This window comes from Bradyrhizobium sp. (assembly GCF_030646015.1).
GTDB lineage: Bacteria > Pseudomonadota > Alphaproteobacteria > Rhizobiales > Xanthobacteraceae > Bradyrhizobium.
This window is the reverse complement of the sequence record NZ_JAUSLT010000132.1, coordinates 1-54,282: the sequence shown is the minus strand read 5'-3', so window position 1 is coordinate 54,282 and position 54,282 is coordinate 1. Positions and strand designations below refer to the sequence as shown.

General features: G+C 63.4%; 59 protein-coding genes. 29 read left to right on the top strand and 30 right to left on the bottom strand.

The features are described 5' to 3' along the window. Positions 1-56: 56 nt before the first annotated feature. From Q7T45_RS20350 to Q7T45_RS20320, 7 genes are all read right to left on the bottom strand, one after another. Positions 57-965 carry a hypothetical protein gene (locus Q7T45_RS20350; RefSeq protein WP_304873042.1) on the bottom strand — a complete coding sequence of 303 codons (909 nt, stop codon included), beginning with the start codon at positions 963-965 and terminating at the stop codon, positions 57-59. 208 nt (positions 966-1,173) lie between these two features. Continuing rightward, positions 1,174-2,139 carry an SH3 domain-containing protein gene (locus tag Q7T45_RS20345; RefSeq protein WP_304873040.1) on the bottom strand — a complete coding sequence of 322 codons (966 nt, stop codon included), beginning with the start codon at positions 2,137-2,139 and terminating at the stop codon, positions 1,174-1,176. Between the two features lie 162 nt (positions 2,140-2,301). Further along, positions 2,302-2,598 (bottom strand): hypothetical protein, encoded by a 297-nt coding sequence (locus Q7T45_RS20340; RefSeq protein ID WP_304873038.1) that lies wholly within the window; start codon positions 2,596-2,598, stop codon positions 2,302-2,304. A 115-nt stretch (positions 2,599-2,713) separates the two neighbouring features. Further along, positions 2,714-3,268, bottom strand: coding sequence for an inner membrane-spanning protein YciB (locus Q7T45_RS20335; protein ID WP_304873036.1), 555 nt, complete (start codon positions 3,266-3,268; stop codon positions 2,714-2,716). A gap of 42 nt (positions 3,269-3,310) precedes the next feature. Then, complete coding sequence (locus Q7T45_RS20330) at positions 3,311-3,892, bottom strand: hypothetical protein (protein WP_304873034.1); 582 nt, start codon at positions 3,890-3,892, stop codon at positions 3,311-3,313. A 132-nt stretch (positions 3,893-4,024) separates the two neighbouring features. Next, entirely contained in the window at positions 4,025-4,450 is a 426-nt protein-coding gene (locus Q7T45_RS20325) for an MAPEG family protein (RefSeq protein ID WP_304873032.1), read from the bottom strand. 175 nt (positions 4,451-4,625) lie between these two features. Further along, on the bottom strand, positions 4,626-6,032 hold the full coding sequence (locus Q7T45_RS20320) for a carotenoid oxygenase family protein (protein ID WP_304873031.1): 1,407 nt from the start codon (positions 6,030-6,032) through the stop codon (positions 4,626-4,628). Positions 6,033-6,142: 110 nt separating this feature from the next. Between Q7T45_RS20320 and Q7T45_RS20315 the strand changes: the two genes are divergently transcribed. Next, a complete protein-coding gene (locus Q7T45_RS20315; protein ID WP_304873030.1) occupies positions 6,143-6,874 on the top strand; it encodes a TetR/AcrR family transcriptional regulator in 732 nt (243 codons plus the stop codon). Here Q7T45_RS20315 and Q7T45_RS20310 read toward each other — a convergent pair whose 3' ends face one another. Continuing rightward, positions 6,875-7,477, bottom strand: coding sequence for a hypothetical protein (locus Q7T45_RS20310; protein WP_304873028.1), 603 nt, complete (start codon positions 7,475-7,477; stop codon positions 6,875-6,877). Between the two features lie 202 nt (positions 7,478-7,679). Between Q7T45_RS20310 and Q7T45_RS20305 the strand changes: the two genes are divergently transcribed. Continuing rightward, entirely contained in the window at positions 7,680-8,342 is a 663-nt protein-coding gene (locus Q7T45_RS20305) for an SET domain-containing protein (protein WP_304873026.1), read from the top strand. Between the two features lie 30 nt (positions 8,343-8,372). On the opposite strand, the gene Q7T45_RS20300 is transcribed toward Q7T45_RS20305, so the two are convergent. Both Q7T45_RS20300 and Q7T45_RS20295 read right to left on the bottom strand, forming a co-directional pair. Next, positions 8,373-8,663: a DUF6522 family protein gene (locus tag Q7T45_RS20300; protein ID WP_304873024.1), complete on the bottom strand. Its 291-nt coding sequence runs from the start codon at positions 8,661-8,663 to the stop codon at positions 8,373-8,375. A gap of 7 nt (positions 8,664-8,670) precedes the next feature. Further along, positions 8,671-9,108 (bottom strand): Rrf2 family transcriptional regulator, encoded by a 438-nt coding sequence (locus tag Q7T45_RS20295; protein WP_304873022.1) that lies wholly within the window; start codon positions 9,106-9,108, stop codon positions 8,671-8,673. Positions 9,109-9,191: 83 nt separating this feature from the next. On the opposite strand from Q7T45_RS20295, the gene Q7T45_RS20290 reads away from it, so the two are divergent. Together Q7T45_RS20290 and Q7T45_RS20285 are read left to right on the top strand one after the other, a co-directional pair. Then, positions 9,192-9,662: a group III truncated hemoglobin gene (locus Q7T45_RS20290; protein ID WP_304873021.1), complete on the top strand. Its 471-nt coding sequence runs from the start codon at positions 9,192-9,194 to the stop codon at positions 9,660-9,662. Continuing rightward, on the top strand, positions 9,659-9,814 hold the full coding sequence (locus Q7T45_RS20285) for a hypothetical protein (protein ID WP_304873019.1): 156 nt from the start codon (positions 9,659-9,661) through the stop codon (positions 9,812-9,814). The genes Q7T45_RS20290 and Q7T45_RS20285 overlap by 4 nt, the downstream gene beginning before the upstream one ends. Before the next feature lie 70 nt (positions 9,815-9,884). Here Q7T45_RS20285 and Q7T45_RS20280 read toward each other — a convergent pair whose 3' ends face one another. Next, positions 9,885-10,283, bottom strand: coding sequence for a hypothetical protein (locus Q7T45_RS20280; RefSeq protein ID WP_304873018.1), 399 nt, complete (start codon positions 10,281-10,283; stop codon positions 9,885-9,887). 170 nt (positions 10,284-10,453) lie between these two features. On the opposite strand from Q7T45_RS20280, the gene Q7T45_RS20275 reads away from it, so the two are divergent. From Q7T45_RS20275 to Q7T45_RS20265, 3 genes are all read left to right on the top strand, one after another. Next, on the top strand, positions 10,454-11,275 hold the full coding sequence (locus Q7T45_RS20275) for a helix-turn-helix domain-containing protein (protein ID WP_304873017.1): 822 nt from the start codon (positions 10,454-10,456) through the stop codon (positions 11,273-11,275). 91 nt (positions 11,276-11,366) lie between these two features. Continuing rightward, a complete protein-coding gene (locus tag Q7T45_RS20270) occupies positions 11,367-12,470 on the top strand; it encodes a hypothetical protein (RefSeq protein WP_304873016.1) in 1,104 nt (367 codons plus the stop codon). A gap of 81 nt (positions 12,471-12,551) precedes the next feature. Next, entirely contained in the window at positions 12,552-13,379 is an 828-nt protein-coding gene (locus Q7T45_RS20265) for a helix-turn-helix domain-containing protein (RefSeq protein WP_304873015.1), read from the top strand. Here the strand turns inward: Q7T45_RS20265 and Q7T45_RS20260 are convergent. Then, entirely contained in the window at positions 13,367-14,167 is an 801-nt protein-coding gene (locus Q7T45_RS20260; RefSeq protein ID WP_304873014.1) for a thioesterase family protein, read from the bottom strand. The two genes, Q7T45_RS20265 and Q7T45_RS20260, sit on opposite strands and share 13 nt — an antisense overlap. Positions 14,168-14,327: 160 nt before the next feature. On the opposite strand from Q7T45_RS20260, the gene Q7T45_RS20255 reads away from it, so the two are divergent. Beyond that, positions 14,328-14,993 carry a DsbA family oxidoreductase gene (locus Q7T45_RS20255; protein WP_304873013.1) on the top strand — a complete coding sequence of 222 codons (666 nt, stop codon included), beginning with the start codon at positions 14,328-14,330 and terminating at the stop codon, positions 14,991-14,993. Positions 14,994-15,280: 287 nt separating this feature from the next. Here Q7T45_RS20255 and Q7T45_RS20250 read toward each other — a convergent pair whose 3' ends face one another. Beyond that, the gene (locus Q7T45_RS20250) at positions 15,281-16,225 is read right to left on the bottom strand and encodes a cupin-like domain-containing protein (RefSeq protein WP_304873011.1); all 945 of its coding nucleotides are present in this window, start codon (positions 16,223-16,225) and stop codon (positions 15,281-15,283) included. Next, positions 16,222-17,454, bottom strand: coding sequence for a GNAT family N-acetyltransferase (locus Q7T45_RS20245; RefSeq protein WP_304873009.1), 1,233 nt, complete (start codon positions 17,452-17,454; stop codon positions 16,222-16,224). Before Q7T45_RS20245 ends, Q7T45_RS20250 begins: the two co-directional genes overlap by 4 nt. Before the next feature lie 489 nt (positions 17,455-17,943). Here Q7T45_RS20245 and Q7T45_RS20240 point away from each other — a divergent pair, with 489 nt between their 5' ends. Together Q7T45_RS20240 and Q7T45_RS20235 are read left to right on the top strand one after the other, a co-directional pair. Then, entirely contained in the window at positions 17,944-20,193 is a 2,250-nt protein-coding gene (locus Q7T45_RS20240; protein ID WP_304873008.1) for an EAL domain-containing protein, read from the top strand. A 57-nt stretch (positions 20,194-20,250) separates the two neighbouring features. Further along, the gene (locus Q7T45_RS20235; protein ID WP_304873007.1) at positions 20,251-21,348 is read left to right on the top strand and encodes a DUF2336 domain-containing protein; all 1,098 of its coding nucleotides are present in this window, start codon (positions 20,251-20,253) and stop codon (positions 21,346-21,348) included. Positions 21,349-21,376: 28 nt separating this feature from the next. Here Q7T45_RS20235 and Q7T45_RS20230 read toward each other — a convergent pair whose 3' ends face one another. Continuing rightward, positions 21,377-22,093, bottom strand: a complete 717-nt coding sequence (locus tag Q7T45_RS20230) for a Crp/Fnr family transcriptional regulator (protein ID WP_304873006.1) — start codon at positions 22,091-22,093, stop codon at positions 21,377-21,379. Positions 22,094-22,470: 377 nt separating this feature from the next. Here Q7T45_RS20230 and Q7T45_RS20225 point away from each other — a divergent pair, with 377 nt between their 5' ends. Together Q7T45_RS20225 and Q7T45_RS20220 are read left to right on the top strand one after the other, a co-directional pair. Beyond that, entirely contained in the window at positions 22,471-23,823 is a 1,353-nt protein-coding gene (locus Q7T45_RS20225; protein WP_304873004.1) for a globin-coupled sensor protein, read from the top strand. Positions 23,824-23,923: 100 nt separating this feature from the next. Continuing rightward, positions 23,924-24,187, top strand: coding sequence for a hypothetical protein (locus Q7T45_RS20220; protein WP_304873002.1), 264 nt, complete (start codon positions 23,924-23,926; stop codon positions 24,185-24,187). Between the two features lie 97 nt (positions 24,188-24,284). Here the strand turns inward: Q7T45_RS20220 and Q7T45_RS20215 are convergent, their stop codons facing one another. Then, entirely contained in the window at positions 24,285-24,683 is a 399-nt protein-coding gene (locus Q7T45_RS20215) for a hypothetical protein (RefSeq protein ID WP_304873000.1), read from the bottom strand. A gap of 224 nt (positions 24,684-24,907) precedes the next feature. Between Q7T45_RS20215 and Q7T45_RS20210 the strand changes: the two genes are divergently transcribed. The 3 genes from Q7T45_RS20210 to Q7T45_RS20200 all read left to right on the top strand — a co-directional run bounded on the left by Q7T45_RS20210 (position 24,908) and on the right by Q7T45_RS20200 (position 28,760). Then, positions 24,908-25,087 carry a hypothetical protein gene (locus tag Q7T45_RS20210; protein WP_370691324.1) on the top strand — a complete coding sequence of 60 codons (180 nt, stop codon included), beginning with the start codon at positions 24,908-24,910 and terminating at the stop codon, positions 25,085-25,087. A gap of 83 nt (positions 25,088-25,170) precedes the next feature. Beyond that, a complete protein-coding gene (locus tag Q7T45_RS20205; protein WP_304872997.1) occupies positions 25,171-26,643 on the top strand; it encodes a caspase family protein in 1,473 nt (490 codons plus the stop codon). A gap of 74 nt (positions 26,644-26,717) precedes the next feature. Next, positions 26,718-28,760 (top strand): pyrroloquinoline quinone-dependent dehydrogenase, encoded by a 2,043-nt coding sequence (locus Q7T45_RS20200; RefSeq protein ID WP_304872995.1) that lies wholly within the window; start codon positions 26,718-26,720, stop codon positions 28,758-28,760. 275 nt (positions 28,761-29,035) lie between these two features. On the opposite strand, the gene Q7T45_RS20195 is transcribed toward Q7T45_RS20200, so the two are convergent. Then, complete coding sequence (locus Q7T45_RS20195; RefSeq protein ID WP_304872993.1) at positions 29,036-29,512, bottom strand: hypothetical protein; 477 nt, start codon at positions 29,510-29,512, stop codon at positions 29,036-29,038. A 148-nt stretch (positions 29,513-29,660) separates the two neighbouring features. Here Q7T45_RS20195 and Q7T45_RS20190 point away from each other — a divergent pair, with 148 nt between their 5' ends. Further along, the gene (locus Q7T45_RS20190; RefSeq protein ID WP_304872991.1) at positions 29,661-30,194 is read left to right on the top strand and encodes a Crp/Fnr family transcriptional regulator; all 534 of its coding nucleotides are present in this window, start codon (positions 29,661-29,663) and stop codon (positions 30,192-30,194) included. A 21-nt stretch (positions 30,195-30,215) separates the two neighbouring features. Here Q7T45_RS20190 and Q7T45_RS20185 read toward each other — a convergent pair whose 3' ends face one another. Beyond that, entirely contained in the window at positions 30,216-31,295 is a 1,080-nt protein-coding gene (locus tag Q7T45_RS20185; RefSeq protein ID WP_304872989.1) for a DedA family protein, read from the bottom strand. A 318-nt stretch (positions 31,296-31,613) separates the two neighbouring features. Here Q7T45_RS20185 and Q7T45_RS20180 point away from each other — a divergent pair, with 318 nt between their 5' ends. After that, positions 31,614-32,150, top strand: a complete 537-nt coding sequence (locus Q7T45_RS20180) for a cytochrome b (RefSeq protein WP_304872987.1) — start codon at positions 31,614-31,616, stop codon at positions 32,148-32,150. A 75-nt stretch (positions 32,151-32,225) separates the two neighbouring features. Here the strand turns inward: Q7T45_RS20180 and Q7T45_RS20175 are convergent, their stop codons facing one another. The 5 genes from Q7T45_RS20175 to Q7T45_RS20155 all read right to left on the bottom strand — a co-directional run bounded on the left by Q7T45_RS20175 (position 32,226) and on the right by Q7T45_RS20155 (position 37,576). Continuing rightward, positions 32,226-32,948, bottom strand: a complete 723-nt coding sequence (locus Q7T45_RS20175; RefSeq protein WP_304872985.1) for an ABC transporter ATP-binding protein — start codon at positions 32,946-32,948, stop codon at positions 32,226-32,228. A 2-nt stretch (positions 32,949-32,950) separates the two neighbouring features. After that, positions 32,951-34,087, bottom strand: coding sequence for an ABC transporter permease (locus tag Q7T45_RS20170; RefSeq protein ID WP_304872984.1), 1,137 nt, complete (start codon positions 34,085-34,087; stop codon positions 32,951-32,953). 1 nt (position 34,088) lies between these two features. After that, positions 34,089-35,249: an efflux RND transporter periplasmic adaptor subunit gene (locus tag Q7T45_RS20165; protein ID WP_304872983.1), complete on the bottom strand. Its 1,161-nt coding sequence runs from the start codon at positions 35,247-35,249 to the stop codon at positions 34,089-34,091. Between the two features lie 146 nt (positions 35,250-35,395). Next, the gene (locus Q7T45_RS20160) at positions 35,396-36,769 is read right to left on the bottom strand and encodes an MFS transporter (protein ID WP_304872981.1); all 1,374 of its coding nucleotides are present in this window, start codon (positions 36,767-36,769) and stop codon (positions 35,396-35,398) included. Positions 36,770-36,781: 12 nt separating this feature from the next. Continuing rightward, the gene (locus Q7T45_RS20155) at positions 36,782-37,576 is read right to left on the bottom strand and encodes a class II aldolase/adducin family protein (RefSeq protein ID WP_304872980.1); all 795 of its coding nucleotides are present in this window, start codon (positions 37,574-37,576) and stop codon (positions 36,782-36,784) included. A gap of 357 nt (positions 37,577-37,933) precedes the next feature. On the opposite strand from Q7T45_RS20155, the gene Q7T45_RS20150 reads away from it, so the two are divergent. From Q7T45_RS20150 to Q7T45_RS20125, 6 genes are all read left to right on the top strand, one after another. Then, positions 37,934-39,265 (top strand): ABC transporter substrate-binding protein, encoded by a 1,332-nt coding sequence (locus tag Q7T45_RS20150; RefSeq protein ID WP_304872978.1) that lies wholly within the window; start codon positions 37,934-37,936, stop codon positions 39,263-39,265. Between the two features lie 76 nt (positions 39,266-39,341). Next, a complete protein-coding gene (locus tag Q7T45_RS20145; RefSeq protein WP_304872977.1) occupies positions 39,342-40,238 on the top strand; it encodes a branched-chain amino acid ABC transporter permease in 897 nt (298 codons plus the stop codon). Next, on the top strand, positions 40,238-41,191 hold the full coding sequence (locus Q7T45_RS20140) for a branched-chain amino acid ABC transporter permease (RefSeq protein WP_304872976.1): 954 nt from the start codon (positions 40,238-40,240) through the stop codon (positions 41,189-41,191). Before Q7T45_RS20145 ends, Q7T45_RS20140 begins: the two co-directional genes overlap by 1 nt. Beyond that, a complete protein-coding gene (locus Q7T45_RS20135; RefSeq protein WP_304872974.1) occupies positions 41,188-41,991 on the top strand; it encodes an ABC transporter ATP-binding protein in 804 nt (267 codons plus the stop codon). The genes Q7T45_RS20140 and Q7T45_RS20135 overlap by 4 nt, the downstream gene beginning before the upstream one ends. After that, on the top strand, positions 41,984-42,625 hold the full coding sequence (locus tag Q7T45_RS20130; RefSeq protein WP_304872972.1) for an ABC transporter ATP-binding protein: 642 nt from the start codon (positions 41,984-41,986) through the stop codon (positions 42,623-42,625). The genes Q7T45_RS20135 and Q7T45_RS20130 overlap by 8 nt, the downstream gene beginning before the upstream one ends. Positions 42,626-42,795: 170 nt before the next feature. After that, positions 42,796-43,089 carry an HdeA/HdeB family chaperone gene (locus Q7T45_RS20125; RefSeq protein WP_304740995.1) on the top strand — a complete coding sequence of 98 codons (294 nt, stop codon included), beginning with the start codon at positions 42,796-42,798 and terminating at the stop codon, positions 43,087-43,089. Between the two features lie 21 nt (positions 43,090-43,110). Here the strand turns inward: Q7T45_RS20125 and Q7T45_RS20120 are convergent, their stop codons facing one another. Continuing rightward, positions 43,111-43,617 (bottom strand): PaaI family thioesterase, encoded by a 507-nt coding sequence (locus Q7T45_RS20120; protein ID WP_370691322.1) that lies wholly within the window; start codon positions 43,615-43,617, stop codon positions 43,111-43,113. A gap of 94 nt (positions 43,618-43,711) precedes the next feature. Between Q7T45_RS20120 and Q7T45_RS20115 the strand changes: the two genes are divergently transcribed. Continuing rightward, positions 43,712-43,840, top strand: coding sequence for a peptidylprolyl isomerase (locus Q7T45_RS20115; RefSeq protein ID WP_304872968.1), 129 nt, complete (start codon positions 43,712-43,714; stop codon positions 43,838-43,840). A 92-nt stretch (positions 43,841-43,932) separates the two neighbouring features. Next, positions 43,933-44,208 carry a hypothetical protein gene (locus Q7T45_RS20110; protein ID WP_304873068.1) on the top strand — a complete coding sequence of 92 codons (276 nt, stop codon included), beginning with the start codon at positions 43,933-43,935 and terminating at the stop codon, positions 44,206-44,208. A 284-nt stretch (positions 44,209-44,492) separates the two neighbouring features. On the opposite strand, the gene Q7T45_RS20105 is transcribed toward Q7T45_RS20110, so the two are convergent. Both Q7T45_RS20105 and Q7T45_RS20100 read right to left on the bottom strand, forming a co-directional pair. Next, on the bottom strand, positions 44,493-45,206 hold the full coding sequence (locus tag Q7T45_RS20105) for a Crp/Fnr family transcriptional regulator (protein ID WP_304872967.1): 714 nt from the start codon (positions 45,204-45,206) through the stop codon (positions 44,493-44,495). Between the two features lie 243 nt (positions 45,207-45,449). Beyond that, positions 45,450-46,094, bottom strand: a complete 645-nt coding sequence (locus tag Q7T45_RS20100; protein ID WP_304872965.1) for a Crp/Fnr family transcriptional regulator — start codon at positions 46,092-46,094, stop codon at positions 45,450-45,452. 404 nt (positions 46,095-46,498) lie between these two features. Between Q7T45_RS20100 and Q7T45_RS20095 the strand changes: the two genes are divergently transcribed. Beyond that, positions 46,499-46,729, top strand: a complete 231-nt coding sequence (locus Q7T45_RS20095; protein WP_304872963.1) for a hypothetical protein — start codon at positions 46,499-46,501, stop codon at positions 46,727-46,729. A 714-nt stretch (positions 46,730-47,443) separates the two neighbouring features. Here Q7T45_RS20095 and Q7T45_RS20085 read toward each other — a convergent pair. Both Q7T45_RS20085 and Q7T45_RS20080 read right to left on the bottom strand, forming a co-directional pair. Next, the gene (locus Q7T45_RS20085; RefSeq protein WP_304873066.1) at positions 47,444-47,677 is read right to left on the bottom strand and encodes a hypothetical protein; all 234 of its coding nucleotides are present in this window, start codon (positions 47,675-47,677) and stop codon (positions 47,444-47,446) included. A 104-nt stretch (positions 47,678-47,781) separates the two neighbouring features. Beyond that, positions 47,782-47,976: a hypothetical protein gene (locus Q7T45_RS20080; protein WP_304872960.1), complete on the bottom strand. Its 195-nt coding sequence runs from the start codon at positions 47,974-47,976 to the stop codon at positions 47,782-47,784. A gap of 548 nt (positions 47,977-48,524) precedes the next feature. On the opposite strand from Q7T45_RS20080, the gene recA reads away from it, so the two are divergent. Together recA and Q7T45_RS20070 are read left to right on the top strand one after the other, a co-directional pair. After that, on the top strand, positions 48,525-49,619 hold the full coding sequence (gene recA, locus Q7T45_RS20075; RefSeq protein WP_304872959.1) for a recombinase RecA: 1,095 nt from the start codon (positions 48,525-48,527) through the stop codon (positions 49,617-49,619). A gap of 114 nt (positions 49,620-49,733) precedes the next feature. Continuing rightward, positions 49,734-50,711 carry a hypothetical protein gene (locus tag Q7T45_RS20070; protein ID WP_304872957.1) on the top strand — a complete coding sequence of 326 codons (978 nt, stop codon included), beginning with the start codon at positions 49,734-49,736 and terminating at the stop codon, positions 50,709-50,711. A gap of 180 nt (positions 50,712-50,891) precedes the next feature. Here the strand turns inward: Q7T45_RS20070 and Q7T45_RS20065 are convergent, their stop codons facing one another. Further along, entirely contained in the window at positions 50,892-51,068 is a 177-nt protein-coding gene (locus Q7T45_RS20065; protein WP_304872954.1) for a hypothetical protein, read from the bottom strand. Between the two features lie 129 nt (positions 51,069-51,197). Between Q7T45_RS20065 and Q7T45_RS20060 the strand changes: the two genes are divergently transcribed. Then, positions 51,198-51,743 carry a hypothetical protein gene (locus Q7T45_RS20060; RefSeq protein ID WP_304872952.1) on the top strand — a complete coding sequence of 182 codons (546 nt, stop codon included), beginning with the start codon at positions 51,198-51,200 and terminating at the stop codon, positions 51,741-51,743. 209 nt (positions 51,744-51,952) lie between these two features. Here the strand turns inward: Q7T45_RS20060 and gcvP are convergent. Next, positions 51,953-54,282, bottom strand: a 2,330-nt coding sequence (gcvP, locus tag Q7T45_RS20055) for an aminomethyl-transferring glycine dehydrogenase (RefSeq protein ID WP_304872950.1), incomplete at its 5' end; no start/stop codon positions are given.

The following is a 54,282-nucleotide window of genomic DNA, read 5'->3' as shown; positions in this document are numbered from 1 at the left end:
TTAATGCGCTTTGCAGCGGATTAAAGATAGCCGGCAGCCGTTTCGAGGCTGGAACCCTAGTCACCGCTCACGCGGCGAGCCCGGCGTATTGGCGTGTTCGGCGCGGTCGGCGGTGGGGGCTGGCCGACAAGATTGTCTATTTGCGTCCGCCACATGGCCGCTTTCGACGTCGTTGACCGCTTCGTCACAGCGCTGGTCAGTCCGGCGGCGCTGGCCATGGCACGGCCGGGCGACAGGGCCTTGGCTGTCTCGGCCGAGGTGATGCGGTCGATCTGTGATCGCAGGCTGCCTGCTGTGGCATCGATGGGGCCGATGTCGCGGAACGTCGGCGCGGCTCCGCCGAACCAGGTTTCCTGCCACCAATGGCCGGTTGTCGAATCCACCCAGGACAAATATCCGTCCCGGAGTACCTGCCGGGGCTCGGAGATTGCTCCGGTGAACGAGTAACGCACCCCGGGCGACGCCAGCGGATCAAAGTAGCGCGGAGTATAGAAATCCGAAACCAGAATGCCATTGGCGGTGTAGGCAAACTCCGCAGCTTCCGAAGGATCGCTCACCTCGACGAGGAAACTGACACGACCTTGGCCCTCCTTCGGCGAGTCCCCGGCGATCAGTCGATCCCCGTACGGATCGACCAGCATTTCGAGGCTTTCGTGTGAAGCCGTGAGGGACCAAACGTCCAGATCGGTTGACGAACTGATCAAGGCAAACGGCTGGCGATCCTTGTCCAGATGAATGCCGGCGGCGCCCGAAAATCCGATATCGTCCTTGATGATCATCGGCCAGTAGCCGAGCGGAACATCTTCCAGCTTTTCGAATGCATCGACGGTGGCTGAAATATTCCATATCGGCGCAAGATCGCGGCTGGCCTGCTTTTGCAGGGCGGCGGCAACCCGCATCAGATCGCCGATTCCCGCGAGCTTGGATTCCGATACCAGCGCCAACTGCTGAATAATTGCGTCCATCTTGAGCCTCCACAATACACCGGGGCCTGAGGTAGTATTCGATGACTATATATGATGCGAGTATGCATCGTAAAGTTGAAATATCCGCCGGCCGGCCGGTCGGGTCGACGACACGGCAGACCTCAAGGAATGGATCCAGGGCGAGGCCCGGACAATGACCGCGACGTTCCCGGCGAACGCCAGCGTCAGGGCGCCGCGCCGCAAACCCTCAACTGCAATTCGTCACCTGGTTGGAGCAAAGGCTGCGCCACCAGCCACGCACGCCGTCATGGCTTTCCACCAGTCCCCAGCGTCCGCTGCAGGCGAAAATGCGTTTCGGTCCGCCGTCGGTGTCGAGCGCGCCGCCGAGCTGGCGCTGCGCCGGAGTCCATTTGGCATCGGCATGCGGCGCCTGAAACAGTCCGCCCATGCGCGTGGCGCCGTTGGCGTAGTTGGCGCCGACCTTGCTGGCTGCGACCCAGCCGCGTCCGGCGTAAGGTTTCGGCGCATGTTGCGGATATTTCCTCTCGTCTTCATTTTCCTTGCCGGGCGGCGTCGCGCCCTCGATCAGGAACCAGCCATCCTTGAAGCCGATGATGCGGAATTCGGTCAGCCAGCCGCCGTCGGGGACGTTTTCACTGCCGCCGGTCTTGAGACGGTAGGGTGGCGGAAGCGTGCCGAGCACGCGTGCCTGCGCCGAGGCTTCGGCGCGCACGTTGAGTCCTTTGGGATCCTTGTCCGCCGACCAGGCGCCGAGATCGCAGGGCTCGGTGCCCACCGGAAGCGTCGCGTGCTGGGCGGCAAGCCCCGCGTGTTGCCCGGCGAAATCGGCCTCGTCGGCGTCGGGATCGGTCATCGTGGTGCCGCGATTGCCGCGTGTCGGCTCGTCGCGCGGCTTGATCTCGGCCGACGTCGCTTGCATTGCGCCATCCTTGCGCGCCAGCTTGACGACGAGCACCTGCCGCGGTGCGAACACGCTGCCGGGTGATTTGGGATCGTCGGCCTGCGCCGGATAGATCGCGAGCAGGCCGGTCATGGCGGTCTCATCGGTGCGCCAGGCTTCGCCGGCGACATATCCCGCCGGCACCAAGCTGAGCGCGCTCGGCCGCCATGCCGGCTCGGGTTCGGCAGCATGCTGGGCTGATGCGGCTGTCGTGAGCGAGATCAGGATTGCGATCGAAAGCAACGCGTGCATGTGATGCCTTCATCATGATCCGGACGCGGTGGCGTGCCCCGGACGCTGCGCAGCGCGAAGCGGTGCGCTGCTGATCCGGGGTCCATGGTCACTTTGGGTCCCGGCTCTGCGGAGCGGCGCAAGGGGCGCTGCACCGCGTCCGGGACACGGAGAAAAGTGCCGTTACGCCCGCGTTCCCGTGAACGGGAAGCTGCCCATCGGGCCGATGCCCATTTCGCCGGACATGCTGTCGCCGGCAACCTTGCCGGAGAAGGCCAGCGTCAGCGGCATCGGGTTGGTGATCGAGATCTTCCAGGCGACGTCATCGCCCGAGACGGTGCCGTCGAAGATCTCGCCGGAATTGCCGTCGGCGCCCTGCGTGCCCGTCAGCGTGCCGCCGGCGGCCTTCAGGGTCAGCGTCGCCTTGCGCTCGCCCATCGGGGTAGTCATCACGATATTCCAGTTTCCGTCGACGGCCATCTTGAGCTCTCCTCACGCGTTGCTTCGCAAAACCGGAATGGTTCTGGGACAGGGCAGGCACGGGCGGCGGTATAGCGCATCTTGCGGCCCGTGCCCAATCGTCAAAATGCGGCGATCAGGCGCGGGCGGCAGCGCGGATCCGCTGGGTCACGAGGACGCGGAACGCGACATACTGCACGGCGAAAGCGATCAGCTTTGCGCCGATCAGGACCACCGATATATAGAACGCCCACAGTTTGATGTTGCCGGTGGCGGCGACCGCGATGGTGCCGGCGCCGAGCACGAACATCAGCGCCGCCCAGGCGTAGCCGGCGACCGTGACATATTCCGGGACCGTTTCGGTCACGATGGACGGCATGTAGCGCAGCATCCAGCCGCGCTTCAGCATGATTGCGCCGATCGCGAAATGCCCGATCGCGGGTTTTGCCAATACGAAGCGCGGATCGTGCGTGAGCAGGGTGGCGCCGCCGAGCACGATCACGAGGCCGAGGCTCGCCCAGGTCATGTAGCCGAGCGTCTGTCCCTTGTAGCGGGCGTAGATCACCTGGCCGACCGCACCCGCGATCGCCACCGCCGTCGCCAGAATGACGTCGCCGGTCATGAGGTACAGCACAAGGAACACGATGGTGGAGAGGAAGTCGGAGCCTAGTCTGGCGAAAATGTCTTTCATCGTCGTTGCTCTCCCTGGATCAGCTCGCTTCTTGCACAAGTCTCAGGAACTGGATAGCGCGTTGGCAGAGGCCGGCGGCGTCATGAACTTTGCCTTGTGGTAGTCCGGATACCATTTGGTGAAATAGACCGCGGTGGTGCGGGCGGCAAAGGCGATCGCAATCCCCGCCCACAGCGGCAGGCTGGGCAGGTAGATCATCAGGATGTTGCCGGTCATCATCAGCAGCATGCAGGCGCTCCAGGCCCAGGTGATGATATAATTCGCCTTGATGAAACCGGGCAGCACGGCGGTCTCGGAGTCGACCACCTCGCGGGCATATTGCAGCGTGAAGGGGGAGCGGACCGCCAGCGAAGCCAGCGCGATTGCGAGCACGCCGGCGTCGACCGTCAGCTTGATCGCCGAAGCGCTCAGGCCGGCGTCGATCAAGCTCAGGTAGGCGCCCAGTCCGAGAAACAGCACCACGGAGCCCGCCCCGAGCATCTTGAGCTGACGGCCGCGGAATTGGTCCCAGGCGATGACGGCGAGGCCGGTCGCTGCGGCCGCGAACAGCGCCATGTCGGCCGAGGTCAGCAGCATCAGAGCCGAGAAGACACCGAAGGGGAGCAGGATCAGGAAGATCATCATGGCGGGTCTCCTCGGGCCTTTATCTTTACACTGGAAAGATAGATACGGGGAGAAGACGGCAGCGTCAAGCGAAATCTTTACAGTGTCAAAATAATGTGAGGGTGGCGATGATAATGATTGTTTTGCAAGTACTTAGAGTGCGTGGAGCTGGAAGGCGCCGGGCAGAAACCGCCATAGCAGCAGTACCGCGGCGCAAAGCAGGACCAGCAAGGTGAGCAAGATGCCGCCGACCCGGCAGATTTGAAACTGCAGGGTTCGCGGCCCCACATACATGCCGAGCGGATGCAGCAGCCGCGCCACCAGCAGCGCGCCCATCAGCAGGTGCACCCGCATCGCCGGCATGCCGGACATCTCCAGCATGGCGACCATCAGGACGATGATGGGGACATATTCGACAAAGTTGCCATGCGCGCGGATCGCACTGCGCAGCTTGATGTTGCCGCCATCGCCGAACAGCACCTTGTTGCCCCGGCGCAGGCGCGAGTCCTGCAGGCCGAGCACGAGGTAGAGCAAAGCGAGGATGCCGCTATAGGCCGATGTGATGGATGGCTGTTGCATGGTGCGTGCCCCCGCAAAGTCTCCATAGGTCATTCAGGGGCGCGAGCAAAGCTAGCGAGCCCTGAATCCATAACCACGATAATGAGTATGGATTCCGGGTTCGATGTGGAGCCTGTCATCGGGCCGGCCGGAGGCCGGACCCGTTGGCATCGCCCCGGAATGACGGGAGTGAATTCTAAGCTGCCCCCACCCAATTGCCATGAAATCCGTCGGGGACGCGATGGCCGAGCTGCACCAGTGCGACCGGGCCGGAATCGACATCGGTGGCGTTGAAAACAGCGAGATCGCTGCGGTTCTCGCGGGCGCGCCACACCGCGGCAAGCAGCCAGCCGTCGCCTTCCGCGGCGTCCTTGGCCCGTTCGACGAACACCGGTTCGGAAATGGTGTCGCCGGCCGGCAGCAGATAGTTGCCGAGCCGCGATCCCTTGCCGTCGACATGGACGATGCCGGAGAGCGCTCCGATGAACGGCAAATCGTGGTTGGCGCAGGCGTACCAGCCATGGGCGCTCTTCAGTCCGGCGCGGCGATCGTCGATGCGCGGGAATTCGCCGGTGACGTCGTCCAGATAGGTTTGGGTGAAGCGGTCGGTATTCCCGCTGAGGTCGAAGGTCCAGCGGCACAGCCGCGCGCGGGACTTGGCGGGGTCGGTCGGCGAGCCGTCCGGATGAGTGAACAGCGGCGCTTCCTCGAACTGCATGACGTCGGCGATGATCTTGTCGCCTTCCTCCCAGGCGTTCATGACGTGGAACACGTAGCAGCTCTCGGCGCGGAACCAGACGAGGTCCTTGGCCGAACCGTTGCGTTTCATGACGCCGACATAGGCGCCCTTTTCCGGCTCCCAGGCGTAAGCCGGCTTGCCGCGCATCGCACGCTCCATGCTGCCGGTAATGGGCAGGATCGGAAACAGCAGGTGATTATCGGTGACGATAAAATCGTGCACCATGCTGGCATAGGGCGCCTCGAAGCGATCGAAGCGGGTCACCACGCCCGCGGCATTGACCGATCCAAAGGACAGGGCAGGGGTCAGCGGTCCCGCGGCGTTGTAGCCGAAGAACACCATCTCGCCGGTGACGGGATCGATCTTGGGATGGGCGGTGAAGGGACCGGCGATGCCCTTGCCATAGTCGCAGTAGCCAAGGCGATTGAGCGTGCCGGGCTCGATCTCGGTCGGCAGATGGCCTTCCTCCAGCGCCAGCAGCCGTCCGCCATGAAAGATGATGTTGGTGTTGGCGACGCCAGAGTCGGTGCACGAGGTGGCCGGGGCGTCGGGCAGCTTGCGGCCGCCGAAGCCGCCGAACAGCGCGCGGCCGGCGTCGTGCTCGGCCTGCCATTTCGGGGTGCGGACCCAGCGGTTGCGGTAGCTGGCGCGGCCGTTCTCGAGATGGAAGGCGTGCAGCATGCCGTCGCCGAGGAACCAGTGCGCGCCGGGCGCTTCGAACTGCGGATTGGGGCCGTTGCGATAGAGCGTGCCGTTGAGCTCGCGCGGCAGTTCGCCCACGATTTTCAGATGCGGCGCGTCGCATTCCATCGGTATCGGCGCCAGATTGGTCCTGTGAGCCCTGGTCTCCACCTGGTCAAGCATCGGTCGCTCCCTGATTTTATCTTTACATCGTAAAGATATGGATAAAGCGGAGTTCCGCGTCAGTCAAGCAAAATCTTTACAGTGTCAATATCGGGGCCTATATAACACCGATGGCAAGAACACCCAATATCCGGCGGACCCTTATCCGGACCGGTAAAAAAGCCGCGGCGCCGGCGCGGGCCGGCCGCAAACCGGGCGCGCCCCGTAACGCCAAGGCCAGCGAAGCTTCACCGTATCATCACGGCGACCTGCACGACGCCTTGCTCAGGGCCGCCGAGAGGGTGCTGGAGCGGGACGGCCTTGGCGGCTTGACGCTGCGCGCGGTGGCGCGCGAGGCCGGCGTATCGCATGCCGCGCCCACCCATCATTTCGGCGACCTCACCGGCCTCGTCAGCGAACTCGCGGCGATCGGCTTCCGGCAATTCAACGTTGCGATGGCGGCGGCCGGCGCCATCGATGCGCCGCCGCTGATGAGGGCGCTGGCGCGGGCCAAGGCCTATGTCGCCTATGCGCAGGCGCATCCCGGCATGTACGGGCTGATGTTCCGCACCGAGCGGCTCGACATGACGCGGCCGTCGCTGCATGAGGCCGCCACCGCCTCGTTCAATGGATTGGCCGGCGCGGTCGGCGTCAGCCTTCAGCAGCAGGCGTCCGACGAGGCGCTGTCGCTGGAACATGCGGCTGCCATCGCCCGCGCTTGGTCACTGGTCCACGGCTTCACCACGCTGCTGCTCGACGGCCGGCTCAACGACATCCTGAAGCGACTGCCCAAGGGCAACACTGTCGAGACCCTGCTGGATGCCATGCTGCGCTCCACCGTCACCCGGCCACCGGGACCGTGATCAGGGTTTTTTCGCCAGCTCGACCGCGCGGCCGCTTTCACCGATCACCTTCACTTCGTCCTTGCCACATCTGAAGCTTCGCGCCGACTCGTCGGCGGCCTTGCGGGCGAGCTCATTGGCATTGGGATTGGCCTTCACGTCGACATAGGCGACATGGCAGACCGCGCCGGGCGGCAGCCTAGTCACTGCCAGCAGCGGTTTTGCGATGGGACGGCCGTTCTTGTCCTCGTCGGCATTGTCGGAAATGTGCCAACGCTGGATGATCGCGAACGGTTTGCCGTCCAGCGCCCGCCATTCCACGGTGTGGGTGGTCGAGTTGAACGGCCCAAAGGGAGTCTCCGCCGCCGGCTCCTTGTCTGCCGCGGCGCGGTTGCGGCCGACCGAGGCCGCTTCGCGCAGATCGTCCTCGCTGATGACCACCACGAGCCCGGCCTTGCCCGGGCAAACCCGGATCGTGGAATCGTCGACGCCGTTGCCGGCGCTGGTGACGCGGCAATCCCTTGGGGCGGTCGAGGTATAGCTACTGCTGAATGTTTGGGCGTTGGCCGGTGAAATCAGCCCGAAGCAGGCGCTGAGCAGCGCCGCCAGCACTATTGCTCGCATGATGTTCGCGCGGGAGGTCCGGCGCAGGTCGAGCGTACGCATCATCCTGCCCGCTATGTCAGGGGAACCGGTCATACCGGTTCGACGTGCGCAATCTGGGGAAGGTTCACGCAAAATGCGCGAAAGGCCTGACATTGGCCCGGAATCGCTCTAGAACAGCGGCTTCGCAATCCCCTTCATAGCGTGTCAGTTCAAACCCATCATGCCTGCCATTCCGTCGAACAAACCCTACCGCGTCGGCCGCTCCCGCACCGGGCTTGGCCTCTTCGCCACCAAGCCGATCAAGAAGGGCGCCAAGATCGTCCGTTACTTTGGTCCGCTGCTGGATTCCAGGAAGGAGAAGGACGACGCGATCGAGAACAAGTATTTGTTCGAGCTCAACAACCGCTGGACCATCGACGGTTCGGTGCGCAAGAACATCGCGCGTTACATCAACCACGCCTGCAGGCCGAATGCGGAATCCGACGTCAAACCGCGCAAGCGCAAGGTGGTGATCCGCGCCATCAAGAACATCGAGCCCGGCGACGAGATCAATTACGATTACGGCACCGACTATTTCAAGGCGTACATCAAGCCGATCGGCTGCAAATGCGTCGCCTGCGAAAAGAAGCGCAAGAAGCAGCGCGCCGAGGCGAGGGCCGAAAAGGCGCGCCTCAAGGCGAAGGCAGAACGAAAGGCCTTGGAGCAGGCCGAGAAGCAGGCGGCGAAGGCTGGCAGCAAGAAACTGAGCGGCAAACCGGCGCATGCCAATGGCAAGCTCCTGAACGGCCACGGCGCAAAATCCGCGGCGGGCCGCACGGCGAAATCCGGAATTTCCGTGAAAGCCCGCGGCAAGCCACGCGGAGAAAGCCGCGCGTCGGCTTAAGCAAGCATCGTCGCCAGAAAACCTCCGGATCTACCCGCCGGGCTTTCGAAGCGATTTCGGCAGCGGTGAATCGCCGAAATTGAGCGTCGAGCGTTGCAGGATCGCGCCGCCTTCATCGACCACCACGCGAAATCGCCGGTTTTCTGAGAAGAAGGTCAGGCGATAGCGGCCGCTGTCGGCGTCGGTCCCGCGCTCGGACTGGCTGGTGATCTGGCCCGCGCGCATCTGCTGCCGCAGCAGCGGCAGCGCAAGGCCCAGTCCCTCGGCAATGACCGATGCGTCGATCTCGACGGCGCCGTTTTCGAATTCCACCGGTTTCATCGGACGCTCATGCGGCACTTGCCGCTGTGTTGTGCTTTGCCCGGGCGGGGTAGGCGCATTCCGCCAGCGTGGTGGTGTCGAGTTCGCGCATGAAGGCTTCGCGCGCGGCGGCAAGGCGGGCCTTCAGGCGGCAGCGCGGCAGCAGCACGCAATTGCCGCCGTCGCCGCGGAAGCACTCGACCAGCGCGTGGCGCTCTTCCAGCGCCCGCACCACTTCGCCGAGCGTGATCGCCTGCGGCGGCCGCGCCAGCCTGAAGCCGCCGCCGGCGCCGCGCTGGGTATTGATGAATCCGCCTTCGGCGAGGTCGCGCACCACCTTGGCCAGATGATTGCGCGAAATCCCGAACTCGGCGGCGATTTCGTTGGTCGCGAATGACCGCGTCGGCTCGCCGGCCAGCCGCATCAGCGCGCGCAACGCAAAATCCGTAAACAACGTCAGGTTCATGGCATCCCCGGAGAAATAGGCCTTGCAAACCGATCCTACAGGGTTAAATAGGTATTTGAAATACCTATTTAAGGAGAGCCGCTGTGACAGCAGCTGAAAGGCGCGAAAAGATCACGGCCGAGATCGTCGCCAGGACCGGCATCACGGAGCCCCTGATCGAACGCCTGGTTCGCGCGTTCTATGCAAAGATCCGCACCGATGCGGTGCTGGCGCCGATCTTCGAGGCCCGAATCCAGGATTGGGAGCCGCATCTGGCGCGGATGTGCGCGTTCTGGTCGTCGGTCGCGCTGATGTCGGGCCGCTATCACGGCACGCCAATGGCCAAGCACATGCCGCTGCCGGTCGATGCCGATCATTTCGACCGCTGGCTCAAGCTGTTCGAGGAGACCGCGCTCGAGGTCTGTCCCCCCGCTGCCGCAGCACATTTCGTCGAACTGGCGCGGCGGATCGCCGCCAGCCTCGAACTCGGCATCGCCGGCGCGCAGGGCGTCATGCTCGGCAACGGCGAACGGTTCAGGCGCCGGGAAAGTCAAACCGCAGGAGATATCAGATGAAACGTCACGCACCGGTCGCAACAATTATCAACGATACCAGGCTGGCGCAGGAGCCGGCTAACCCGTTCTCGGGCAGCAGTCTGCTGCCGATGCTGGTCATTGGTATTGTTCTGGTCCTGATGGGAATGATTGCGGCTGTCATGGTGAGCTGACGGAAACAGACCGGCCGCCGCCAGGCTTTCAGGCCGATGCGGCGACCGTTTTCCGTTGTCAAATCGTAGCTCAGGCCGTCATCGCGCTGCTGCTCTTGCGCAAGCCGATATACTGCAGCTCCGCAAACATGCCGGTGCTGATCGCGTGGACGGCGATGAAGGCGTAGCCAAGCAAACTGGGCGTGACTGCGCCGCTGAACATCAGCGCGATGCTGCCAAGGGCCCAGGCCGCGTTGCCGGCGATCACGATGGCCACCAACACCCCGGGCATCGATGGCCTTGTGCCGAGCCAGCCGACCAGCGCGGTGTAGGCGATCAGAAACAGGCCGGTTTCGAGCAGCAGCGTCTGGGGAAGGTTGAGCAGCGGCGCCAGCATGCCGGCGCCGAATGTCTGCAGCAAAGCCACTGCGCCGGTGACGATGGCGTCGGCCTGGATGGCGCGGCGAAGAAACAGGGACGGCTGGATCATGGTAGTTCTCCTTTGCGAGACAGGTGGTTTCGGGAGATAGCGCGCCGTGCGGCACCAGTTCTGCAGCACGGCTCATCTCCTGTGCTGGCTAAGATGACCCGGCCGGCGAGGCAATTCGATTACGTCAGAGGTAATGGAATGCAGAAAATTCGCATGGTAGGTTTTCCACCATGAATGCACACACCGCCACGGCACGAACGGAACGAACCCAGCCCGCCCATGTCGGCGATCACCTGCGCGAATGGCGGCAGCGCCGTCATCTCAGCCAGTTGGATCTCGCCGGTGACGCCGAGATTTCCGCGCGCCATTTGAGCTTCGTGGAAACCGGCCGCGCGGCGCCGTCGCGCGAAATGGTGCTGAAGCTCGCCGAACGGCTGGAGGTTCCCTTGCGCGAACGCAACGTGTTGCTGGTGGCGGCGGGATACGCGCCGGCATTTCCGCAGCGGTCGCTCGACGATCCCGCGCTGAAATCGGCGCGGGCGGCGATCGATCTGGTGCTGAGGGCGCATGAGCCCAATCCGGCGCTGGCGATCGACCGGCACTGGAATCTGGTCTCGGCCAACCGCATGGTGGCGCCGCTGCTGCAAGGCATTGCACCGCATCTGCTCGGCCAACCTGTCAATGTGCTGCGTCTTGCCTTTCATCCCGAGGCGCTGGCGGCGCGCACCGTCAATCTCGCCGAATGGTGCGGCCATCTGCTGGAGCGGCTGCACCGCCAGTGCGAGGCGACCGCTGATCCCGAACTGCTCAAACTCTATTACGAGCTGAAGGCCTATCCGATCCCGGCGCGCTCGGCGCCGCTGTCGTCGGACAATGTCGCGATCCCCTTCAAGCTGCGGCTGAACGGCGAGGTGCTGAGCTTCATTTCCACCACCATGATCTTCGGCACCCCGGTGGACATCACGCTGTCGGAACTGGCGCTGGAGACGTTTTTTCCCGCCGATGAACTGACCGCCGAGCGGATGCGCGGCATGGCGGCAAACCTCGGATAATTGACTGCGAGGCTGAAAATCGAAGAATTTTATATGATTTGCGCTGCAATCTGCGGTAGAGTCGGTTATTGCTTAGCCGACGTGCCTTTGAATGAAGCTGCTTTCAGCATTTGTTTTAGCGCTGATCGCCTGGCCGGCAGCGGCCATAGCGGACGATGTTCGTCGCTTCGTCGATATCCCGTACGCATGCGGACGAGATCAGATGGGACGAGTCCTGCTTTCCAGGACCAACAACACGTCCAGCTATGAGATCACTGCGTGGGCAGATCCGATCACGCAAACTTTTTGCCACTATCGAAGCGGCCCAAACCAGACATGCGCGCCTGCCGAACTCTACAATTTTTCGTTTCGCTGCGGATCGGCAGGCAATGTTCACAACAGTGACCTATATCTGGTTTCGTCCAAGGCAAGAGAGTGGGGCGCCTACAGGGCCGGCGATCACATCGTACTTAACGCTGGTCAAACCCGCGTTCGGACATCACATGCCTATGGCGACTGTTTTGGGAGGGGGTTGTCTCTCACGCAAACAAGCCGGTGTATCGAGACATCGGACAAATATCGAACCAATCAGATATTGATACATTTTCCGCCGAACAGAGCGCCGCTGGCGGCGGATGCCCGGCTAAACAACAGAGCGATCGGCGACGACTGCGGTAATGGTCGCTTCTGCGAGATTGGTAGTAAATGCTCGGCCGGTAGCGGTTTTGTACCAGCAAATTCCGTTGATTGCGGTAACGGCCGTTCCTGCACGGCCGGAAGCAAGTGCTCGCTTGGCGGTGGTTGCGTACCGGCGAACGCGGTTGATTGCGGTGGTGGAAAATCGTGCCCGACAGGAAATTCGTGCGGAGTGAATGGTGTTTGTATCAAGCCGGTGCCTCGGATTGCGGAGGTTGGTAACCCGACCCCATCCGGCGGTTCGTGGTCACCTTCCGAAGTGTTCGACACCAAGATCGAGATGGATGCGAAGACCAAGGCTCTTCTGTTCGTCGTGTTCGTACTGTTTTCCTATATCAAGTATCGATCGGGCTCATTGAGTCCGCGCATCAAGTTCGCGTTCGGCGTTGTCGAGGCCGCCGTCTCGATCTACTTTGGTAAGGGAGACAGCGTCACAATTGCAGAGGGACTTATCGTCGCTCTCCCTTTCGGAATCGACATAGTTGCGCAACTCGTTGCAAAGCCGCACTCGGGAAGCTGACGCTAGTGTTTGAGATGACCGTCTGTGGGAACGAGGTGCTGCCCGGTTTACAGCCAGCTGCGCCGTCCACATAATCCCACGATGGATTCACGTTCCGCTCAATTAGCCGGGCTGCGGCCACATCCCGTCGGCGATCTCCTGCGCGATTGGCGCCATCGTCGCGCCATGAGCCAAGCCGATCTCGCCTTCGAGGCCGGCATCTCGATCAAGCATCTGAGCCATGTCGAGACCGGCAAGGCCGCCGGCAGCCGCGACATCCTGCTGCAGCTCGCCGGAGCGCTCGGCCTGTCGCTGCGCGACCGCAATGCGCTGCTGGAGGCCGGCGGTTTCGCCCGGCAATATCGCGAGCGCGACCTGTCGGCGCCCGAAGTCGCCGACGCCAGGCGCGCCATCGACCTGTTGCTGCGGCGGCACGAGCCGTTCCCGGCCATCGTTACCGACCGGCAGTGGAATGTGCTGCAGGCCAATCGTGCGGCGACGGGGCTGATGACCCTGCTGCTCGGGCCGGAGCGCATGAGCCGGCCGCTCAATCACATGCGGATGTTTCTGAGCTCCGACGAACTTCGCCCGTTCGTGGAGAACTGGCCGGATGTCGCCAACGCCCTGATGGTCCGCGCGCGCCACGAGGCGATGGCCGCGCCGCTCGATCTGGCGCTGCAATCGACCTGGCGCGAACTGACAAAACTGCCCGATGTCGCAACACCCATGCTCAACGAGAACGAGGCGCCGGGCCCGTTGTGCGAGGTGCGCTTGCGCAAGGGTGAGCTGCGCATCGGCCTGATCGGCGCGGTGCTGACGCTGGGCACGCCGCAGGATGTGACGCTGCAGGAATTGCGGGTGGAGATGTTCATGCCGGCGGATGCTGTATCCGAAGCCGCGCTGACGGCGTTCGTGGCTCAGGACGCCTGAGCTGTTGCCGCGGTTCGCCGCTCGAACGTCATCGCCTGCATCACTTCGGCGAACGGGCCCTGCCGGTCGCTCAAGCTTGCCATCGTCAGCCCGGCGCCATTGGCGCCGGCGCGGGTGCGCGAGCGGATCAGGATCCAGTCGCCTTCGGGCGGGCGGAAGAAATACAGGCTGATCTCGGGATTGATGAAGGTCCATTCCCGCATGTCGACGATCTGGCCGACGCCGCTGGAGAAATCCGCCGCCTGCACCGCCTGCAGCAGCGGCGTGTTGGCTTCGCCCTCCACCATGGGAACGTCGAGCCGCATCCAGGCCGCCGCCGGTCCCGGCTTTTCCAGCGCGCCCTCGATCAGCCGCACCGACACGTTTTGAAAGTAACGGCTCCACTTCTGGGCGAAGGCCGGCGGCGGCGTGCCGGTTTCGGGCGGAGCGTCCGCACTTGCCGCCAGCGAGAACGGATCGGCGGGAGATTCGCTGCCCTGCGCCGTCAGCAGGGCGGTGCAGCGGCCGATCTCGGTCTCGCCGTCCAGCAAGCGCACTTGAAGCGTCTTGGCCTTGCGGCCGTCGCGCAGCATTTCGGTTTCGACGCGGTAGGCGCGCAATCCGGCGGGCCGCCACAGGTCGAAAGTGAGGCGGCGCACCGCAAAACCGGATTGTTGCGCCAGCCGCTCGACCTCGCGCACCATCAGCCCTGACGTGGCGCTGCCCTGCAGCATGTCCGGCGACCACGGCCCGCCGGCCTGTTCGGTGGCGCGAAACAGAGGGCCTTCCCTGGTGAAGATGGCAGTCATGGCTGGGCTCCACGGTCAAGTACTCCGGCGTTCTTACGAATCCGGCGCTGGGTCCGCAATAACCCCGGAGGTTATGTGGCGCGAGGCATGCGGCCACAGCCCTTGTTTCGTCGCCGGTTCGGCCTATTTTGCGGTCATTGTTTCGTGAAAGGACGTCCCCATGAGCACGCTAAAACCGCTTCAGATCGACATCGTCTCCGACGTGGTGTGCCCGTGGTGCTATATCGGCAAGCGCCGGATCGAGAACGCGCTGGCGCTGGCGCCGGATGTGCCGGTCGAGATCAACTGGCGGCCGTTCTTCCTCAATTCCTGGGTGCCGCGCGAAGGCATCAGCCGCGACGAGTATCTCACCAAGAAATTCGGCTCGGTCGAGGCCTACAAGGGCATCGCCGGCCGCGTCGTCGCCGCCGCCAACGAAGAAGGCCTCACCTACCGGCCGGATCTGGTCAAGCGCCAGCCCAACACGACCGATTGCCACCGCCTGATTCACTGGGCCGATGCGCAAGGCAAATCCGCCGCAATGAAACAGCGGTTGATGGAATTGTATTTCCGCGATGGCGGCGACCTCACCGACGTCAACGTGCTGGTGCAGGCGGCCGCCGACATCGGGCTCGATGCCGAGGATATCCGAAAGCGCCTTGCCAGCGACGAGGACGTCGAGCTTATCTCGGCGCAAGCCAAGGACGCTTCCGACAAGGGCATCTCCGGCGTGCCGACCTTTGTGTTCGCGCAGAAGTACGCGGTGTCCGGCGCCCAGCCGGCCGAGCAGCTGGCGCGCGCGATCCGGCAGGTGTCGGCTGAGGTGAACGCGCAGGCGGCGGAGTAGGGGGAACGTGTCCCGGACGCGGTGCGGCGTCCTTCACGCTGCTCCGCAGAGCCGGGACCCATGCTGGAGCCCGGATCAGCAGCGCACCGCTAACGCGCTGCGCAGCGTCCGGGGAACGCCGCCACATACACCGCCGTCGTCCTGAGGTGCGATCCGTCTTCGGCGAGCCTCGAAGGATGGCAGCAAGCGAAAGTGCTTGTGGCTCATCCTTCGCGGCTCGCAAGGGCTCGCACCTCCGGCGATAACGGCGAAGCCGTTACGCGGGGATGACGGCATGCTTGGCGGCGCTACGCACCCTTCAAATAGTAATTCGCCCGCTTGCCCAGCGCGATCCGGCGCAGCACGCGGCGCATCGCCAGCGAGGCGCGCAGCGGCTTGATCGCGGTCGTGACCGTGCGATAGAACGCCAGCTTCAGCGCGTCGCGTACCGGCTGGCGGCCCGGCGGCAGTTGCGGCAGGCCGGCGCCGCGCAGCATCGAATTGAAGAAGTGCAGGTCGTTGACGCGGCGCACCTCGCGGGTCTTCCAGGTGATCGCCATCGAGATCGAAAAACTGTCGGCGGTGCGCACCCAGTGCGGCCACTGATACGGGACATAGCAGCCGTCGCCCGCGAACAGATGGAATTCGGTGCCGCGCGGCGCGAATCTCTCGTCGTATTTCAGGTTGCGGTGCTTGGTCATCGAGCGTTCGATCTCGTCGTCGGAGACGATGGAGCGGTCGTTGTTGTCGAAGATCGTGAAGAATTTCTCGCCGTGGATATGGACGAAGAAATTGTCCTCGCTGTCGAGATGAAACGGAGTGGTCGAGTTCGGCGACGACACAAAGATAAAACCTTCGAGCTGTTCGAAGCCGGCGTCGAGCAGGCTGTTGAAACCGCGCGCGCGGGCCACCGACAGCAGGGTGTCTTCCAGCAGCCGGCGGTACTCCGGTGAATTCTCCACCCGCTTCAGCACCATCCATGCGCCGGCGGTTTCGATGCTCTTCACCACCTCGACCGGATCGAGATCGACCGAGGGAATCGCATCGGGATCCTGGCTGATCGCGACCTTGCCGGAATTATACTCGATCAGGTCGCGCGGCAGCTCGGCGGCGAGCTGCGCGATGCGCGGCAGGCTCAGCAGCGGATGACCGACGAGCTTGTGACGGATCGCGAACGGCTTGAGCGGAAAGTCGCGCTTCAGCGCCTCGTTCGCGGCCGTGATCACCGGGGCTACTGCGGTGACGGTATTCATGACGTTTTCTCCTGGCGTTTCCGGACGAAATTGACGGCGCGGCGCAGCGGCTCGCGGATCAGCTGGCGCAATTTCAGGGCACCGTGGACCAGCGGCACCACGGGATCGCGCGGCCGCAGCGGGACCAGGACGTCGCCGATCGCCAGGCGCCCGCGCCAGATCGGGTTGATCATGGGATGATCGGCGTTGGCGCTGGAATCGACCAGCGAGATTTCGGGATCGGCGCAGAGATGCCGGGTCAGGTCGAGCGTCAGCTGCACGCCGGGCGACAGTTTTGCAAAACGTTCGTCGACCCCGAGCTTGAAATAGAACGCGCGATCCTGATGCCGCAGCACGATCGCGGCCGCCACCGGCGTGTCGCCGGCGAACAGCGTCACGACTTCGCCTTGACCTGATGCCGCGAGGTCGGCGGTGGCGCGGCGGACAAAAGCGGCATCGCCGTCGTACTGCCCAAGCGCGGTGCCGCGTTGGCCTTTCCAGCCGGAGGCTTCCAGCGTCAAAAATATCTCGACCGCAGATGCAATCTGCTGCGGGGTGCGCGCCACCTCGAAACGGACCTCGCCGTGCTCGGCCAGCCGGTTGCGCTGGCGGCGCAACTCCTTGAGCTTTTTCGGCCCGAGCGCATCGCGCAGCAACTCCTCGGCATCGCGCGTGGCATCGAGGCAGGCGCGGAGGTGGGATTGCAGCAAGCGCGGGCGCATGCCGCCCTGTCGCAGCACTTCCGTGAAAGTCTTGATGGCGGCGCCGTCGAGTGCAACGTCGCGCAGGATCAGCGCATGGGCGCCGGCCTTCCGAGCCTCGCGCATCAATCCGAGGGCGGCATCCTCGGCAAGCTCGCGATCGAGCGGCGGCGTGCCAAGCGTGCCGTAGGGATCGGCGCTGACCAGAACGGGAAGCGGAATTTTGTAGGCGCGCCACATCGAAATCGCGGGCAACAGCCCGATCAGGCGCGCTGAGCCGTCGGACGCAGGTGAAGCGTCGCTCCATGCGGCGAGCGCCGAGACGCCGGTGCGGCCGCGCGCCGAGGCGTTCACTGCCAATGCCCAGTCGGGCAGATAATAACCGTTCGGCTCAAAGGCGCGGTCGGCGAGCGCGCGCCATTGGCTCGCGGCCACCGCCGCGAGCGGCGCAAAGGCGGCGCCATGGCGCGAAGCCGCTGCCGGCTGCGGCCGCTTGCCCGCGATCACCGAAGTGCCACGGACCACCGCTCTGTCAGCTATCTCGACCACGTCCCCGTTTCCCCGTTCGCGATGATCGAAGCGAGCGCGCGTGGCGTCGCTTCCTGCATTGCCTTGACGAGGACGCTACCGAAAAAGATTGGAAAAACCCGCCTGCGCGGCGATGCAATTTGAGCGGTAATGTTAACGAGCTGTTCATCATGCCGAAGGTGTGAGCCGGACTGGACCGGTCGCAGATCTCGGATGCGGTGGTCGCGTAGGCTGCGCCGACGGGGCTGCTTTGCCGTGATTCCCACCGTCCTTGGTCGACGAAGAAAACCTGGCGTGCTTCGCATTGATCCAGATTAACAACACAGATCAAGTCCGTGCGTTTGAGGATTAATTCAAGCCCCTTATTCGTTTTGATCGGACGGCGCTGTCGATGCTTCAATGCAACGCAAAACAAGCATGTGGTGAGATGAGCTTCATCAAGAAGAACTTCGGATCAAGCCGTTGAGCCAGCAATCGACAGCATTGAACCAGCCATTGAGGGCTTGGCATATGCTCGGCGCGCGCTTGCAGGGCGCTGTGATGCTGGTCGTCGCCGGTGCGGCCACGATCGCGCTCCAGCTCGCGCCTGGAATATCCGGTCTCTACGCCATCCTGCCGATCGCTGCGGTCCTGTTCGCAGGCGGCATCTGCGCCGCACAACGTTCGAAGGGTACACGTGCGGCATCGCGGCAGGCGCGGCCGGAGATCCTGTTGAAGACGGCGATCGAAAGCACGCCGAACGGCCTGTGTATCTTCGATTCCGACCTCCGGGTCGTTGTCAGCAACAGCCACTTCGCCACGATGTATGGGCTGACGCCGGCGCAGACCCAGCTCGGGACCTCGCTGCACGAAATTCTCGACAGCCGCGTGGCCGCCGGCTGCTGCCCGCCGAATGCGGCGCAGTATGTCGACGATTGCCTCGTCAAGGCAGGTTCCCGGGAGACGGTCCATACGACGGATGAGCTCTGCAATGGCAACGTCATCGCCGTCAGTCGCCACCCCATGCTCGACGGCGGATTGATCGAGGTTCACCGGGACATCACCGACGCCCGGCTTGCGGAAACCCGCGCCGACGCCGTCCAGCAGGAACTGATCGAAAAGCAGTATGCGATCGACCAGGCTGTCATCGTCGCGGTGACCGATCTTACCGGCAACATCACCTATGCAAACGATAATTTCTGCAGGATCAGCGGATATTCCCGCGCGGAATTGCTGGGGCGGAACCACCGCATCCTGAATTCCGGCACGCATTCGAAGGAATTGTTCCGCGACATGTATCGCTGCATCGCGAGCGGCGAGGTCTGGCGCGGCGAATTATGCAACAGGTCCAAATCCGGTGCGCTCTATTGGGTCGACACCGTCATCACCCCGCAGCTCGGTGCCCAGGGCAAACCGATTGCGTATATGGCAATCCGGATCGATATCACCGCGCGAAAACATGCCGAAGCCCAGATTTCCCATGCGGCGACGCATGATGCGCTGACCGGACTGGCCAACCGCGCGGCGCTGCTGGAGCGGATGAACGAAGCGCTGGCTCACATGCAGCTGCACGGCGGCGCGCTGACCACCCTGATGCTGGATCTCGACGGATTCAAGCAGGTCAACGATACGCTTGGGCACGCCGCCGGAGATACCCTGCTCAAGGAGCTGGCGGGCCGTTTCAAAGCGTCGCTTGGCGAGACCGACATGATCGCGCGTCTCGGCGGCGATGAGTTTGCGATCATTCAAACAAGCGTGACCGATCAGAGGGAGGATGCGATCGAGCTGGCGGTCAGGCTGCTGGAGTTGACAGCCATGCCATTCCGACTGGATGGGCAGGATGTCTGCATCGGGACCAGCATCGGCATCGCGCTGGCTCCGGCGAACGGCACCAAAGCGGGCGACCTGCTCAAGAAGGCCGACCTTGCCCTGTACCGGGTGAAGTCCGAGGGGCGTAACAGCTTCAGCTTCTTCGACGAGGATCTGGGCGAGAAGGCGATCTCGCGGCTGCAGCTGGTCAACGATATGCGGGCGGCGCTGTCGCGCGACGAATTCGAGCTGCATTATCAGCCGCTGTTCGATACCGCGACGTCGCGGCCCTGCGGAATGGAGGCGCTGGTCCGATGGCGCCATCCCGTCGCGGGACTGCTGTATCCGGATCGTTTCATCGGCATCGCCGAAGAGACCGGGCTGATGGAATGGCTGGGGCAATGGATCCTGCGGCGCGCGTGCGCCGATGCGGTGTCCTGGCCGGAGGATATCAAGGTGGCGGTCAATCTGTCGGCCTCGCAATTCCGGGCGGGTACGCTGTTCGACGTCATCCTGTGCGTGCTGGTGGAGTCGGGATTGCCGCCGGAGAGGCTGGAACTGGAGATCACCGAATCCTTGCTGCTGCAGGACAAGGAGAGCAACGTGCTTGTGATTCAGCAGCTCAAGAATATCGGCATTACCATTGCCCTTGACGACTTCGGAACCGGATATGCCTCGCTCAGCTACCTGCTGCTGTTTCCGTTCGACAAGATCAAGATCGACAAGTCCTTCACGCAGGGCTTGTTGACCCGAACGGATTGCCGGGCCGTGGTGGCGTCGATCCTGACGCTCGCGCGAGGACTGGAAATTGCCGTGACCGCCGAGGGTGTGGAAACAAAATCGCAGTTTGAACTGCTGCGGGCCCAGGGCGTCGATTACGTTCAGGGCTACCTGTTCGGTCGCCCGTGTCCGTTGGCGGAACTCGACTTTTCTGCACTCGAACTGATCATGCGGGCAGATGAGGCGGCCTGAGAAAATGCGCCGTGGCGCGAGCTTTCTTCGCAGTCCGCCGGGCCAGAGGCCAGCACCGTGATTGTCAACCAGTCCCTGGTCGAGGAGCTCGAGACGGCGATCGCGGGCAGCGATATCGGACGGCGGGCTGCGATGTTGCGCCGCGTCGCCGATCTCTTCGCGTCGAACTCCGGAAATCTCTCGGATGAGCAGACCGCGGTGTTCGACGACGTCTTGCTTCAGCTGGTCGATGAAATCGAAACCTCTGCGCGCGGCTGTTTCGCCGAGTATCTGGCGCTCAGTCCCGTCGCGCCGCCCCGGATATTGCGCCAGCTGGCGCTCGACGACGTTATCGACGTTGCCGGTCCGGTGCTTTCACGCTCGGAGCAATTGGACGAGATCACGCTGGCGGACGGCGCCAAGACCAAGAGCCAGGCACATTTGCTGGCGATCTCGACCCGCAAAACCATTCCGGAATCCGTGACCGACATCCTTGTCGAGCGGGGAAACCGGCAGGTTGCGCTGAGTGCCGCGGCAAATCCGGGCGCTTCGTTCTCCGAGTTTGGATATTCTTCGCTGGTAAGGCGATCGTCTGACGACGACGCGCTGGCGCTTTGCACTTGGTCCCGGCGCGAGATCCCGCGGCGGCATCTGCTCAAGCTGTTCGCCGACGCCTCCGAGTCCCTGAAACGCAGACTGTCGAAAGAGGATCCGCGCAAGGCCGCTCGGATGGCCGACATCGTCACGCGGGCGGCGAGCAAGCTTCAGTCCCAGACCAGGGAAACGTCGGCGGATTTCGCCACGGCGCGCGCGCTTGTTCAGTCGCTCGACGGGACCGGCAAGCTCGACGAAGCCGCGCTGTTCGAGTTTGCCAGCGCGGAGAAGTTCGCCGAAACCGTGCTGGCGCTGTCCGTCATCTGCGACCTCCCTGTCGGCCTCATCGAGCGTGCCCTGGTCGAGGTACGGTCGGAACAGGTTCTCGTGCTGGCCAAGGCCTCCTGTTTGAGCTGGAAGACGACCAGGGCGATCCTGCAGCTGCAAGCGCCGGCGGAGAGATCGACTGGAGATCTCGACCAGCTGCTTGAAACCTTCCTGCGGCTGAGGCCGGAAACCGCCAGACAGGCGGTTCAGTTCTACCGGTTGCGTGAACGGTCTCTGGCGGCAAGTCCGAATTGAACAGGTGCAGCGTCGCCGTGACGGAGCGCTATCGCAGCGAACCGATCTTTTCCAGTTCCGCAAGGTTGGAAACCGTCAGCACGCCCTCGGACAGTGCGAGAATGCGGCGTTCGCGAAATTGGCCGAACACCCGGCTGACATGGACTGGAGTCAGTCCGACCGCGTCGGCGATGTGCTGCTGGCGCAACGGAAACGGGTAGCGCTGTTCGCGGATTACGTTCCGCGCTGCTATCCGCGGTATCAGGTGCAACAGCAGATAGGCGATGCGTTCTTCGGCCGAGAACTGGCCGAGTGCGGTAGAAAGTTCGGCGGCGTCAAGGGTTTCGGCTACGCAGGCCTTCGCGATCGCCCGTTGAACGCTGGAATCGGCGGCGCACCTTACGCGGATTTCGGAACGTGCAAATGCGCTTAGCCGAACCTGGGTCAACGCCTTGACCGAGAAATAGAATGCTTTCTCGAAGATGGTCGTGGGAGAAAAAATATCGCCAGGCAGCAGGAATTGCAGGATTTGCCTGCGGCCGTCGGAAAGCTGATAGTAGCGGAAAGCCCAGCCAGCACACAGAACGAATACGTCGCTGGAGACCTGATTTCGGACGGCGATTTGCTCACCCGCTCGGGCAGCGGTGAAATGCTGCCAGCCGGAATTCTGATCTGATTTCGAGGCTTCCGAAACAGCTCCGAGCAGGGCTCCGCAAAGACCAGCTTCGCGGTTAGGGCAGGTTACGCAAAGTGACACAAGAGTCATTCGGAGTGTTTTGCCTCATGGCTCGCAACCACGCGAAGTGAAAATTCTCCGACGCTGGAGAATTGTTGCAAATGCATCTATCAGAATTTGCTAATAGAGCAAATTGAAATGCAAGCGTCTTTCGGACTTTGGCCGCGCGCGACCTATCAGACGTTTGCCGGCAATCCGATTGCAACCTGAACGCAGCGGCACCGCGCCTGTCGCCTTAACGTAGATCAACAACCTGGATCAAGTTATGGCGCTCGGAGTTTTTCTGAGAATCGATCTAGCATTTTTGCGTTGAAGTGATCGCTTGTACGCACCAGTAGCGTCGCATTTATTCGCAAGAGTCTTCCGCAAGAATTCTATTCTGGTTTTGATTTCAGGGAGAGCAATCAATGACCGAAGCAATCGTGGCAATCCGCAGTCAGGATCGTGAATCCCGGATGCGCTTCATGCGCATCGACGACGCGACCGGCGAACTGCTGCGTGAATTCTGGAAGGTTGTCGAGCCGGCACTGCCGGAGGTCCTCGAAGGCTTTTACCGGCATATCGCCAAGGAGCCTCAGCTGGCGCGCCTGATTGGAAGCGATATTCCGCGTCTCAAGGCAGCTCAGGGGGCGCACTGGGCGCGCCTGTTCAACGGCCGCTTCGATCAAGAGTACATGCAGGGCGTGCGCACGATCGGCCTGATCCACAACAAGATCGGGCTGGAGCCGCGCTGGTACATTGGCGGATACAATTTCGTGCTGAGCCAGCTCGCTGCCCTCGCTGTTGGTCAGTATCGCTGGAAGCCCGCTCGTCTCTCGGGGGTGCTGACGGCCTTGAACTGTGCGGTGCTGCTGGACATGGACATCGCGATTTCGGTGTATCAGGAAGCGATGCTGGCGGAGCGTCAGAACCAGCAGGACAAAATCACGACCGCGATCCGGGATTTCGACGGTCAGATGAAGATCGTGCTGAAGACGGTCGGGGGCTCGGCAGAAAATCTGCAGAACGCCGCCAATGCGCTCGCCGCCAATGCCGAACAGTCGACCCAGCAAACCACCACCGTGGCCGCTGCCTCGGAGGAGGCCTCCGCCAACGTGCAGGCGGTGGCGTCGGCTACCGAGCAACTGACGTCGTCGGTCAAGGAGATCGGTCGTCAGGTTACGGAGTCCGCCAGGATGACGGGCAAGGCGGTGGAGCAGGCCAGCCAGTCCAGCGCCGGCATGCAAGGCCTCGCGGAAGCTGCGCAGCGGATCGGCGCGGTCGTCGAACTCATCAACACCATCGCGGGGCAGACCAACCTGCTGGCGTTGAATGCCACCATCGAAGCCGCGCGCGCCGGCGATGCGGGCAGGGGCTTCGCGGTCGTAGCCTCCGAGGTCAAGGCACTGGCCGAGCAGACGGCGAAGGCGACCGACGAAATCAGCCAGCACATTCTCGCGATCCAGACCGCAACAAAGCAATCGGTAGGTTCGATCGAGGAAATCGGAACGACGATCGCGTCGGTCAACGAGATCGCAACGGCGATCGCGGCGGCCGTCGAGCAACAGGGAATGGCGACTGCCGAGATCGCGCGCAATATTCAGGAGGCCGCCCGGGGCACCCAGGATGTTTCGAGCAACATCGGCGGTGTCAGTCAGGCCGCGAGCGAAACCGGCCAAACCGCCGCGCAATTGCTGTCTTCCGCCAACAAGCTCTCGCAGCAATCGGAGATGCTGCGCACGAGTGTCGAAGGTTTCTTCTCGGCTATACGGGCCGCCTGACGCGGATGCCGTGCCGACATGAAATCGCGGTTCAGGTTGGGTTCGGAGTTGTCATGATTTGTTTCGACAGCGTCCCGGTGCGAACTTCAAGGAGACCTGCATGCCGACCTCATCAGAGCGCCCGTCCGATGAATTGATCTTCCAGCACCTAGGCGCAGCCGTCGTGCTGTGCTGGGCGCAACTGCCACCTGGGGCAAGAGACCAGATCATGCGCCAGGCCGACGATGTGATCGGGCTGGCGCCGATCCCGGAGATTCGAACCGAGATCGTGAAGCTGTTGCTGCGCCGCGCCAAGGCCCAGTGGCTGGCTGCGTTCGTCTCGATCACGGCGCCCCGAAGCGACCCAGCCATTCGGGGACACTGATCCCGGCGGATCGGTCTGATACGATCTCGGGCAGTTCTACACGTGCTCCGTACCGCAGGGCGGATCGTTGACGACGCCCGCCAATCGGGGAGCGCCGCTAGATCGGCTCGTACGTCTCCGATGCGCAGTCGTCGTCACGCCGCCGGTCGGTGATGACGCCGCCGCTGATGATGAGGCGATAGGTCTCGGCGCCGAGCGGTTTGCCCATCACCGAGGTCAGTTCGGCCCTGACGCAGGCGGTCCAGCCCGCGCCCTTCTCCTCGCGGAGCGGCGGCGAAACCCGCACACCGCGCGGGTTCGAGGCCGCCGTGAACAGCGAATCCAGTTTCTCCCGCACCAGCCGTTTGACGTCGGGCGGCGTTTCCGGCGGGGGCGGATCGGGGGCCTTGTTCCGCATGAACTCCGGCACCGGCGAGCGGCTGTCGGCAAGGCCGCAGCCTGCCAGTGCCAACGCCACGCCGACCATCAACGCCCAGTGAACAACGACCCGCCGCATCCGCCGTTTTTATCCTACGCCCGTTAAAATTGCCCGCAATTGGGGAGCAATTCGCGCTGCTGCATCATCAAATTGCCGGAACCGGGTCCCTTGGGGCACACCACCCCCCCGGGGCTTTGCCATGATCGCCCCGCAGGCTAGGTTGGCAGCCAGGATGACAGGGAGACCAGGCGATGAAGATCTTCACGGTTGCGATGGCGGTGGCGATGATGGCCTTGCTGGCCATGCCCGCACACGCCCAGGCCAACCGGCCCAAGGAGGAGACCAGGAAGGTCGAGGAGAAGAAGCCGGTCGTCGACGAGAAGGCCTACAAGGCCGCACTCGAGCGGATTCCCGAATCCAGGGAAAAATACGACCCCTGGGGCGGCGCGCGGCCGGCGGAACCCGTCAAAAAGACAAAATAAGCAGACCAGCAGCGGTATTCGCGATCCGGGCTTGAACCTCGGCGCTGATACGACTGACCAATTTGACAGCCTGGAGGTTAGCCATGATCAGTCCCGTCATTCGCCATATCGTTCTCGCCGCGGGAATCCTGCTGGGCTCGCACGCAGCCCTTGCTGAAAACCGTGTCGCGCTCGTGATCGGCCAGTCGAACTACCGCGCCGTGGTTCCGCTGCCCAACCCGGCCAACGACGCCAAGGCGGTGTCCCAGATGCTGACCGAGTCCGGCTTCGAGGTGTTGACGGCCGCCGATCTGTCGCAGAACGAACTGCGCGCCAAGGTCGGCGACTTCGCGGCCAGGGTGGCCGAGAAAGGCCCCGATACCGTCGCGCTGGTGTTCTATGCGGGCCACGGCCTGCAGATCGATGGCGAGAATTTTCTGGTGCCGGTCGATGTCGATCCGAAGCGCGAAACCGACATTCCGCTGCAGGCGGTGCGCCTTAACGACATCCTGAACACGCTGGCCTCGGTGCCGAGCAAGACCCGCATCCTGCTGCTGGATTCCTGCCGCAACAATCCGTTCCCGGACATCAGCAAGACCGCCGCGCGCGGGCTCGCCATCGTCGATGCCAAGACCGGCGCTCCCGGCACCTTCATGTCGTTCTCGACATCGCCAGGCGCCGAAGCCGAGGACGGCAGCGGTGCCAACAGCCCCTACACCACGGCGTTGCTCGCCGTGGCCAAGGAGCCCGGACTTTCGATCGAGGATACCTTCAAGCGCGTCCGCGTTGCGGTCAACAAGGCGACCGAGGGACGGCAGACGCCCTGGGACAGTTCCTCGCTGACTGACGACTTCCGGTTCGTCGGTCCGGCCGTTGCCGGTCCAAAACCCGCTTCCGCCAAGAAGACGGTCGACGAGTGGAAGCGCGACCTGAAAGGCAAGCCGGTCGAGGCCGCCAATGAATTGATTGTCGCCGACGGCACCGACGAGGCCTATGACGCCTTCGCGACCCTCTACGCCCAGACGCCGCTGGGCTTGCAGGCGCGCGACTGGCTGGTTCGTCACCGCCGCATGAAGGCATGGAACGATGCCGTGATCCTGAACACCGCGGCGGGCTATCGCGCCTTCAGCGTGCAGTTCCCGGACAGCGATCTCACCCCGACCGCGCGCAAGCTGGAAGAGCGGCTGCGCAATCGTCCGAACTTCGTCGCCACTGTTGCGACAGGTGTCGGCGCAGCCAACGCGGCCGTGTCAGGCCCGGCCGGCGGTTCGCCCCAGCCGACCAACGCCTCGCTCGGCCCGACCTGTCCCTGCACCACGCCGATCGTGCCGCTGAAGAAGGTCGATACGCCGAAGAAGCGCGTCGAGCCCGATCCGCCGAAGCGCGTCGACCGTACGCCGCCGCGCCGTTATGTCGACGATGACGTCGTGGTCGTCCGCCGCCCGCCGCCGCGCTATTACGAACCGGTGCCCGGACCCCGGGTCGGCATCGGCATTGGCATCGGGGTCGGCGGCGGTTACGGCGGTGGTTATGGCGACAGGGGCGGCCACCAGGGCAGGTCGAGAGGCGGATACTGAGGGGGCTGGCCCTTGCAACGGATTTTCGCTGGCGCCATTGATCCCTGAGCGATGATCGCGGTGCAGCAGGGGCCATGCGACGATTTCCGATGCTGATTGTCTTCCTCGTGCTAGCCGCTGCGCCGGCGCTGGCCTGGGAGCATTGGGGCGGCGATCGCGGCGGCATGCGGTTCTCGCCACTCGCCCAGATCACGCCGGCCAATGTCGGCAATCTGGTGCGGGCGTGGGAATTTCGCACCGGGGATCTCGAGCGCCGCGCGCCGGCGGTGATGGCGCGGACGAAATTTCAGTCGACGCCACTGTTGGTCGAGGACAGCCTGATCTTCTGTTCGCCATTCAACGAGGTGATCGCGCTCGACCCCGGCAGCGGCGCGCCAAAATGGCGCTATGACCCCGGGATCAGCACCGAGCAACGGCCGGCCAACCGCTACAATTGCCGCGGCGTTGCCTGGTGGGTCGACGACCACGTTGAGGCGAATGCGGCCTGCCGCGCGCGGATATTCATGGGCGCCAACGATGCCCGCGTCATTGCGCTCGATGCCCGCACCGGCATTCCCTGCACCGATTTCGGCGCCGGCGGGGCCATCAAGCTCGAGACCGGCCAGTTGGACTGGCCGGGCGAATTCCAGATCACGTCCGCGCCGGTGGTGAGCCGCGGTGTCGTCATCGTCGGCTCCGCGATATCAGACAATCGCCGCGCCGAGGCGCCACCCGGCACCGTGCGCGCCTTCGACGCCAGGACCGGGCGGCCGCGCTGGGGTTTCGATCCGCTGGTCCATAGCGGCATCATCGCTGGCCACGCCAATGTCTGGGCGCCGATGTCGGCGGACGAGGATCGCGGGCTGGTGTTCCTGCCGACGTCGTCGCCGAGCCCGGATTTCTGGGGCGGCAAGCGGCCCGGCAACAACGAGCACGCCAATTCGGTGGTCGCGCTGCGCGCCGAGACCGGCGAACTGGTGTGGTCGTTTCAAACCGTGCATCACGACGTCTGGGATTACGACCTGCCGGCGCAGCCGACGCTGGCGCGGATCGACACCGGGCAGGGCATGCGCGACGTCGTGATCCAGGCGACCAAGCAGGGTCTTGTCTTCGTGCTGGACCGCGACACCGGCAAGCCGGTCTGGCCGGTGGAGGAGCGCGCCGTGCCGCAAGGCGGCGCCGAGGGCGAGCAGTTGTCGCCGACGCAGCCGTTTCCCACCCACGTGCCGGCGCTGGTGCCGCATCGGATTGCAGCGGACGATATGTTCGGCCTCATTCCGTTCAGGGATCGCGCGTTGTGCCGCGAGCAGCTCGCGGCCGCGCGCAACGAGGGTCTTTACACGCCGCCCTCGACTCAGGGGACGGTGGTTTTTCCGATGACCGGCGGCGGCGTGAACTGGGGCGGTGTGGCATTCGATCCCGTCAACCAGATCCTCCACGTCAACACCAGCCGTGCCGTGCACATCATCAAGCTGATGGCGCGTAGCGATGCCGAAGGCTTCAAGGCGCCGCCGGGCCATGATTTCGGACCGCAGCGCGGCACGCCGTTTGCGATGACGCGCGCGCTGGCGGCGTCGCCATTGGGCCTGCCGTGCAACAAGCCGCCCTGGGGCGTCACGATGGCGGTCGATCTGAAGGCGGGGAAGATTCTCTGGCAGTCGTCGGTCGGCACGGCGGAAGACCGCGCGCCGCTCGGGATGGCTTTCAACTTCGGCACGCCGCTGGTCAACGGCGTCGCGGTTACCGCGGGCAGCCTGGTCTTCACCGGGGCGATGGACGCCTATCTGCGCGCCTTCGATGCCAAGTCCGGCGCAGAACTCTGGCAGGGCAGGCTGCCGGTCCCCGGCGTCGCCAATCCCATGACCTATCTCTGGAAGGGCGAGCAATATGTCGCGATCGGCGCCGGCGGCCATTCCGAATCCGGCACCACCATCGGCGATAGCCTGGTGGCGTTCCGGCTGGCGCGGCCGGGCGAGGCGCCTTCGCTGTGGTCACGCACCATCGACCGGCCCGGCGGACGTTTTTGGGCCAAGGCGATCCTGTTCGCGCTCACGATTGGGCTTCTGGCAGTTGCGGCCTCCCGCTGGCGCCGCCGTGCCAGACTGCGCCGAACCAGCTTGCCCGACCTTTCGGGATAATGAGAGGCGCGGTTACGCCTGGGTGTCGCCGTACCACAAGGCGCCGGCGAAGAGCACAAACATGGCAACCACAGCGACAGAAACCAGAATCGAATCGAGAGGCATTGCAGCATCCTTCGGCAAGAGAAGGCGCAATTTTTCCCGAACGGGTCCGGTTCTTTCATTGATCTGGATCAATGCACGCACGGCAGCCGGACGCCGGCTTCCAAGCTGGCCCTGCTTGCTGCAACGGGCGTCACACCACTCCTACCCGATTTATTGCAGCATTTTCGTCGCTATTTCAGCCGATAGCCCGCGTGACAACCCACGCATTGAGCCGTTATTTCCGCAAGCCCCGCAAACACCGGCTTTAGATCGCCGGTAACACCAGCGTCCTGAGCGGTGGTTGCAAACCGGCTTGCAGCGCGGTGCATCGCCGTCCCGGCGTCCTGCATCCCCTGCGGCATATATTTGGAAACATCCGCAGCGCCGTGCAGCCCCAGCGACGACATTCCAAGTCGGGTTTCCGCGATCTTGGCGGCAACGTCTGTATGACCCATGCCGAGATGTAATTGAATCTCCTGCAGGGCCTGAAGATGATCACGCATGTTAGCCAGGGTGTGCTCGACCAACGTCGCAGGAAATTTTACAAATTGCCGGGAGTCTGGAGCGATAGGGGCAGACGCATCATGGTTGTGCTGATGCTGAGCGACAGCGAACGTTGCGCTGCCGCCAGCCAAAGCGGTAACAATTATGGCCACCAAAACGCGCATATATCCTCCTGGAAGTCCGGCAACGTAGTGGCTGCGGTGCTTTGGCCAACCTTCGGACCGGCATGGCGGCGAGGGTTAGAGTGGGCAAAAGTGCAAGCCGACAAGTATCTCTTGCCACATAACAGGCTTTGGAGACATGATAGTTATCATGTTGCGATCCATTGAGCCATTTTTTGAGGGTTTGCGTGCCCGGCAGCGGCACTTCGACGGTGGCCGGTCTCTGTTCCATCGCGGGGATACCGTGAAGGAAATGTATTTCGTGCTGACTGGCTCGGTCCATTTGGTCCGGCATCAGAGCGATGGATCCATTTTGATCCTGCAGAGGGCGGGTCCCGGATCGATTTTGGCCGAGGCCTCCCTCTACTCCGGCATTTATCATTGCGACGCCGTTGCATTCGGCGCGGCCGAGACCCGGGCATACGCGAAAGCAGGCTTCAAGAAGCTGCTCGCGAAGAACGCAGAGTTCAGCGACGTTTGGGCTGGTTATCTCGCGCAGGAGCTACAAAGCGCGAGACTGCGCTCCGAGATTCTCTCGTTGAAGACGGTCGCGGGGAGACTCGATGCATGGATCGCCTGGAACAGCGGCGGTTCTCCGGCGAGGGGCGAATGGAAGCTTGTCGCCAACGAAATCGGGGTGAGTCCCGAGGCGCTTTATCGGGAAGTCGCCAAACGTCGGCAGTGAACCCGCGACGTGACCCTGAACCTATTGAGAAGCCAGCCGGTTCGCGTTGCCCTTGATCAATATTGCGATCGCCGCCGAGAGCATCAGTAACGAGAAGAGCAGGCCGCTGAGATTTCTCAGGAAGCTGGCTGCCGCCTCTACCTCGGTGCCAATCGTGTATCCAAGCCAGAGATAGGCGAACATCCAGAAGCTGCGTCCCACAAGGCTAAGCACGGCAAACCTGGCCGCAGAATAGCGGCTGGCGCCGGCAAGCAGGCTCACGAAGGTGCTCAACGTCGAGATCAGGGTCCGGCTCAGGAAGACGGTCAGCGCCCCCCACCTGGAAAGCATGCCGGCGAGGAACGTCTGTCGCGCGAGGGAGAGGCCGAGAATCGGTCCCCAGTTAGCCAGCAGCGAAGGTCCAAACTTTCGCCCGACAAAGTAGCCTCCGATGTCGCCAAGTATCGATGCGAAGATTCCAAGGGTGAATGTCAGCCCCCAATCAAGCTTTCCCTGCGCCAGGAGCGATCCTGCAATCGTGACGGCGACCCCACTTGGCAATGGAAGCCCCAACGCGGCGAGCAACAGGGTCACACCGAAGGCTACGTATCCATATGTCAAGATCAGCGACAGGATGCCGTCGTTGAGCGTGGCCAGCCAGCCCGCAGAGGCCGACGATTTCTGAATCGGCGCAGTGTCGGCCACGGCACGCTGAACACGCTGAACATAGTCGATGCGGGGAAGCGATGCGCGGTCGGCGAGCTCCTTGAGCGTGTTCTTCGGATCCGTGTCCGGAGAAAGTTGCAGACGACCGGCGAGGGTGATGACGGCTACGCCATAGGTCTCGGCCACGTAGCCAATTGTCATCCAGGGACGGATTCCGCTGGTGCTGGGAACTCCGCTCTGGGTGGCGGATTGGAGCAGCCGGTAGGTACCGTAAGTGCGAAAGCCAAAGAAGGTCGCGGCGATCAGGGAAACGATGACGATGGCCGCAGCAGCCCAGCCCACCCGTGAAAGCCGGCTTTCGGATCCTGTTCGGCCTTGACGGCTGTCCACAGAGTACTCTTCCTTCAGGTAATCACCAGACCAAGCCAGTCCAGTTACGGCAGACGGCGCCAGCAAGGCGTCAGAATATCACATGCAATTGTTATGGAGATTCCATTTCTCGACATGCCCGATCGCGATGGCGAAAGCCGGAACGCTTTTAGCGTTTTGCCTCTTCGCGGACGACCGATCAGGCTGTTGTGTGGCCGCGTCAAGTCAGACTTTTCGCCCGCCACGTTCGCTGCCGCCGTCATGGTCCCGGATGATTGACACTTCCAGGCAGACTGCGACCGTCGATTGATACAAATCAATTCGCAGGAAAATCAACGATAGCATCTTTTGCGGACGAGCGCGGTACTACAGCGTCACCCCGGATTTTCAGGAAAGAGATCGGTCATGGGACTGAAGAGCACGATTGATCGTTACGGCTCGATGGCGGTTTCGATCCACTGGCTGAGCGCCATCCTGGTTCTCGTGCTGATTGTCTTGGGGTTTCGCGCGGCGGGCACGGCCGATCCTGTGGCCAAGGCGGCGCTTCTCCGGCTTCATCTGCCCATCGGCATTGCGGTGCTGGTGCTGACGGCACTCCGGATCGTCTGGTGGTGGCGCTTCGATCGCAAGCCCGATCCGATCGCTGGTTCCCCGCCCTGGCAAGAGCGTGCCGCTCAAGCGGTGCATATATTGTTCTATGTCGTCCTGCTTGGCATGATCGCGAGCGGCATCGGCATGATGGTGCTGAGTGGCGCAAGTCCCATCATCTTCGGTGGACAAGGCGCTGCGCTGCCCGACTTCTCGAAGTATCTGCCGCGCGCACCGCACGGTATCGGGGCGAGGCTCCTTATCGCTCTGGTCGTTCTTCACGCCGGAGCAGCTCTCTATCACCAATTTGGTCGCCGCGACGGGCTGCTGCGGCGCATGTGGTTCGGAAAATGACGTTGGCCCTTATTTGCCGTGGCCAGTTGGTCCCCTGCCGAAAACCCGCTGCTGTCTGGGCGTGAGCGGACTTGGCTATTGCGGAACCAAAGTGTCAGCTGCCGCTCCCCCCGGCGGTTCGAGCGCGCCATCCCGCAACGAATAGATGTGATCGAAGCGATCGAAGATCTTCTCGTCATGGGTGACGACGATGACGGCGCTTCGGTGTTCCTCGGCAACTTTCCGCAGCATGTCCATCACGGTGCCGGCGCGCTGCGAATCGAGCGCTGCAGTCGGCTCATCGGCCAGGATGATGCGCGGATCGTTGGCGAGCGCGCGGGCAATCGCCACCCGCTGCGCCTCTCCACCTGAAAGCTCCCCAGGCATGGCGTCCTTGCGGCGCTCGATACCGAGATATGTCAGAAGCTCGATCGCACGGATTTTGGCCTGCGCCGGACTCGCCCCGGCCAGAATGCGGGTGACCGCGATATTCTCCCAGGCATTGAGGAACGGCAGCAGATTATGCGACTGGAAGATGAATCCGATTTTCTCGAGCCGCAATCCGCGCAGATCGGCGCGCAGCCATTTGCCGTCATAGACCAATTCGCCGTTCAGCCGCATGCTCCCGGACGTCGGCTCGAGAATGCAGCCGATCACGTTGAGCAGCGTGCTCTTGCCCGATCCGCTGGGACCTTTCAGGCCAATCACGGTTCCCGGATAGACATCGAGCGAAACTCCGCGAAGCGCGTCGACGCGGGTCGGCCCCTCGCCAAAATGCTTGCTGATCCCCCTGACTTCGACGACGGGCTGCTCGGCCATGGCTACCCCGCGAGTGCCGAAGCAGGATCGATCTTGAGCGCGGTGCGAACGCCGAGCGCGCTCGCAAGCAGGCACGCGATAATCACCACCCCGAACAGAGCCGCGGAGTCCGCCGGCTCGAGAACCACCCGGCGCGGAAAATAGCCGTGACCCGCGCTGATCAGGGCGGCGCCGGTAACGAAGCTGATGACTCCCATGGCAATGGCCTGCTGGACGATCAGCCCGACGATGCGGCGATCGGGTGCCCCGATCAGCTTGAGGGTCGCAATCGCCTTCTTCTTGTCGATCGTCATGGTGTAAATGATGAGGCCGACGATCACCGTAGACACGGTGAGCAGCAGGGTCGTGAACAAACCGATCTGGCGGCGCGCGCGATCGATGACGGAACGCGCAAGAACGGCTTCCTGGTCCTCCTGGGTGAGTGCCGCAAGGTGCTTCCATCGCACGATGTCCTGCGCGAAGCGGTTTGCGTCCACGCCCGGCAGCAGCCTGACCAGAATGGCGTTCACCGTGTTGGTGGTGCCGGTCGCGCCGGCGGAGCGTGCGGATTCTCGTCGCGCGGCCGCCGGCGCCAGGTCGAATTGCAGCTTCTGGGCGTCTCTCAGGGTGATGAAGATGACGGGATCGCCGCCCGAGGCCACGAGGCCGCTGGTCAAGCCGACCACCGTGAACATATCGCGCCCAAGTCTGATCTGCTCTCCGACTGCGAGCCCCGCGCCGCGGTCCGCGACCGCCTCGTAGCGGCTGCGCAGGATCGGCCGTCCTTCGACCACCAATGGCGCCTCGCCCGGTCGCGCGATCTGCGCGCCAACGACCATCAGGCGCTTGGTCTGGCCGCGGTGCTGCGCGTCGATATTCTGATAGGAGACGCCACCCGCCGCGGCGACACCCCATTGCGCCGCTATCGCCTCCCGCGTGTCGCCCGGCAGCCGTGAAGCCTCCGCGAAGGGACCGCGCGTCCCCCCTTCCACGACCCAGACCTGCGCACCCGCGGCGCGGACGAGGCCGAGCGATTCCACGACCAGGCCGCGATAGATGCCGACCATGGCGAGGACGATGCCGAGCAGCAGGCTGAGCCCGAGGCACGTCAGCAGAAAACGGCCGAGGTTGTGGCTGATGTCCTTGAGAGCGAGGTTCACGTCACGATCCGTCGATCGGGCGCGCGGCGCGGCCGTCGCGCAGATCGGTCCGGTCGTCGGCCACGACCTGACCCTGGATGTCGGATACAATCTGGATGCGTCCGTCGAGCAGACGTTCGCCGAACTGCGCCCGTTGCCTCGCGAGCCGGCCGTTCTGCAGGGTCCAGATCGTGCCCGACCGGCCGTCATAGCCTTCCACGAATTTGAGCGGAACGAAAACACCGCTCGGAATCGTCTTCTTGACGATCTCCACTTCCGCCTGCTCGCCGAGGTATCGGAGCTGGTGTTCCGAAATGCAGACCCGGCACCGCACATAGACGCGGCGCTCTTCGGTGAGACGGTCGTTCTCCTGATCGATACGGACGACTTCCGTCTCGAAGGTGCGATTCGGCTCGGAGCGCAGGCGCACGAAGGCGCGCTGTCCGATACTCAGTCCCCCGGCCAGCGCTTCGTCGACATAGGCTCTGACCCAGATCGAGTCGGGCGCGATCAGCGTGAATACGGATTCGCCCGCATTCGCGATCCCGCCGAGCTCCTTGCTGCGCGCGATTACTCTCGCGTCGAAAGGCGCCCGCAGCTCATGCTGGGCCAGCACGACCGCATCGATCTGACGCTGGGACGCGGCATCGTCCTGCAGCACCGCGGCGACCCTGGTGTCCGCTTCGATGATCCTGGCATCGCCGAGGGCGATTTCCTCGGCGGCCTGCGCGTCTTCGGCGGCCTCCTGCGACACGCTTCCGCGGCCAACGAGTGTCTGCCGCCGCAGATTGACGTTCTTCTTCTGTTGGTAGGTGACTTCGGCGCGGGCGCGCTGGGCCTCGGTCTTGGCGAGGTTCGCTGCCGCCTGTTGCTGCGCGGCCTCGCTCTTCCTGAGCTTGGCGCGCTGCGCGGCATCATCGAGCTTTGCCAGCAGGGCGCCGGCTTTCACGACGTCCCCCTGATCCGCTTCAACGGCGATCAGCTTTCCGGCGATCTGAAAGCCCACTTTTGAGACGAGCTGCGCCTCGATCGTCCCGATTCCGAAGACGCGCACTTCGACATTTTGTTGGGGCGCAGCCGTCCGCACCGGAATTTCGCGCATGAAGCGCCAGTAATAGCCGCCGCCAGCCACGACAAGCGCGGCCAGCAGCCCCACGCCCAGCTTGATAGCGCGCGAATTCATCTCGCGCACTTTGTGAGATGAGTCGAGATGCCGACGATCATGCCGTTTTCCTCTGATCGAAGACTCATATTCGCCGGGGGCGCCTGATCGGCGTTGCGATAGATCAAGTTGGCCCGTTTGCCTGGTGAGGTACTGCCTTGCCGCGGCTAGGGTTGGCCGGTCTTGCGGGATGAAAGTGCCAATAGTCCCGCACTGGCAAACGCCAGCACGGCCGCCAGCTGAAAGGTCCGCTGGAAGGCATCGAAGAAATCATGCTGTGCCTGCAGGATTTCGAACGCCATCAGGACGATCGACGCTGCGGCTACGGTGCCCAGCGTCCGTGTCAGCAGCGCTAGGCTGCCCGCCACCCCGCGATCCCGCAGTGGAAGTGCTGCCGTCACGATATCGGTGTAAGCGAGCTGGAACAGGCCGAGGCCGACGCCCTGCACGATCAGCCCCGCGACACGCCAGGCGGTTGAGGTCTGTTCGGTCCATGCGCTCAGCAGGATGAGGCCGGCGCCAATTCCCGCCGCGCCTGCAAGCGCCAGCCGTTCGGCGGACATATGCTGCCCGATCAGGCGGCCGCCGATCGGCGCGGCCAGAGCCGCACCGGCGGCGCCCGAAGCCAGAATGGCGCCGCTCTCGCCCAGCGAATAGCCGGTCACGCGGGTCAGAAAATAGGGCACCAGCAGCCAGACCGAAAAGGCCGCGAGATTGGCGAGCACGCTGACGAGGTTCAGGACCGCAAATCCGGGTAGGCGAAAGACCGCGAAATCGATGATCGGCCGCGCCGCACGGGACTGCCGGACAATGAAGCCCGCAAAAGCCAGGGCGGACAGCAATCCGAGCCAGATGGCGGAGACCTCGCGAATGCGATTGAACGCCATCAGCATCGTCACCAGGCCGAGCGCCAGCGCGATGCCGCCCGGAATATCGAGGGGATCGCGTGCCGCGTGCGGCTGCGACGCCGGCAGGCCGCGCAACAGCAGCAGCGCAGCGATCGCGATCGGAATGCGGAACCAGAACACTGCCGGCCAGTCCCAGGTCGCAACGAGCACCCCGCCGAGCAGCGGACCGAGCATCAGGCCGAGCGCCATCATCATGGTGTAGATGCCGAGCGCCCGGCTGCGCCGTTCCTCGCCGTAGAGGCTTGTGACCAGTGCCGCGCCGCAGCTCAGCACCAGGGCTGCGCCGATGCCCTGCATGCAGCGAAAGGCCAGCATTGCGCCGTAGCTCGGCGCATAGCCGACGAGAAGGAACGCCACCGCGCTGCAGACCAGGCCGGTCCGGTAGACGACGGCGTGGCCGATGGTGTCGCCGATCCGCCCCAGCGCCAGCAACAGGCTGGCATAGGCCAGCACGTAGCAGATCACCACCCACTGGATGTCGCTGATCCCTAGATCAAATCCCCTCGTGATGGCGGGGAAGGCGATGTTGACGGCGGTGTCGAGTTGCGTCGTGGCCGTGCCCAGCCCGATCATCGCGATCTGCCAGGCTTTGGAATGGAGAATGCCGGGTGACGCGCCGCGAGGATCGGTCAACAACCGGTCCGATCAGTTCCGGTATGAGGGATCGACCCGATCGAGCTTTCGCAACAGCGCGGGCCACGCCAGTTCGCCGTTCCGGTTTGGCATATCGACGCGAGGCTTCATCCGGTCGAAGGTTGCCTCCAGGACATCCTGCGGCGGGCGGATCAGCTTGGTATTGCAGGACAGCGCCATGACCTGCACCTCGCAGGCGCGCTCCATGCGATACAGAAGGTTGAACGTCGAAGGGACGGTCCGGCCGACCACGAGCAGCCCGTGATTGCGCAGCACCATGGCTTCGTGATCGCCGAGGTCGGCCACCAGCCGCTCGCGCTCCCCGACATCGTCGGCAATGCCTTCGAAGTCGTGATAGGCGACGTGGAGAAACCGCATCGAAGTTTGCGCCAGCGGCAGCAGCCCGCATTCCATCGCCGAGACCGCCATGCCGGCCGGCGTGTGGGTATGCGCCACGCATTCCATTTCGGGCTTCGCCATGTGAATCGCGCTGTGAATCACGAAGCCGGCGGCGTTGACGCCGTAGTCCGACGCGTTGAACAGGGTATTGCCTTCGAGATCGACCTTGATCAGGCACGAGGCATCGATTTCCTCGTAGAGCATCCCGTACGGATTGATCAGGAACTGGTCGTGCGATCCCGGCACGCGGCAGGAGATGTGGTTGGCGATCATCTCCGTCATGCCGTACATCGCGGTGAGGCGGTAGCAGGCGGCGAGATCGACGCGGGTTTGCCATTCTTCGGGGCTGACCTGCTCGCGAACCGATTTGACGACTTTGATGGCAGGGGAATTCAGTGGGCGGTTCATGGAGCCTCTCCGCTGGAACGGTCTCTTTTGATTGCGAGAATCTTGGGGTGCGTCTCGCTTGGAGGTTACTTGCTTGGAGGGCAGCGCCGCAAGCGCGGGTCAAAGCATCCCTGCAATGCGGCCGCCGCTAATGCGCTGCAGCATTTTCAGAACCCGGAGGTAACCTTGCCGCCGCGCGTGCAGTGAGACCCCGCACCGATCTGCCTCCAGGAATTTTCCGCGAGCTGAAATGAGAGGGGGCTTCGCTGAAAGCGCGACGCGGCAATCTGGCCGTATTGGCATCGCCCGCAATCGCGCATACACTTTCGCAACAAGAGCCATAACGGCCGAAAAAAGATCATCATGGGGAGGATTCGCATGCAGAGGACGAGCGTACGCGCCTGTTTGGCGCGCAAGGTATCGGCGGCGTTGCTATTGACGGCTTTGCCGGTCGCGGCTGTCGCCCAGACCGCACCGGCTGCTCCGGCGGTCCCGCCGGTGAAACTCGGGATCGTCACCTTCCTGACCGGACCGGCCGCCGGCCCGTTCGGCATTCCCGGGCGCAACTCCGCCGAAATCATGATCGAAATGCTCAATGCCGGCAAAGTGCCCGCGCCTTACGCGACCGCCGGTCTCGCCGGTGCGCCGATCGTGCCGAAGTTCGTCGACGAAGCCGGCTCGACCGCCAATCAGGTCACCGAATTCCGCAACCTCGTTCAACGCGACGGCGTGAACGCTACCGTCGGATATGTCTCGTCCGGCAACTGCCTGGCCGTTGCTCCGGTTGCCGAAGAGCTGAAGGCGCTGACCGTGTTCTTTGACTGCGGAACGCCGCGGATCTTCGAGGAAAAGCCGCTCAAATATGTGTTCCGCGCGACCCCGCACGCCACCATGGACAGCGTGGGCGCCGCTCGCTACGTGCTGAAGAAATTCCCGGACCTCGCTTCGTATTCCGGCATCAACCAGAACTACGCCTGGGGCCAGGACAGCTGGCGTGATTTTGTCGCCGCCATGAAGGCGCTGGCGCCGAAGGCGACCGTCGACAAGGAGCTGTTGCCGAAATTGTTCGCGGGCGAATTCGGTGCGGAGATTTCGGCGCTGCTGACCACCAATTCCAAGATCGTGCATTCCAGCTTCTGGAATGGCGATCTCGAGAGCTTCATCGTCCAGAATGGCGCGCGCGGTCTGCCGGCGCGCTCCACCATGGTCTATACCGCGGGTGAGACGGCGATGTTCCGGCTCGGCGCCAAGATCCCGGATGGCACGATCATTGGAGCGCGCGGCCCGCACGGCGTGATGGCGCCCGACACGCCCCTGAACAAGTGGTTCCGCGGGGTTTACGAAGACCGCTTCGCCACGGCGCCGACCTATCCGGCCTATCACATGGCGCAGTCGATCCTCGGGCTCAAATCCGCCTGGGACAAGGCCGCGGCGGCCAAGGGCGGCCAGCAGCCCGCGATCGACGATGTAGTGAAGGCGTTCGAGGGTATCGAGTTCGAGGGACCGAGCGCCAAGATCCGCATGGCGATCGGCAACGGTCACCAGGGGATCGCCGATATCGCCTATGGCAGCTTCCGTTTCAACAAGGCGGAAGGCAAAGCCGAAATCGTCGACGTCGTCCGCTATCCCGCCGAATGCGTGAATCCTCCGGCCAACATGACCTCGACGGCGTGGCTCGAGGCCGGCATGCCCGGAGCCAAATGCAACTAGGCGCCGCACGATCGCCTGCAGCCGGCGCCGCCGGCTGCAGTTTTGCTGCAATTCACGATGTAAGGGACGGCATCCAGTGATCACAGCTATCGCCATCGTCACCGATGGCCTGGTTTATGCCGCCTGGCTGTTTGTCGTCGCCATCGGCCTGACCTTGATTTTCGGCGTCATGAAGATTCTGAATGTCGCCCACGGCGCATTCTATGCCTTCGGCGCCTATGCGGCGGCCACCGCGATCGGCCTGTATTTCGACCGCGGCTGGCCCGTGGCCGGAGGCTATCTGGCGATTGCGACGGCCGCGATCGCGATCGGCCTGGTGATGGGCTACATCCTGGAGCGGGTGTTTCTCCGCCGCGTCTACGGCAGGGACGAAGTCGTCGTCGTTCTCATCACCTACGCGCTGTTCCTGATCCTGGAAGACGTGCTGATTCTGATCTGGGGTACCGACGGCCGGTCGGCGTATCAGCCCTATACCGAGGCCGGCAGCTTCACTGTCGGCGGATTGCCGCTGTCGGTCTACGACATCGGGCTGGTCGGGTTTGCCGGCCTGCTGGCGATCGCGGCCTCCTACACCATCAAGAAGACCACCTTCGGGCGGCTGTTGACGGCCGTGATCTACGACCGCGAAACCGCCGCCGCGTTCGGCGTCGATGTGTCCCGGGTCTATACGGTGACGTTTCTGGTCGGCGCGGTGCTGGGCGCGCTCGGCGGCGCGCTGACCGCTCCCAAGATATCGGTGACCCCGGGCCTCGGGGTCGAGGTCATCGTGCTGGCCTTTGCGGTGGTGGCGATCGGCGGCATGGGCTCGATGGAGGGCGCGCTGGTCGGCGCCCTGATCGTCGGATTATTCCGCGCCGGTGCCGTGCATCTGATACCGCAACTCGAACTGTTCTCGATCTACGCGGTGATGGCGCTGGTTCTCGTGTTTCGTCCGCAGGGCCTGTTCAGTCGCGCTCAACCGAGAAAAATCTGATGACCGGACTTCGCATTCTCCTGGGCGCGGCGATCCTCGGCGGATTGGGAGCGGCCGCGCCGTTCACGCCGCTGTGGCTGATCTCCCTGGTGACGCTTGCGATGTCCACCGGGCTCGTCGTCTGCGGTCTCATCATCCTGTGGCGCGGCGGCCTGGTGCCGTTCGGCCAGGCGCTGTTCTTTGCGACCGGAGCCTACACGGTGGCCCTGTCGGGACGCTGGTTCGGAGTGACGGACGCGTTCCTGCTGATTGCGCTGGCCGTCATCATGGCAGCGCTGGTGGCCTTCGTGGTCGGTTTCCTGCTGGCGCAATACCGCGAGATCTTCTTCGCCATGCTCAGCCTCGCGCTGTCGATGATCCTGTACGGCGTGCTGGTCAAATCCGAAACGCTGGGCTCGACCGACGGCGTCAATGTCGCCCAGGCCAGCTTCTTCGGCATGAAGCCGCGCGGTCCCGGTTATACCTTCGCGCTGTTCTGGCTGGCGCTTGGCATGGTGTTCTCGGCCTGGGTAGGCGTTTCGGCCTATCTTGGTTCGATTGCCGGCCAACTCGCCGGCGCGATCCGCGACAATGAAATTCGCGTCGAATATCTCGGCATTTCCGTGACCAGGCTGGTGCATCTGAAGTTGACCATTTCGGCGGCGCTGGCGGGTGCCGGCGGCGCGCTCGCGGCGTTGTCGATCAGTCATGTCGATCCGCAGATGGCCTATTGGACTACGTCGGGCGGATTCGTGTTCGTGACCATCCTGGCGGGAGCGGCATCGGTTCCGGCGGCGTTTCTCGGCGCGCTGCTGTTCGAGATCGTCCGCACCATCGCGGTCGCCCTGCTGCCCGGCGGCTGGCAATTGATCCTCGGATCGGTGCTGCTGCTGACGATCCTGTTCGTGCCCGAGGGGCTCGGCTCCCTGATGATCCGCAAACGCGCCACCGTTTCCGAAAAGGGTGCTGCATGAGCGCGCTGCTTTCCGTCAAGGGTCTCGAAAAGACCTTCGGTCAGGTGGTCGCCGCCCGCGACATCAATGTCGACGTGCCGCAGGGGCAAACCGTAGGGATCATCGGCGCCAATGGCGCCGGCAAGACCACGTTCGTCAACATGATCACCGGCCATCTGACGCCGTCGGGCGGCACCATCCAGTTCGAGGGCAGGGACATCACCGGGCTGCCGTCGCGCAAGATCATGCGGCTGGGCATTGCGCGTTCGTTTCAGGTGGCGCAGGTTTTTCCCACCTTCAGCGTGTTTGAAAACCTGTGCGCGGCCACCGCGATCGCCCGTTCCGGCAGCTCCGTGGTCGGAGCGGCGCTGTCGCGTTTTGTCTCGGCCGAGACATCCGCCGATGCCGAAACCGCGCTCGGCCAGTTCCAGATCGGCCAGTTTCGCGACGCGCTGGCGTCGACGCTGCCGCAGGGCGTGCGCAAGCTGCTCGACATTGCGATGGCGACGGCGGGCAATCCGCGCGTCCTGCTGCTCGACGAGCCGACCAGCGGGATCAGCCTGGAAGAGAAGTTCGGCCTGATGGATGTCATCATGGGGGCGTTGAAGGCGCGCGGCACCACCATCCTGTTCGTCGAGCACGACATGGAGATCGTGCAGCGCTTCGCCGACCGCGTGCTGGCGTTCTATGACGGCACCGTGATCGCGGACGGGGCGCCCGCCGAGGCGCTCGGCGACGAGCGCGTGCGCGAGTTCATCACGGGAACGCTGATCCGGTCGAAGGACGGCAGCCTCAACGCCAGCAGGGCGTTCCATGCTTGAGGTATCCGCACTGCACGTTTCGATCGGCGCCATCGAGATCATTCGCGATGCGCAACTGTCGCTCGGCGAGCGGCAGTTTTCCGGCCTGATCGGGCGCAATGGCGCCGGCAAGACGACGTTGATGCGGGCCTTGATGGGGGCGCTGCCGGCGCGCGGCATCATGACCCTGGATGGCCTCGATCTCCTTGCGGAGCCGGCGCATCGCCGCGCGGCGCTTGGGCTCGGTTACATGCCGGAAGATCGCCGGCTGGTGCCGGAATTCGCGGTTGAGGAGAACATTCTGCTGCCGGCGCTGGCGACCGGTTCGACCGATGCGCGGGAACGTCTCGATCGCATTTATACGCTGATGCCGGAGGTTGCGAACTTCCGGCGCCGTCGCGCCCTGGAACTCTCCGGCGGCCAGCAGAAAATGGTGGCTCTGGCCCGCGCCCTGATGGCGGGACGCCGTCTGCTCGTACTGGACGAGCCGTTCGAGGGCCTGGCGCCGGCGCTGGCGCGCCGGCTCGGCGAAGTTCTGTCAAACCTCAAGGACGAGGGGGTGTCGGTGCTGATGTCGGAATCCAACGAAACGCACGTCATCGATCTCCTGGATCGCACCTTCCGCATCGAGCGCGGCGCGGTCGTGGCGGGCTGACAGCGCGGAGAGGGGCGAACTCCCATCGAGCGGGACGCAGAACCGCTGGTCGCCATTCCAGCCGGGCGGATCGATGGATCTTTCTCGATCGACACCCAGAAATGGTGCTGGCGCGGCGCTCCGGAGTTGGTATTGCTTCCGATTACTTTCACATTGCAATGGAGATGATTATGAAATCGATGGCTGCGCTTCTGATTGCCGCTGGCCTGATGCTGTCGTCGGCGCCGTCCCATGCCGTTGTGCTCGATCTGTCGACCATGAGCTGCAAGCAGTTCCTCGAAGGCGGCGACGACACGATCAAGATGGTGCTGACCTGGATGGACGGCTGGTACAAGGGCGATTCCGACGAGGCCATCATCGACACCGATGTGTTCGTCGAAAACGCCAAGAAATTCGGCAGCTTCTGCGGCAAGAACCCGAACATCAGCATCGTCAACGCCGCCGAAAAGGTTCTCGGAAATTAATCCGCCGCAGGTATCCGAAAGCTAACTCAGCATCGCGAAAGCGCTGGAGACCATCGCCACCGGCTTGTTGTCGCTGGCGCTGGACAGGGTGACGCGGCCGAAGCTCATGGTGCGGCCCATCCGGACGACCCGTGCGTCCGCCAGCACGTCCGAAGCGGTCACCGCCCGCATGAAATGCGTGGTTTGATCGACCGTCGTCATCGGCCGGTAGCCGCGGTTGGCCGCGAGGTTCGCGATCACCATGGCGGTATCGGCGAATGCCATCAGCGCCTGGCCGCACACGATGCCACCGTTGCGGCACAGTCGCTCGGAGAACGGCATGCGGAGGATGGCGCCCGGCTGCCAGTCGGTGGCCGCATCCGGCGGCGGGTTAAAGTCGATGCCCTCGATCGATAGGTGGAGGTCCTGCACCCACGGCGCAAACACGTCGCCAAGCACGCGCCTGGCCTCCTCGATATCGAATTCCCCGGCGGGCGGCTGGTTCTGCGTCAACGTCGGTTCCCTCGCTGCAATCGGTTCCCCCAGCATTCTTAAGTGCCTCCGCCGCAAATGAACACTCCCGGCGCGGCTTGAAAATGCCTGACTTCCGGCCGTATGATCTTGGCGTGGGGAGTGCGTATCCATGTTCAGGCGGTTGGTACTGATTTTCAGCCTGGTCGCCATGGGTCTCGCCCTCAATGGCTGCACCAAATGCGGCCCGATCTGGGACGATTGGGTGCAATCGCCGAAATCCTGCAAATCGGACCGCTAAGTCGGACCGCTCTTGACCCCGAATGGGCTGGCGCGCTTGGCGTCGCGGCTGACGCGGTGATATATTGCCCCCAATATGCAGGAGCTTCCGTGATGAGAATTTTTGGCGCCGCGGCTGTCATCGTGTTGTTGACAGGGCCGGCTTACGCGCAAAGTCCCAACATCAACCTGATCCCGGAGATGCAATCGAGGTCGCCGGAGGAGAAGGAAGCCGACGCGGCAAGGGACAAGGCCTACAAGGAATCGCTGAAGAAGATTCCGGATGCCAAGGGATCTTCCGACCCGTGGGGCAATGTGCGCAGCACCGATACGCCGAAGACGGCGGCCCCCGCCAAGCCGCGCACCAAAACCGGCAGCACCACGAATTAGAACCTTGTGCCGTTATGGCCTGCGGCCGAGGCTCCGCACCGATGCGGCCAGCCGGGCCATGAAGTTTCTCACCCAGAGGTCTTCAGACGCGGACATGCCGTCATGCGCGCCGGGATTGAGCCGTGCGGCGTCCCTGGTTTCATCGTCCAGAATTTGAAGTCGGCGTTGGCGTGATGCAGGCGCTGGTACTGTCATGATGGCTCCTTCACAGGAAACCAACGGACTATCCTTGATAGTGTTCCAATTTTAATACAGTTAACGGTTGAATAAACCCGAGGCCGCGATCAGGCCAGCGTGGCCGATTGATCGAGCAGCGTCTCGTAGCACTCGCAGGACATCCGCATCAGCGCGGGCCGGTCCAGGATCTTGATCACGCCGCGCGAATAGGTGATCGCGCCGGCGGCCTGCACCTTGCTGGCGACTTCCGTCACCGAGGTACGTCTCACCCCGAGCATTTCCGCGAGGAATTCCTGCGTCAGTGCCACGGTGTCGCTGGCCGCGCGATCGGCGCTTTGCAGCAGCCAGCGGCAGAAGCGCGCCTCGATCGAGTGCAGGGCGTTGCAGGCGGCCGTCACCCTCGCCTGCGACAGCAGCACCTCGTTGTAGCGAATGCAGAGACTGCGAATGGGATCGCTGTTGGCGGCGACCGTCCTGAAATGGCTGGCGGAGATCTTGCTGACCGACACCGGCATCTGCACCACGACCCGGACCAGCGACTTGTAGAGGCCGAGCCCCGCCATCGCGCCGACCACGCCTTCGCGGCCGACGGTCGCGGTCTCGATCGCCTTGCCGTCGCGCAGCACGGCGAGCAGCGACAGCATGCCATAATGCGGAAAAAGGATCTGGTCGACCTCGTCGCCCGCTTCGGTCAGCACGACCCCCTGTTGCAGGGTGATCGTCGACAAATGCGGAAGCAGCCGATCGAAGTCATCACGCGGCAGCGAGGCAAGCAGCTTGTTGTCCAAGGGAAGACTCGCCTTCGAAACGGGTACTGGCAATGCGATATCCTGCCCGGTCGGTCGGGCCGATTTACCGCAGGGGGTTAGGGAGAACGCTCCGAGTGGGCGGTCCGCGGGAACGCCCTGTATAGGGATAAGGAGGGGGCGTTGTCGGTCCGGTAGCCGTCATAGCGGGAATTCCACCTCGGTTGGCCCCAGCGGCGTCAGGCACTGACATCTTCGCGAACCGAAATCCATTGTCGGAAAGCAGACGAGTCCGAGGGACCGCGTGCTTGCCGGGGTCTACCCGACCTGGCTAACTGATCGATGCGTCTTGTCGGTTCGGGGCGCCAGCGGGGTATCGCCGAGCATGCGGTCGAATTCCAGTTTCGAAATATCGTAGCACTCGCAGGCCCGCAGCCGCAGCGCATCATGATCGAGGATGGTGACGTGGCCGCGCCGGTAGCGGATCAGCCCGGCCTTCTGCAAGGATCCCATCACGTCGGTGACCGAGGTTCGGCGGACTCCGAGCATCATTCCGAGAAATTCCTGGGTCAGCAGGAAATCGCCTGACGGCATCCGGTCGCGCGTCATCAGCAGCCAGCGGCAGCAGCGCTGTTCCAGCCGGTGCAGGTGCGCGCAAGCGGCCGATTGCGCGACCTGGTTGAAGAAGGCATGGGCATAGCGGAGCATGACCAGGTTGAGCGTCGGACTGCGATCGAGTTCAGCGCGGAAAAGGCGGGCATCCATTTTGAGCCCCGTTCCCGGCACCTGGACGTAAACCGAAGACGTCGCAACATTGTCGCCGAGACAAATCGGCAATCCCACGATTCCCTCGCTGCCGATGGTGCCAACCTCGGCGCTGCGGCCGTCCGACGTCGTGATCACCAGCGAGGCAACTCCGTCGATGGGGAAATACACGTGCTCGATCCGGGAGCGCCGCTTCATAGAGGCTTTTCCTGTAATCCAGCACGACCTGCGACAGGTGCGGCCGCAATCGCTGGTAGTCCTCATCCGACAACAGCGAGAGCAGCCGGTTGGTTCGTCGATCATGATTCGGCATGCCGTGCGGCTCTCTTTGGTTGGCGCCGCGCGCGGCTGATTCGCGAAGGTGTAGCGATGGCGCCATCTGACTCGCTCTCGATGAGGCGGGAGTCCTTGTGGGCTCTCAGTCGCCGGCGCCCGATGGGTCGCTGCCGGCAATGTCTACTTGTAGCGCCGTTATGTCCGGCAAGCGACTCAATTCCCTTGATATTTCCTTGGTATCCCCTTGGCGGAGGTGACCGGCCAGGCCTCGAATTGCAACCGGCGCGCGCTATATTGGGCCGGTCGTCAGTGTTTGGAGTTGCGACATGGTCTTTCGCCCGCGCGATCTCGCCGACCGGATGGCCGCCCGGCGCAAGCCGGACGATGGTTTTCTGCGCGAAACTTTCACCCTGCCGCGCGCCGAGGCGCGGACCACGGCGCGGGACTTCTTCACCCGCTTCCCCAAGGCCGCCTATATGAGCAAAGTCGAAAGCTGGCGCGAACTGCCCGGCGGCGATATCGAATTCACCATGCGCAGGCTGCGCAGCGCCGACTAGATTAGCCGGTAGTCCCCTTACAACATCGATTTACCCCTAACGATCTATAATTGTTGACATTTTCGGACAATGGCGTCGGGAATTGTCGCCCTGCTTACCGCCAGGGAGCTCAAGCAGGGATTGAGGCTGACCGGCCCTAAGCGCGGTCCGAGACGACGTGATCGCAGGCGTAGCAGCGGAAAACCTTGATCGCGGCGCGGATCGACAGCGCCGGGAGTTCAGCCAACTGCTTCATTACCGCGTCGCATTTTTCGCAGCGGCGCACGGCGTGGTCCTGATCGGGCGGAACATTCGCGTCGCCAGACGCCATCATAGCCGCCCCTGTGGTTTTCGAATCGTTGATGTCACACTGCCACGACGGCAGCACGATAGTGTGTGGGGTAACTCACATCTTGCGGGTGCGCCGCGGCGATCCGTTGGCCCGAATCAATCCTGGTCGTCTGCGCCCAATAGTTTGCCGTTCGACCGGTTAATGAAATGGAACCGGCTGCAGGCCTGGCAGACCACGGTTTCGTAACTGAAGTGAGAATCGTCATCGGGCTCGTCCGCCAGCCAATGCTGTACGTTCATGCCGGTACGCGGACATTTGAAAATGAGGTTGGCCATACATCGGCCAATTTGAGGTTGCCACGATTGTTCGCCTTGATCTCGATCAATTTTCCCGGACCCGGCGGGTTGCCAAGTGGGTTTCGGCGCTGCGCCAACCCGAGCCACCTAATCCAGCGTTTCCCCGACCAGACGAATTCGGAAAACCGGCTTCTTCGACGCGTCGAGAAGCTCCATCTGCCATTCGCCGTTTTCCTTGAGTTTGCGGGAAATGCCGCCGACCATATCGCCGCAAACGTCGGTCAGCTCTTTCCAGGCTGCATCGCGGTCGGCGAATTCGGCGCCGCAATCGCTGGAGCCTGCGTACCGGCCTTTGGGGATGCAAAAGAAATAGAGCGGCATGACACAAAACCGATGCGTGAAGGCAGGCCCGTGAAAAACCACAAGGTGTGTCATGACATAGGATTCCCGAAACGGGGCTTGATCAATACCGGAAATTTACGGGCCTAAGTCCGGTCCCCGTCCTTCGGCGCGGCCTTCTTGAGCTCGCGGTCAATCCGCAACTGAACCCGACGGACGGCGAGCAGCCTGATATTGGTCTCGGTCTTGCCGGATATAACGGCGTCGCCGATCCGGAACTGCCATTGCCAAACGCCGGGCGCTGATGGCGCAACTGTGTACTCGACGCCCCTGTGCTTCATCGGAAATGCCCCACGGCTTTGGATGCCGACCCCGCAATAAACTATAGGTTGTTTAGTTAAATATTGCACCTCTTTGGCACGGATTGTCGAGGGGGATGCCGGGGCGATCGCCGCGCGCGGGGGTGATGATTTCCGAACAAGGGAAGAGCGGTAGCTCGGAGCCTGAGTTCAAGACACGCCCGCACCGTCTGCTGGAGGCAGTGAGCCATCTGGCGCTGCGGATCATGCTGCGCTGCTTGATTTCAGGCCGTTTCTGGCACGCCGCCTGTCCAACTCACCGATCAAAATGGTTCATCTCCGTAGTACTACGTAGAACATTTAGGGGAGCGTTAACCAGGTCAACACCTCCGGAATCGAAAAAACTAAGTTGCATTTTGTACTTAGGCTACCAGGGATAGAAGTCGTGGCGTCGATTTGCGAAAAGAACATATTGCGAACATGGAACAAATGGGGTACGTTGTTCCGCAAGTCACTGCCGCAAAGTCATCGCCTTGAAGCCGCTGCCCGTTTGTCCCTCTAGCGAATCCCCGTCATAAGGAGCACCACCAATGGCCGCCCCCACTACTGCGCTGCGTATCGTCGAAGGATCCTCCATGGACAAGACCAAGGCCCTGTCGGCCGCGCTCTCCCAGATCGAGCGCCAGTTCGGCAAGGGCTCGGTGATGAAGCTGGGCAAAAACGACCGCTCGATGGATATCGAGACCATTTCCTCGGGCTCGCTCGGGCTCGATATCGCGCTCGGCGTCGGCGGCCTGCCGCGCGGCCGGGTGGTGGAAATCTACGGACCGGAATCCTCAGGAAAAACCACGCTGGCGCTGCACACGGTGGCCGAAGGCCAGAAGAAGGGCGGCATCTGCGCCTTCATCGACGCCGAACACGCGCTCGACCCGGTCTATGCCAGAAAACTCGGCGTCAACATCGACGAACTCCTGATCTCGCAGCCCGACACCGGCGAGCAGGCGCTGGAGATCTGCGACACCCTGGTGCGTTCAGGCGCGGTCGACGTGCTGGTGATCGATTCGGTCGCCGCCCTGGTGCCGCGCGCCGAACTCGAGGGCGAGATGGGCGACGCGCTGCCCGGGCTGCAGGCCCGCCTGATGAGCCAGGCGCTGCGCAAGCTGACCGCCTCGATCAACAAATCCAACACCATGGTGATCTTCATCAATCAGATCCGGATGAAGATCGGCGTGATGTACGGTTCGCCGGAAACCACCACCGGCGGCAACGCATTGAAATTCTACGCCTCGGTCCGCCTCGACATCCGCCGCATCGGCGCGATCAAGGAGCGCGACGAGGTGGTCGGCAACCAGACCCGCGTCAAGGTGGTCAAGAACAAGTTGGCGCCGCCGTTCAAGCAGGTCGAGTTCGACATCATGTACGGCGAGGGCGTCTCCAAGATGGGCGAGATCCTCGATCTCGGCGTCAAGGCCGGCATCGTGGAAAAGTCCGGCGCCTGGTTCTCCTATGACAGCCAGCGCCTCGGTCAGGGCCGCGAAAACTCCAAGGCCTTCCTCAAGGCCAATCCGGACATGACCGCGAAGATCGAGGCCTCGATCCGCCAGAACTCCGGCCTGATCGCGGAACAGATCCTGGCCGGCAGCCCTGAGCGCGACGCCGAAGGCGAGGAGCCGCCGGAGGAGTAAGTCTTATCGAGCCTGGGTCGGATGATCCGGGTTTCGACATAAGCGGGCGCTGCGAACGTTGAGTTGCCGACGTTTTTGGCGCCTGTTTTGTTTTGCGTACCTCGGGAGAGCCTGATGAAGCCTCTGGTCCTGACCGGCTGGATGATGCCAGACTTCGTCAAGGGCGGTTTCGCCGACATGGCGCTCCATCTGGCTTTTTTTCGCTTTATCTGGGGACCGCAGCCCTCGCCGGACCAACTCGCGCGCTATCTCGGTCCTCGGACAGACCAACAGCAGGGCGCACACTGGTCGGACTGGGGTGGTTACTGGAAACTGAGCGAAAACAGAATGCACCGGGATCTCAGCCTGGCCGAATTCTGCCAGCAATACGAAACCGTCGAGCTGTGGTTCGACATGCGTCCGGAAGCGCAACTTAAACTGGTCTGGCTGCTCGATTACTTCAGCGCCTATCCTGAGGCCGTCGCCAGGTTGAGGCTGCGTGTTCTCGAACATGAGATGATAGGGCTTGGTCCAAATGCTTTGAGCAAGTGGCGGCCGCTGCTCGACAGCGCCATCGAAAGGGATCTAGCGACGGCAAGTGCGGCCTGGCGCGCCTATCGGTCGCCGACGCCAGAAGCTTGCTTTGATCTGTTACGCAAGGACTTGAGCGCTCTGCCGCTGCTCAAGCCGGTCTTGCGCGATCTGCTCGAAGAGCTTCCGTCGATCTCGACCGGTCTGGGAGCGACAGAAATGCGGCTGCTGGAGATGATAGCGAGCGGATGGGCGAATGTGAATCCACTCTTCCACTTCCGAGAGATTCGCCAGACGCGCGTATTCAACGAGACGGAGCTGGGCTACTTGCTCGAAGGGCTTGCGTTCGGGCCACGCCCCGCGATCGCGGGACTCGACGAGGAGCTGCGCAACCGGGATAATTTGGGGATAAGGCACGAAGCTATGCTGCGAAGCCGGCTGTCGCTGACCGAATTCGGCAAGGCGGTTGTCGCCCACAAGGAAGACTTCAGCCGGCACAACCCGATCAATCGCTGGTGGGGCGGCACGCACCTGACCAATGATTGCATGTGGCGCTGGAATCCAGCGCTGGTGAAACCGTAGCAGGGCGCGCGGCGGCACCATGAAACGCCTGATTCTGACGACGAGCGACAGTGGCGCGGGCGGCCTCGCAAAAGCGAGGCTCGCTGAGTTCGTCATCCCCGTGGGACCGAGATTCGTCTGAGGGCCGCTGCCGCCGCAGATCGAACTCGAGACGTTGCTGTCGTCCCGCTCGTCGGTGCATCAGGATTTCGGGTCGCACTGGCTCGATTCCGCCGGCAGCCGCCTTGAGAAAGCGCGGGTGGAGGGGCCGAGTTTGATCGAATTCTGCGTCCGCTTCGAAGCGGTCGAGCTCTGGCCGATCCGGATCCGGATGCGCAACTGACGCTGGTCTGGCTGCTGGATTGTCTGCGGGTCCATGCTGCCGTCACCTCAAAGCTGGCGCTGGTGCAGGCCGAGGTTCCAATCGGCAATTGCGCTCCGGAGGAACTGGCGGGATGTCGGCTGCCGGCGGTCAGGATCGTCGACAGCCATTTCGGCGCGGCCAGCATGGCCTGGCGGGCCTATCGCCAACCGACGCCGCGGGACTGGTTCGATCTGCTTGGGGCTGACATCACAGCGTTGCCGCAGCTTCGGCAGAGTGTGCTGGAACTGATGGAGGAATTGCCGATGCCGGTGACGGGACTCGGCGCGACGCAAATGCGGATGCTGGAATTGATCTCAGTGGGGGACGCCGGCCCGTTCGATCTCTTTCCTGGTGAGCACAGCCGCAACCGGCGGCGGGCGTTCGGCTACTGGCAAGTCGGCGAGCTGCTGGATGAACTCGCCGACTGTCCGGAACCCCTGATGCCCGGGCTCCGGGAAGGGCCGTTCACGCTGGCGATGCATGAAGACCGCGAGCGTCTCGAATGTTACCGGCGCAGCCGGCTGAAGCTCACTGCGCTCGGTCAGGCGGTCCTGGCTGGGACCGAAGATTTCAGCCGGCACAATCCAATCCGCCGCTGGTGGGGCGGCACCGAACTGATCAACGATCGTCTCTGGCGCTGGAATCCAGCCAGCCGCGCGCTGATCGCGCCGGCATCACTCGGGTCGTGACCGCACGAGCCTTTAGGCTTTCCGATTCGGAAAAGCCAGAATCCAAAAGCACTTGGAGTCGAAAGCGGAGATTTTTGATTCGCTGATGTAAAGTGGCACTTTAAGTGCGTGAACTGTCGTCGGGGACTGAACAGTCGCTCTGAACGACTGGATGTGCCGTCGCACATCCGAAGCTCCCCGCACTATCCCGCAATGACCTTAACAACGCGTCACTCCGCCGCCTCCGCATAGTCCGTGATCGGCGGGCACGAGCACACCAGATTGCGGTCGCCATAGACGTTGTCGACCCGGCCGACCGGAGACCAGTATTTGTCGGATCGCGAGGTGCCGGCGGGGAAGCAGCCGTCGGCGCGGGAATAGGCACGCTGCCAGCCGTCGTCGGCGATGTCGTGGACGGTGTGCGGGGCATGGCGCAGCGGCGAGGCCTCGACCTTCCAGCGGCCGGATTCGATCTCGGCGATCTCCTGCCGGATCGCGATCATGGCGTCGCAGAAGCGATCGATCTCTGCCTTCGATTCCGATTCGGTCGGTTCGATCATCAGCGTGCCCGGCACCGGAAAACTCATGGTCGGGGCATGGAAGCCGTAGTCGATCAGGCGTTTGGCGATGTCGTCGACGGTGACGCCGCTCGATGCCTTCAGCGGCCGGGGGTCGACGATGCATTCATGGGCGACCCGGCCTTTTGCGTTGCGGTACAGCACCGGGAAATGCGGATCGAGCCGGGTGGCGATGTAATTGGCGTTGAGGATCGCGATCTCGGTCGCCCGGGTAAGGCCTTCGCCGCCCATCATCTGGATGTAGATGTAGGAGATGGTCAGGATCGAGGCCGAGCCGAACGCCGCCGCCGATACCGGTCCGACCGGATCGGGCTTCGTGCCCTGGGCATCCGGATGGCCCGGCAGGAATGGGGCCAGATGCGCCTTGACGCCGATCGGGCCCATGCCGGGGCCGCCGCCGCCATGCGGAATGCAGAAGGTCTTGTGCAAGTTGAGATGGCTGACATCGGCGCCGTAGTCGCCGGGCCGCGACAACCCGACCTGGGCATTGAGGTTGGCGCCGTCGAGATAGACCTGTCCGCCATGGCCATGCACGATTTCGCAGATATCGCGAATATGCTCCTCGAACACCCCGTGGGTGGAGGGGTAGGTGATCATGATCGCGGCGAGGTTTTTCGAATGCTTCTCCGCCTTGGCGCGGAGATCCTCGACGTCGACGTCGCCTCTGCTATCGCAGGCCACCACCTCGACTTCCATGCCCGCCATGTGAGCGGAGGCCGGATTGGTGCCATGGGCCGAGGAGGGGATCAGGCACACCTTGCGGTGCGGCTCGCCGCGCGCGGCGTGGTAGCCGCGGATCGCCAGTAGCCCGGCATATTCGCCCTGGGCGCCGGAATTCGGCTGCAGCGAGACCGCGTCATAGCCGGTGATGTCGCACAGCCACTTTTCCAGCCGCTTGAACAGGGCGTGGTAGCCCGCGGCCTGGTCGGCCGGCGCGAACGGGTGCAGCGCGCCGAACTCCGGCCAGGTCAGCGGGATCATCTCCGAGGTGGCGTTGAGCTTCATGGTGCAGGAGCCCAGCGGAATCATGGCGCGGTCGAGCGCGAGATCGCGGTCCGAGAGTTTTCGCATGTAGCGCAGCAGCTCGGTCTCGGAACGGTGGGTGTTGAACACGGGATGGTTGAGGAAGGCGCTGGCGCGCTTCAGCTCGGATGGCAGCGCCTCGCGCGCGCCGGCCGCAACCTCAGCATAGGCGAGCTTGCCGCCGAACGCCCGCCAAACAGCCTCGACCTCCTTGGCCGTTGTGGTCTCGTCCAACGCGATCCCGATTGTACCCTTGCCGATGCGAAAATTGATCTTTTCGGCCAAAGCCCGGGCGACGATCTCGCTTTGCTTGCTGCCGGCATCGACCGTCACGGTGTCGAAGAACGCGGCCGATTGCGGCGCAAAGCCGAGCTGGCGCAATCCGGCCGCCAGCACCGCGGTGCGACGATGCACCGTGCGCGCGATGTGGGTCAGCCCTTCCGGGCCATGATAGACCGCGTACATCGAGGCGATCACCGCCAGCAGCACCTGCGCGGTGCAGATGTTGGAGGTCGCCTTTTCGCGCCGGATATGCTGCTCGCGGGTCTGCAGCGCCAGCCGGTAGGCCGGCTGTTTTCGCGAATCGATCGACAGCCCGACAATGCGCCCCGGCAAGGAGCGCTTGAGCCCGTCACGCACCGCCATATAGGCGGCGTGCGGGCCGCCATAGCCCATCGGCACGCCAAAACGCTGCGCCGAGCCGATGGCGATATCGGCGCCGAGTTCGCCCGGCGATGCCAGCAGTGTCAGCGCGAGGAGATCTGCGGCGACCACGGCCAGCGCGCCCTTGGCACGGATCGCCGCAATGGCTGGCCGCAGATCGCGTATCGCGCCCGAGGTGCCGGGATATTGCAGCAGGGCGCCGAACACCTCGGCCTTGTCGAGATCGACGGCGGGATCGCCGACGATCAGGCGCCACCCGAGCGGCTCGGCGCGGGTGCGCAGCACCGCCAGCGTCT

What these genes read in the sequence shown, in the direction of transcription:
- Q7T45_RS20195 (WP_304872993.1), bottom strand. Translation starts at nt 29,512, where the DNA reads ATGCGCGTTTTGGTGGCCATAATTGTTACCGCTTTGGCTGGCGGCAGC.
- Q7T45_RS20070 (WP_304872957.1), top strand. Translation starts at nt 49,734, where the DNA reads ATGAAGCCTCTGGTCCTGACCGGCTGGATGATGCCAGACTTCGTCAAG.
- Q7T45_RS20210 (WP_370691324.1), top strand. Translation starts at nt 24,908, where the DNA reads ATGCCCGCACACGCCCAGGCCAACCGGCCCAAGGAGGAGACCAGGAAG.
- Q7T45_RS20085 (WP_304873066.1), bottom strand. Translation starts at nt 47,677, where the DNA reads ATGCCGCTCTATTTCTTTTGCATCCCCAAAGGCCGGTACGCAGGCTCC.
- Q7T45_RS20240 (WP_304873008.1), top strand. Translation starts at nt 17,944, where the DNA reads ATGCTCGGCGCGCGCTTGCAGGGCGCTGTGATGCTGGTCGTCGCCGGT.
- recA (WP_304872959.1), top strand. Translation starts at nt 48,525, where the DNA reads ATGGCCGCCCCCACTACTGCGCTGCGTATCGTCGAAGGATCCTCCATG.
- Q7T45_RS20220 (WP_304873002.1), top strand. Translation starts at nt 23,924, where the DNA reads ATGCCGACCTCATCAGAGCGCCCGTCCGATGAATTGATCTTCCAGCAC.
- Q7T45_RS20065 (WP_304872954.1), bottom strand. Translation starts at nt 51,068, where the DNA reads ATGGACCCGCAGACAATCCAGCAGCCAGACCAGCGTCAGTTGCGCATC.
- Q7T45_RS20125 (WP_304740995.1), top strand. Translation starts at nt 42,796, where the DNA reads ATGAAATCGATGGCTGCGCTTCTGATTGCCGCTGGCCTGATGCTGTCG.
- Q7T45_RS20310 (WP_304873028.1), bottom strand. Translation starts at nt 7,477, where the DNA reads ATGCGAGCAATAGTGCTGGCGGCGCTGCTCAGCGCCTGCTTCGGGCTG.
- Q7T45_RS20335 (WP_304873036.1), bottom strand. Translation starts at nt 3,268, where the DNA reads ATGAAAGACATTTTCGCCAGACTAGGCTCCGACTTCCTCTCCACCATC.
- Q7T45_RS20120 (WP_370691322.1), bottom strand. Translation starts at nt 43,617, where the DNA reads ATGCTGGGGGAACCGATTGCAGCGAGGGAACCGACGTTGACGCAGAAC.
- Q7T45_RS20115 (WP_304872968.1), top strand. Translation starts at nt 43,712, where the DNA reads ATGTTCAGGCGGTTGGTACTGATTTTCAGCCTGGTCGCCATGGGTCTC.
- Q7T45_RS20350 (WP_304873042.1), bottom strand. Translation starts at nt 965, where the DNA reads ATGGACGCAATTATTCAGCAGTTGGCGCTGGTATCGGAATCCAAGCTC.
- Q7T45_RS20285 (WP_304873019.1), top strand. Translation starts at nt 9,659, where the DNA reads ATGAAACGTCACGCACCGGTCGCAACAATTATCAACGATACCAGGCTG.
- Q7T45_RS20255 (WP_304873013.1), top strand. Translation starts at nt 14,328, where the DNA reads ATGAGCACGCTAAAACCGCTTCAGATCGACATCGTCTCCGACGTGGTG.
- Q7T45_RS20315 (WP_304873030.1), top strand. Translation starts at nt 6,143, where the DNA reads ATGGCAAGAACACCCAATATCCGGCGGACCCTTATCCGGACCGGTAAA.
- Q7T45_RS20100 (WP_304872965.1), bottom strand. Translation starts at nt 46,094, where the DNA reads ATGAAGCGGCGCTCCCGGATCGAGCACGTGTATTTCCCCATCGACGGA.
- Q7T45_RS20140 (WP_304872976.1), top strand. Translation starts at nt 40,238, where the DNA reads ATGACCGGACTTCGCATTCTCCTGGGCGCGGCGATCCTCGGCGGATTG.
- Q7T45_RS20340 (WP_304873038.1), bottom strand. Translation starts at nt 2,598, where the DNA reads ATGGCCGTCGACGGAAACTGGAATATCGTGATGACTACCCCGATGGGC.
- Q7T45_RS20265 (WP_304873015.1), top strand. Translation starts at nt 12,552, where the DNA reads ATGGATTCACGTTCCGCTCAATTAGCCGGGCTGCGGCCACATCCCGTC.
- Q7T45_RS20180 (WP_304872987.1), top strand. Translation starts at nt 31,614, where the DNA reads ATGGGACTGAAGAGCACGATTGATCGTTACGGCTCGATGGCGGTTTCG.
- Q7T45_RS20280 (WP_304873018.1), bottom strand. Translation starts at nt 10,283, where the DNA reads ATGATCCAGCCGTCCCTGTTTCTTCGCCGCGCCATCCAGGCCGACGCC.
- Q7T45_RS20135 (WP_304872974.1), top strand. Translation starts at nt 41,188, where the DNA reads ATGAGCGCGCTGCTTTCCGTCAAGGGTCTCGAAAAGACCTTCGGTCAG.
- Q7T45_RS20130 (WP_304872972.1), top strand. Translation starts at nt 41,984, where the DNA reads ATGCTTGAGGTATCCGCACTGCACGTTTCGATCGGCGCCATCGAGATC.
- Q7T45_RS20295 (WP_304873022.1), bottom strand. Translation starts at nt 9,108, where the DNA reads ATGAACCTGACGTTGTTTACGGATTTTGCGTTGCGCGCGCTGATGCGG.
- Q7T45_RS20095 (WP_304872963.1), top strand. Translation starts at nt 46,499, where the DNA reads ATGGTCTTTCGCCCGCGCGATCTCGCCGACCGGATGGCCGCCCGGCGC.
- Q7T45_RS20270 (WP_304873016.1), top strand. Translation starts at nt 11,367, where the DNA reads ATGAAGCTGCTTTCAGCATTTGTTTTAGCGCTGATCGCCTGGCCGGCA.
- Q7T45_RS20165 (WP_304872983.1), bottom strand. Translation starts at nt 35,249, where the DNA reads ATGAATTCGCGCGCTATCAAGCTGGGCGTGGGGCTGCTGGCCGCGCTT.
- Q7T45_RS20345 (WP_304873040.1), bottom strand. Translation starts at nt 2,139, where the DNA reads ATGCACGCGTTGCTTTCGATCGCAATCCTGATCTCGCTCACGACAGCC.
- Q7T45_RS20320 (WP_304873031.1), bottom strand. Translation starts at nt 6,032, where the DNA reads ATGCTTGACCAGGTGGAGACCAGGGCTCACAGGACCAATCTGGCGCCG.
- Q7T45_RS20175 (WP_304872985.1), bottom strand. Translation starts at nt 32,948, where the DNA reads ATGGCCGAGCAGCCCGTCGTCGAAGTCAGGGGGATCAGCAAGCATTTT.
- Q7T45_RS20205 (WP_304872997.1), top strand. Translation starts at nt 25,171, where the DNA reads ATGATCAGTCCCGTCATTCGCCATATCGTTCTCGCCGCGGGAATCCTG.
- Q7T45_RS20200 (WP_304872995.1), top strand. Translation starts at nt 26,718, where the DNA reads ATGCGACGATTTCCGATGCTGATTGTCTTCCTCGTGCTAGCCGCTGCG.
- Q7T45_RS20225 (WP_304873004.1), top strand. Translation starts at nt 22,471, where the DNA reads ATGACCGAAGCAATCGTGGCAATCCGCAGTCAGGATCGTGAATCCCGG.
- Q7T45_RS20325 (WP_304873032.1), bottom strand. Translation starts at nt 4,450, where the DNA reads ATGCAACAGCCATCCATCACATCGGCCTATAGCGGCATCCTCGCTTTG.
- Q7T45_RS20060 (WP_304872952.1), top strand. Translation starts at nt 51,198, where the DNA reads ATGGCCTGGCGGGCCTATCGCCAACCGACGCCGCGGGACTGGTTCGAT.
- Q7T45_RS20215 (WP_304873000.1), bottom strand. Translation starts at nt 24,683, where the DNA reads ATGCGGCGGGTCGTTGTTCACTGGGCGTTGATGGTCGGCGTGGCGTTG.
- Q7T45_RS20080 (WP_304872960.1), bottom strand. Translation starts at nt 47,976, where the DNA reads ATGAAGCACAGGGGCGTCGAGTACACAGTTGCGCCATCAGCGCCCGGC.
- Q7T45_RS20330 (WP_304873034.1), bottom strand. Translation starts at nt 3,892, where the DNA reads ATGATGATCTTCCTGATCCTGCTCCCCTTCGGTGTCTTCTCGGCTCTG.
- Q7T45_RS20150 (WP_304872978.1), top strand. Translation starts at nt 37,934, where the DNA reads ATGCAGAGGACGAGCGTACGCGCCTGTTTGGCGCGCAAGGTATCGGCG.
- Q7T45_RS20110 (WP_304873068.1), top strand. Translation starts at nt 43,933, where the DNA reads ATGAGAATTTTTGGCGCCGCGGCTGTCATCGTGTTGTTGACAGGGCCG.
- Q7T45_RS20230 (WP_304873006.1), bottom strand. Translation starts at nt 22,093, where the DNA reads ATGACTCTTGTGTCACTTTGCGTAACCTGCCCTAACCGCGAAGCTGGT.
- Q7T45_RS20250 (WP_304873011.1), bottom strand. Translation starts at nt 16,225, where the DNA reads ATGAATACCGTCACCGCAGTAGCCCCGGTGATCACGGCCGCGAACGAG.
- Q7T45_RS20190 (WP_304872991.1), top strand. Translation starts at nt 29,661, where the DNA reads ATGTTGCGATCCATTGAGCCATTTTTTGAGGGTTTGCGTGCCCGGCAG.
- Q7T45_RS20305 (WP_304873026.1), top strand. Translation starts at nt 7,680, where the DNA reads ATGCCTGCCATTCCGTCGAACAAACCCTACCGCGTCGGCCGCTCCCGC.
- Q7T45_RS20275 (WP_304873017.1), top strand. Translation starts at nt 10,454, where the DNA reads ATGAATGCACACACCGCCACGGCACGAACGGAACGAACCCAGCCCGCC.
- Q7T45_RS20260 (WP_304873014.1), bottom strand. Translation starts at nt 14,167, where the DNA reads ATGACTGCCATCTTCACCAGGGAAGGCCCTCTGTTTCGCGCCACCGAA.
- Q7T45_RS20300 (WP_304873024.1), bottom strand. Translation starts at nt 8,663, where the DNA reads ATGAAACCGGTGGAATTCGAAAACGGCGCCGTCGAGATCGACGCATCG.
- Q7T45_RS20155 (WP_304872980.1), bottom strand. Translation starts at nt 37,576, where the DNA reads ATGAACCGCCCACTGAATTCCCCTGCCATCAAAGTCGTCAAATCGGTT.